The 55,637-nt window shown below is 70.7% G+C and carries 53 protein-coding genes (1 of these 53 running past the window's edge); 31 read left to right on the top strand and 22 right to left on the bottom strand.

Features of this window, described 5'->3' with window-relative positions; all coding sequences use genetic code 11:
- The first annotated feature begins 212 nt into the window (after window positions 1–212).
- The 3 genes from ABZ928_RS47510 to sucB all read left to right on the top strand — a co-directional run bounded on the left by ABZ928_RS47510 (window position 213) and on the right by sucB (window position 5,302).
- Complete coding sequence (locus ABZ928_RS47510; RefSeq protein WP_361534439.1) at window positions 213–1,733, top strand: leucyl aminopeptidase; 1,521 nt, start codon at window positions 213–215, stop codon at window positions 1,731–1,733.
- Between the two features lie 306 nt (window positions 1,734–2,039).
- Window positions 2,040–3,428, top strand: coding sequence for a dihydrolipoyl dehydrogenase (lpdA, locus tag ABZ928_RS47515; protein WP_361534442.1), 1,389 nt, complete (start codon window positions 2,040–2,042; stop codon window positions 3,426–3,428).
- A 74-nt stretch (window positions 3,429–3,502) separates the two neighbouring features.
- On the top strand, window positions 3,503–5,302 hold the full coding sequence (gene sucB, locus ABZ928_RS47520) for a 2-oxoglutarate dehydrogenase, E2 component, dihydrolipoamide succinyltransferase (protein WP_361534445.1): 1,800 nt from the start codon (window positions 3,503–3,505) through the stop codon (window positions 5,300–5,302).
- Between the two features lie 55 nt (window positions 5,303–5,357).
- Here the strand turns inward: sucB and ABZ928_RS47525 are convergent, their stop codons facing one another.
- Window positions 5,358–6,035, bottom strand: coding sequence for a hypothetical protein (locus ABZ928_RS47525; RefSeq protein WP_361534448.1), 678 nt, complete (start codon window positions 6,033–6,035; stop codon window positions 5,358–5,360).
- Window positions 6,036–6,297: 262 nt separating this feature from the next.
- On the opposite strand from ABZ928_RS47525, the gene ABZ928_RS47530 reads away from it, so the two are divergent.
- The 6 genes from ABZ928_RS47530 (at window position 6,298) to ABZ928_RS47555 (ending at window position 13,216) form a co-directional block, all read left to right on the top strand.
- On the top strand, window positions 6,298–6,930 hold the full coding sequence (locus ABZ928_RS47530) for a GntR family transcriptional regulator (RefSeq protein WP_361534451.1): 633 nt from the start codon (window positions 6,298–6,300) through the stop codon (window positions 6,928–6,930).
- Between the two features lie 366 nt (window positions 6,931–7,296).
- Window positions 7,297–10,002 (top strand): pyruvate dehydrogenase (acetyl-transferring), homodimeric type, encoded by a 2,706-nt coding sequence (gene aceE / locus ABZ928_RS47535; RefSeq protein WP_361534454.1) that lies wholly within the window; start codon window positions 7,297–7,299, stop codon window positions 10,000–10,002.
- A 63-nt stretch (window positions 10,003–10,065) separates the two neighbouring features.
- Window positions 10,066–11,046 carry a WYL domain-containing protein gene (locus tag ABZ928_RS47540; protein ID WP_361534457.1) on the top strand — a complete coding sequence of 327 codons (981 nt, stop codon included), beginning with the start codon at window positions 10,066–10,068 and terminating at the stop codon, window positions 11,044–11,046.
- A gap of 56 nt (window positions 11,047–11,102) precedes the next feature.
- Window positions 11,103–11,621 carry a DUF4240 domain-containing protein gene (locus ABZ928_RS47545; protein WP_361534818.1) on the top strand — a complete coding sequence of 173 codons (519 nt, stop codon included), beginning with the start codon at window positions 11,103–11,105 and terminating at the stop codon, window positions 11,619–11,621.
- 60 nt (window positions 11,622–11,681) lie between these two features.
- Entirely contained in the window at window positions 11,682–12,209 is a 528-nt protein-coding gene (locus ABZ928_RS47550; protein ID WP_361534460.1) for a carboxymuconolactone decarboxylase family protein, read from the top strand.
- 299 nt (window positions 12,210–12,508) lie between these two features.
- Window positions 12,509–13,216, top strand: a complete 708-nt coding sequence (locus ABZ928_RS47555) for an endonuclease/exonuclease/phosphatase family protein (RefSeq protein WP_361534463.1) — start codon at window positions 12,509–12,511, stop codon at window positions 13,214–13,216.
- Between the two features lie 26 nt (window positions 13,217–13,242).
- Here ABZ928_RS47555 and ABZ928_RS47560 read toward each other — a convergent pair whose 3' ends face one another.
- The 5 genes from ABZ928_RS47560 to ABZ928_RS47580 all read right to left on the bottom strand — a co-directional run bounded on the left by ABZ928_RS47560 (window position 13,243) and on the right by ABZ928_RS47580 (window position 16,493).
- Entirely contained in the window at window positions 13,243–13,479 is a 237-nt protein-coding gene (locus ABZ928_RS47560; protein WP_361534466.1) for a hypothetical protein, read from the bottom strand.
- 90 nt (window positions 13,480–13,569) lie between these two features.
- Window positions 13,570–13,836, bottom strand: coding sequence for a hypothetical protein (locus tag ABZ928_RS47565; RefSeq protein WP_361534469.1), 267 nt, complete (start codon window positions 13,834–13,836; stop codon window positions 13,570–13,572).
- Between the two features lie 603 nt (window positions 13,837–14,439).
- On the bottom strand, window positions 14,440–15,324 hold the full coding sequence (locus tag ABZ928_RS47570) for a hypothetical protein (RefSeq protein ID WP_361534472.1): 885 nt from the start codon (window positions 15,322–15,324) through the stop codon (window positions 14,440–14,442).
- A 102-nt stretch (window positions 15,325–15,426) separates the two neighbouring features.
- The gene (locus ABZ928_RS47575) at window positions 15,427–15,684 is read right to left on the bottom strand and encodes a DUF397 domain-containing protein (RefSeq protein WP_361534475.1); all 258 of its coding nucleotides are present in this window, start codon (window positions 15,682–15,684) and stop codon (window positions 15,427–15,429) included.
- Complete coding sequence (locus ABZ928_RS47580) at window positions 15,681–16,493, bottom strand: helix-turn-helix transcriptional regulator (protein WP_361534478.1); 813 nt, start codon at window positions 16,491–16,493, stop codon at window positions 15,681–15,683. Before ABZ928_RS47580 ends, ABZ928_RS47575 begins: the two co-directional genes overlap by 4 nt.
- Before the next feature lie 83 nt (window positions 16,494–16,576).
- Here ABZ928_RS47580 and ABZ928_RS47585 point away from each other — a divergent pair, with 83 nt between their 5' ends.
- Window positions 16,577–17,038 (top strand): ATP-binding protein, encoded by a 462-nt coding sequence (locus ABZ928_RS47585; protein WP_361534481.1) that lies wholly within the window; start codon window positions 16,577–16,579, stop codon window positions 17,036–17,038.
- On the opposite strand, the gene ABZ928_RS47590 is transcribed toward ABZ928_RS47585, so the two are convergent.
- Together ABZ928_RS47590 and ABZ928_RS47595 are read right to left on the bottom strand one after the other, a co-directional pair.
- Window positions 16,959–17,966, bottom strand: coding sequence for an ArsR family transcriptional regulator (locus ABZ928_RS47590; protein ID WP_361534484.1), 1,008 nt, complete (start codon window positions 17,964–17,966; stop codon window positions 16,959–16,961). The genes ABZ928_RS47585 and ABZ928_RS47590 overlap by 80 nt on opposite strands.
- Window positions 17,967–18,081: 115 nt before the next feature.
- The gene (locus ABZ928_RS47595) at window positions 18,082–18,846 is read right to left on the bottom strand and encodes a GAF and ANTAR domain-containing protein (RefSeq protein ID WP_361534487.1); all 765 of its coding nucleotides are present in this window, start codon (window positions 18,844–18,846) and stop codon (window positions 18,082–18,084) included.
- Between the two features lie 165 nt (window positions 18,847–19,011).
- Here ABZ928_RS47595 and ABZ928_RS47600 point away from each other — a divergent pair, with 165 nt between their 5' ends.
- Window positions 19,012–19,404 carry an STAS domain-containing protein gene (locus ABZ928_RS47600; protein WP_361534490.1) on the top strand — a complete coding sequence of 131 codons (393 nt, stop codon included), beginning with the start codon at window positions 19,012–19,014 and terminating at the stop codon, window positions 19,402–19,404.
- Between the two features lie 56 nt (window positions 19,405–19,460).
- The gene (locus ABZ928_RS47605; RefSeq protein ID WP_361534493.1) at window positions 19,461–20,615 is read left to right on the top strand and encodes a peptidoglycan bridge formation glycyltransferase FemA/FemB family protein; all 1,155 of its coding nucleotides are present in this window, start codon (window positions 19,461–19,463) and stop codon (window positions 20,613–20,615) included.
- A 2-nt stretch (window positions 20,616–20,617) separates the two neighbouring features.
- Here ABZ928_RS47605 and ABZ928_RS47610 read toward each other — a convergent pair whose 3' ends face one another.
- A complete protein-coding gene (locus tag ABZ928_RS47610) occupies window positions 20,618–21,640 on the bottom strand; it encodes an Lrp/AsnC family transcriptional regulator (protein WP_361534496.1) in 1,023 nt (340 codons plus the stop codon).
- Window positions 21,641–21,754: 114 nt separating this feature from the next.
- Between ABZ928_RS47610 and ABZ928_RS47615 the strand changes: the two genes are divergently transcribed.
- On the top strand, window positions 21,755–23,191 hold the full coding sequence (locus tag ABZ928_RS47615; RefSeq protein WP_361534499.1) for an MFS transporter: 1,437 nt from the start codon (window positions 21,755–21,757) through the stop codon (window positions 23,189–23,191).
- A gap of 115 nt (window positions 23,192–23,306) precedes the next feature.
- Window positions 23,307–24,539 (top strand): M20 family metallopeptidase, encoded by a 1,233-nt coding sequence (locus tag ABZ928_RS47620; protein ID WP_361534502.1) that lies wholly within the window; start codon window positions 23,307–23,309, stop codon window positions 24,537–24,539.
- A 42-nt stretch (window positions 24,540–24,581) separates the two neighbouring features.
- Here the strand turns inward: ABZ928_RS47620 and ABZ928_RS47625 are convergent, their stop codons facing one another.
- From ABZ928_RS47625 to ABZ928_RS47635, 3 genes are read right to left on the bottom strand one after another with little or no spacing between them, the layout of a single operon-like run.
- On the bottom strand, window positions 24,582–25,745 hold the full coding sequence (locus ABZ928_RS47625; RefSeq protein ID WP_361534505.1) for a hypothetical protein: 1,164 nt from the start codon (window positions 25,743–25,745) through the stop codon (window positions 24,582–24,584).
- A complete protein-coding gene (locus ABZ928_RS47630) occupies window positions 25,678–27,171 on the bottom strand; it encodes a glycosyltransferase (protein WP_361534508.1) in 1,494 nt (497 codons plus the stop codon). Before ABZ928_RS47630 ends, ABZ928_RS47625 begins: the two co-directional genes overlap by 68 nt.
- Window positions 27,172–27,173: 2 nt before the next feature.
- Window positions 27,174–27,914: a peptidoglycan recognition protein gene (locus ABZ928_RS47635; protein ID WP_361534511.1), complete on the bottom strand. Its 741-nt coding sequence runs from the start codon at window positions 27,912–27,914 to the stop codon at window positions 27,174–27,176.
- A 289-nt stretch (window positions 27,915–28,203) separates the two neighbouring features.
- Between ABZ928_RS47635 and ABZ928_RS47640 the strand changes: the two genes are divergently transcribed.
- Window positions 28,204–29,388 carry a MarP family serine protease gene (locus tag ABZ928_RS47640; RefSeq protein WP_361534514.1) on the top strand — a complete coding sequence of 395 codons (1,185 nt, stop codon included), beginning with the start codon at window positions 28,204–28,206 and terminating at the stop codon, window positions 29,386–29,388.
- A 12-nt stretch (window positions 29,389–29,400) separates the two neighbouring features.
- On the opposite strand, the gene ABZ928_RS47645 is transcribed toward ABZ928_RS47640, so the two are convergent.
- Entirely contained in the window at window positions 29,401–30,186 is a 786-nt protein-coding gene (locus ABZ928_RS47645) for an SDR family NAD(P)-dependent oxidoreductase (protein WP_361534517.1), read from the bottom strand.
- Between the two features lie 83 nt (window positions 30,187–30,269).
- On the opposite strand from ABZ928_RS47645, the gene ABZ928_RS47650 reads away from it, so the two are divergent.
- Entirely contained in the window at window positions 30,270–30,914 is a 645-nt protein-coding gene (locus ABZ928_RS47650) for a TetR family transcriptional regulator (RefSeq protein WP_361534520.1), read from the top strand.
- A gap of 59 nt (window positions 30,915–30,973) precedes the next feature.
- Window positions 30,974–31,618, top strand: a complete 645-nt coding sequence (locus ABZ928_RS47655; protein ID WP_361534523.1) for a Pr6Pr family membrane protein — start codon at window positions 30,974–30,976, stop codon at window positions 31,616–31,618.
- Here the strand turns inward: ABZ928_RS47655 and ABZ928_RS47660 are convergent.
- On the bottom strand, window positions 31,599–32,087 hold the full coding sequence (locus tag ABZ928_RS47660) for a GNAT family N-acetyltransferase (protein ID WP_361534526.1): 489 nt from the start codon (window positions 32,085–32,087) through the stop codon (window positions 31,599–31,601). The two genes, ABZ928_RS47655 and ABZ928_RS47660, sit on opposite strands and share 20 nt — an antisense overlap.
- Before the next feature lie 56 nt (window positions 32,088–32,143).
- Between ABZ928_RS47660 and ABZ928_RS47665 the strand changes: the two genes are divergently transcribed.
- Both ABZ928_RS47665 and ABZ928_RS47670 read left to right on the top strand, forming a co-directional pair.
- A complete protein-coding gene (locus tag ABZ928_RS47665; protein ID WP_361534529.1) occupies window positions 32,144–33,040 on the top strand; it encodes a TIGR01777 family oxidoreductase in 897 nt (298 codons plus the stop codon).
- Between the two features lie 149 nt (window positions 33,041–33,189).
- The gene (locus tag ABZ928_RS47670) at window positions 33,190–34,533 is read left to right on the top strand and encodes an NAD(P)/FAD-dependent oxidoreductase (protein WP_361534533.1); all 1,344 of its coding nucleotides are present in this window, start codon (window positions 33,190–33,192) and stop codon (window positions 34,531–34,533) included.
- 93 nt (window positions 34,534–34,626) lie between these two features.
- Here ABZ928_RS47670 and ABZ928_RS47675 read toward each other — a convergent pair whose 3' ends face one another.
- Window positions 34,627–36,060, bottom strand: a complete 1,434-nt coding sequence (locus ABZ928_RS47675; protein WP_361534536.1) for a regulator — start codon at window positions 36,058–36,060, stop codon at window positions 34,627–34,629.
- A 129-nt stretch (window positions 36,061–36,189) separates the two neighbouring features.
- On the opposite strand from ABZ928_RS47675, the gene lipB reads away from it, so the two are divergent.
- The 4 genes from lipB to ABZ928_RS47695 all read left to right on the top strand — a co-directional run bounded on the left by lipB (window position 36,190) and on the right by ABZ928_RS47695 (window position 39,366).
- Entirely contained in the window at window positions 36,190–37,074 is an 885-nt protein-coding gene (lipB, locus tag ABZ928_RS47680; RefSeq protein WP_361534539.1) for a lipoyl(octanoyl) transferase LipB, read from the top strand.
- Between the two features lie 106 nt (window positions 37,075–37,180).
- The gene (lipA, locus tag ABZ928_RS47685; protein ID WP_361534542.1) at window positions 37,181–38,146 is read left to right on the top strand and encodes a lipoyl synthase; all 966 of its coding nucleotides are present in this window, start codon (window positions 37,181–37,183) and stop codon (window positions 38,144–38,146) included.
- A gap of 257 nt (window positions 38,147–38,403) precedes the next feature.
- Entirely contained in the window at window positions 38,404–38,604 is a 201-nt protein-coding gene (locus tag ABZ928_RS47690) for a hypothetical protein (RefSeq protein ID WP_361534545.1), read from the top strand.
- A 60-nt stretch (window positions 38,605–38,664) separates the two neighbouring features.
- Complete coding sequence (locus ABZ928_RS47695; protein WP_361534548.1) at window positions 38,665–39,366, top strand: DUF4191 domain-containing protein; 702 nt, start codon at window positions 38,665–38,667, stop codon at window positions 39,364–39,366.
- Window positions 39,367–39,447: 81 nt separating this feature from the next.
- Here the strand turns inward: ABZ928_RS47695 and ABZ928_RS47700 are convergent, their stop codons facing one another.
- Complete coding sequence (locus tag ABZ928_RS47700; protein ID WP_361534551.1) at window positions 39,448–39,915, bottom strand: RDD family protein; 468 nt, start codon at window positions 39,913–39,915, stop codon at window positions 39,448–39,450.
- Window positions 39,916–40,114: 199 nt separating this feature from the next.
- Here ABZ928_RS47700 and glnA point away from each other — a divergent pair, with 199 nt between their 5' ends.
- The 5 genes from glnA to ABZ928_RS47725 all read left to right on the top strand — a co-directional run bounded on the left by glnA (window position 40,115) and on the right by ABZ928_RS47725 (window position 46,448).
- The gene (gene glnA, locus ABZ928_RS47705; protein WP_361534554.1) at window positions 40,115–41,524 is read left to right on the top strand and encodes a type I glutamate--ammonia ligase; all 1,410 of its coding nucleotides are present in this window, start codon (window positions 40,115–40,117) and stop codon (window positions 41,522–41,524) included.
- A 129-nt stretch (window positions 41,525–41,653) separates the two neighbouring features.
- Window positions 41,654–41,923: a hypothetical protein gene (locus ABZ928_RS47710; protein WP_361534557.1), complete on the top strand. Its 270-nt coding sequence runs from the start codon at window positions 41,654–41,656 to the stop codon at window positions 41,921–41,923.
- A gap of 143 nt (window positions 41,924–42,066) precedes the next feature.
- The gene (locus ABZ928_RS47715; RefSeq protein ID WP_361534560.1) at window positions 42,067–44,826 is read left to right on the top strand and encodes a substrate-binding domain-containing protein; all 2,760 of its coding nucleotides are present in this window, start codon (window positions 42,067–42,069) and stop codon (window positions 44,824–44,826) included.
- Window positions 44,827–44,938: 112 nt separating this feature from the next.
- Complete coding sequence (gene htpX / locus ABZ928_RS47720; RefSeq protein WP_361534563.1) at window positions 44,939–45,856, top strand: zinc metalloprotease HtpX; 918 nt, start codon at window positions 44,939–44,941, stop codon at window positions 45,854–45,856.
- Window positions 45,857–45,863: 7 nt separating this feature from the next.
- Entirely contained in the window at window positions 45,864–46,448 is a 585-nt protein-coding gene (locus tag ABZ928_RS47725) for a hypothetical protein (protein ID WP_361534566.1), read from the top strand.
- Window positions 46,449–46,488: 40 nt separating this feature from the next.
- Here ABZ928_RS47725 and ABZ928_RS47730 read toward each other — a convergent pair whose 3' ends face one another.
- Window positions 46,489–46,779, bottom strand: a complete 291-nt coding sequence (locus tag ABZ928_RS47730; RefSeq protein ID WP_361534569.1) for a hypothetical protein — start codon at window positions 46,777–46,779, stop codon at window positions 46,489–46,491.
- Between the two features lie 228 nt (window positions 46,780–47,007).
- Between ABZ928_RS47730 and ABZ928_RS47735 the strand changes: the two genes are divergently transcribed.
- Together ABZ928_RS47735 and ABZ928_RS47740 are read left to right on the top strand one after the other, a co-directional pair.
- Window positions 47,008–47,520, top strand: coding sequence for a DUF1269 domain-containing protein (locus ABZ928_RS47735; protein WP_361534572.1), 513 nt, complete (start codon window positions 47,008–47,010; stop codon window positions 47,518–47,520).
- 29 nt (window positions 47,521–47,549) lie between these two features.
- Entirely contained in the window at window positions 47,550–49,154 is a 1,605-nt protein-coding gene (locus ABZ928_RS47740; protein ID WP_361534575.1) for an alpha/beta fold hydrolase, read from the top strand.
- Window positions 49,155–49,163: 9 nt separating this feature from the next.
- Here the strand turns inward: ABZ928_RS47740 and ABZ928_RS47745 are convergent, their stop codons facing one another.
- From ABZ928_RS47745 to ABZ928_RS47765, 5 genes are all read right to left on the bottom strand, one after another.
- The gene (locus ABZ928_RS47745) at window positions 49,164–49,889 is read right to left on the bottom strand and encodes a GAF and ANTAR domain-containing protein (protein ID WP_361534578.1); all 726 of its coding nucleotides are present in this window, start codon (window positions 49,887–49,889) and stop codon (window positions 49,164–49,166) included.
- A gap of 82 nt (window positions 49,890–49,971) precedes the next feature.
- The gene (locus ABZ928_RS47750) at window positions 49,972–50,835 is read right to left on the bottom strand and encodes a GAF and ANTAR domain-containing protein (protein ID WP_361534581.1); all 864 of its coding nucleotides are present in this window, start codon (window positions 50,833–50,835) and stop codon (window positions 49,972–49,974) included.
- A 24-nt stretch (window positions 50,836–50,859) separates the two neighbouring features.
- Window positions 50,860–52,740, bottom strand: a complete 1,881-nt coding sequence (locus ABZ928_RS47755; RefSeq protein WP_361534584.1) for a CheR family methyltransferase — start codon at window positions 52,738–52,740, stop codon at window positions 50,860–50,862.
- Between the two features lie 5 nt (window positions 52,741–52,745).
- Window positions 52,746–53,345, bottom strand: a complete 600-nt coding sequence (locus ABZ928_RS47760) for a chemotaxis protein CheB (protein WP_361534587.1) — start codon at window positions 53,343–53,345, stop codon at window positions 52,746–52,748.
- Window positions 53,346–53,407: 62 nt separating this feature from the next.
- Window positions 53,408–54,790, bottom strand: a complete 1,383-nt coding sequence (locus ABZ928_RS47765; RefSeq protein WP_361534590.1) for a DUF2252 domain-containing protein — start codon at window positions 54,788–54,790, stop codon at window positions 53,408–53,410.
- 194 nt (window positions 54,791–54,984) lie between these two features.
- Between ABZ928_RS47765 and ABZ928_RS47770 the strand changes: the two genes are divergently transcribed.
- Window positions 54,985–55,637: the 5' portion of a winged helix DNA-binding domain-containing protein gene (locus ABZ928_RS47770; protein ID WP_361534593.1), read on the top strand. The gene runs 538 nt beyond the window's last position; 653 of the gene's 1,191 nt are visible here — the first part of the coding sequence; it begins with the start codon at window positions 54,985–54,987; the stop codon falls past the right edge of the window.

Consider the following 55,637-nt stretch of genomic DNA (forward strand, 5'->3'; position numbering starts at 1 on the left):
GTGCCGCCGCCGACCTCGTACCAGGTGGCGCCGGGCAGCGAGGGTTCGAGCCGCTTGCGCAGCTTGGCGCCGGAGCCGCCGCTGACGGCGACGCCCGAAGGGCGGGCCCGGCGGGAATGCGGCGCCAGGGCCTAGGGTCGGCTGTCGGGCCCGGTCGACCCACCCAAGTTCGACCAACGTGAACTTCACATCGGAAGCGAGATTTCACCACCGTGACTGCTCTCACTCTCAGCACCGCTGCGGCGCCCGGCCTGCGGGCCGACGCGATCGTGATCGGTGTCGCCAAGGGCGCGAAGGGCCCGGTCGTCGCCCCGGGCGCCGAGGCCGTGGACAAGGCCTACGACGGCAAGCTCGCCGGCGTCCTGGAGACTCTCGGTGCCGCCGGCGCCGAGGGCGAGGTGACGAAGCTCCCCGCCCCGTCCGGCTTCAAGACCCCGCTCGTCCTGGCGGTGGGGCTCGGCCCGGAGCCCGAGAAGGACTCCTCCTTCGACTCCGAGGCGCTGCGCCGGGCCGCCGGTGCGGCCGCCCGCGCGCTGTCCGGCGCCAAGAAGGCCGCGTTCGCGCTGCCGCTGGCGGACGCCGCCGACGCCGGTGCGATCGCGGAGGGCGCGCTGCTCGGCGCGTACTCCTTCGACGCGTACAAGGAGAACGGCAAGGACCCGAAGAACGGCAAGGCGCCGCTCGCCGAGGTGTCCCTGCTCGGCGGCAAGCCGCGGGACCGCGCGTACAAGGCCGCCGTCGAGCGGGCGCTCGCGGTCGCCGAGGAGCTGAACCGCGCTCGTGACCTGATCAACACCCCGCCGAACGACCTCTACCCCGAGGCGTTCGCGGCCGTGGCGCTGGCCGCGGGCAAGGAGCACGGCATCAAGGTGCAGGTGCTCGACGACAAGGCGCTGGTCAAGGGCGGCTACGGCGGCATCCTGGGCGTCGGCGGCGGGTCCGAGGCCAAGCCGCGGCTCGTGAAGCTGACGTACACGTCCGCCAAGGCGAAGAAGCACCTCGCGCTCGTCGGCAAGGGGATCACGTACGACTCGGGCGGCATCTCGCTGAAGCCCGCCGGGCACAACGAGACGATGAAGTGCGACATGAGCGGGGCGGCGGCGGTTTTCGCCGCCATCGTCGCTGTCGCTCGGCTGGGTCTCGAAGTGAACGTCACCGGGTGGCTGGCGCTGGCCGAGAACATGCCGTCGGGGTCCGCCGTGCGGCCGGGTGACGTGCTGCGCATGTACAGCGGCAAGACCGTCGAGGTGCTCAACACCGACGCGGAGGGGCGGCTCGTTCTCGCCGACGCCCTGTGGGCGGCGTCCGAGGAGAAGCCGGACGCGATCGTCGACGTGGCGACGCTGACCGGGGCGATGATGCTGGCGCTGGGCAGCCGGACGTTCGGGATCATGGCCAACGATGACGCGTTCCGGTCGGCCGTGCACGAGGCGGCGGAGGAGGTCGGCGAGCCTGCCTGGCCGATGCCGCTGCCCGAGCACCTGCGCAAGGGGATGGACTCCCCTACCGCTGACATCGCGAACATGGGTGAGCGGATGGGTGGCGGTCTGGTCGCCGGGCTCTTCCTGCGGGAGTTCGTGGGCGAGGGCATCACCTGGGCGCACCTTGACATCGCCGGGCCCGCGTTCAATGAGGGTGGGCCGTTCGGGTACACGCCCAAGGGGGGTACGGGTACCGCTGTGCGTACGTTGGTGCGGCTGGCGGAGCTGACTGCCGCGGGTGACCTGGGCTGACCTACCTCGCCCAGTAGCTCGATCCCTCAGGGGCGTGGGCGAGTGCGGACCGGTTGTGGCTGGTCGCGCAGTTCCCCGCGCCCCTCAGGTGTCTCACCGCGGCCCCCACTGAAAAGTGAGGTGCTCACATGTGAGCGTGTGGTGTCTCACACCCCGGCCCGGCGTCTCGTTCGGTCCCGACAAGTGCGAAGATGGGCTCGGCAGGACAGGGCCCCCACCACAGGGCCGAAGAAAGAGCGGCCGGACACCAGCCGCCGCCCGGTCACTGGAGACCGGCGTACGGCGCACATGCATGGAGGACGTGACGTGGCGAACGACGCCAGCACCGTTTTCGACCTAGTGATCCTCGGCGGTGGTAGTGGCGGTTACGCCGCGGCGCTGCGCGGGGCCCAGCTGGGGCTTGACGTCGCCCTGATCGAGAAGGACAAGGTCGGCGGTACCTGCCTGCACCGGGGATGCATCCCCACGAAGGCCCTGCTGCACGCGGGCGAGATCGCCGACCAGGCCCGCGAGAGCGAGCAGTTCGGTGTGAAGGCGACCTTCGAGGGCATCGACATCGCGGGAGTCCACAAGTACAAGGACGGTGTCATCGCCGGCCTGTACAAGGGGCTCCAGGGGCTTGTCGCCTCCCGCAAGGTGACGTACATCGAGGGTGAGGGGCGGCTCTCCTCCCCCACCTCGGTCGATGTCAACGGCCAGCGCATCCAGGGGCGCCACGTGCTCCTGGCGACCGGCTCCGTGCCGAAGTCGCTGCCGGGCCTGGAGATCGACGGCAACCGGATCATCTCCTCGGACCACGCCCTCGTCCTGGACCGCGTACCGAAGTCCGCGATCATCCTCGGCGGCGGCGTCATCGGCGTCGAGTTCGCCTCCGCCTGGAAGTCCTTCGGTGCGGACGTCACCGTCATCGAGGGCCTCAAGCACCTCGTCCCGGTCGAGGACGAGAACTCCTCCAAGCTTCTTGAGCGCGCGTTCCGCAAGCGCGGCATCAAGTTCAACCTGGGCACCTTCTTCTCGAAGGCCGAGTACACCGCCGACGGCGTCAAGGTCACCCTGGCCGACGGCAAGGAGTTCGAGGCCGAGGTCCTGCTCGTGGCCGTGGGCCGCGGTCCGGTCTCCGCCGGGCTCGGCTACGAGGAGCAGGGCGTCGCGATGGACCGCGGCTATGTCCTGGTCGACGAGTACATGCGGACGAACGTCCCCACCATCTCCGCCGTCGGCGACCTGGTCCCGACCCTCCAGCTCGCGCACGTCGGCTTCGCCGAGGGCATCCTGGTGGCGGAGCGTCTGGCCGGTCTCAAGGCCGTCCCGATCGACTACGACGGTGTCCCCCGCGTGACCTACTGCCACCCGGAGGTCGCCTCCGTCGGTATCACCGAGGCCAAGGCCAAGGAGATCTACGGTGCGGACAAGGTCGTCGCTCTGAAGTACAACCTGGCGGGCAACGGCAAGAGCAAGATCCTCAACACCGCGGGCGAGATCAAGCTCGTCCAGGTGAAGGACGGTGCCGTAGTCGGCGTCCACATGGTCGGCGACCGCATGGGCGAGCAGGTCGGCGAGGCCCAGCTGATCTACAACTGGGAAGCGCTGCCGGCCGAGGTCGCCCAGCTCATCCACGCCCACCCGACGCAGAACGAGGCGCTCGGCGAGGCCCACCTGGCACTGGCCGGCAAGCCGCTGCACGCACACGACTGACCCTCGGTCGACGAAGCGACTCCGCTCACAGCGACGACACAGACTTCCGCAATTCGTAAGGAGCAACCGAAACCATGGCGGTTTCCGTAACCCTTCCGGCGCTCGGCGAGAGCGTCACCGAGGGCACCGTCACCCGCTGGCTGAAGGCCGAGGGTGAGCGAGTAGAGGCCGACGAGCCGCTGCTCGAAGTGTCGACCGACAAGGTCGACACCGAGATCCCCTCCCCCGCCGCCGGTGTTCTCGCGTCCATCAAGGTCGCCGAGGACGAGACGGTCGAGGTCGGCGCCGAGCTGGCCGTCATCGACGACGGCACGGGCGCGCCCGCCGCCGCCCCGGCCCCGGCCGCCGAGCCCGCGCCCGCCGCGGCTCCCGAGCCGGCTCCGGCTCCGGTCGCTGCCGCCCCGTCCACCGAGCAGGCCGCCCCGGCGCCCGCTCCCACCGCCGAGGCCGCCACCGGCGCCGGCTCCGCCGAGGGCACGGACGTCGTCCTGCCCGCACTCGGCGAGTCCGTCACCGAGGGCACCGTCACCCGCTGGCTGAAGGCGGTCGGCGACTCCGTCGACGCCGACGAGCCGCTGCTCGAGGTCTCCACCGACAAGGTCGACACCGAGATCCCGGCGCCCGTCGCCGGTGTCCTGCTGGAGATCACGGTCGGCGAGGACGAGACCGCCGAGGTCGGCGCCAAGCTGGCCGTCATCGGCGCTCCGGGTGCGGCTCCGGCCGCTGCTGCCCCTGCGGCTCCGGCCGCTCCGGCTCCGGCCCCGGCTGCTCCGGCCGCCCCCGTGGCCCCGCCGGCCCCGGCTCCGGCGCCTGCCGCTCCGGTGGCTCCGCCGGCCCCGGCCCCGGTCGCCGCTGCTCCGGCTCCGGCCCCCGCGCCGGTCGCCCCGGCCCCGGTCGCCGCTCCGGCTGCGCCCGCCCCCGTCGCCACCTCCGGTGACGACGGTGCCTACGTGACCCCGCTGGTGCGCAAGCTCGCCGCCGAGCACGGTGTCGCGCTGGCCTCCGTCAAGGGCACCGGCGTCGGCGGTCGGATCCGCAAGCAGGACGTCATCGCCGCCGCCGAGGCCGCGAAGGCCGCCGCCGCCGCTCCGGCTCCGGCCGCGGCTGCTCCGGCCGCCGCCGCGAAGAAGGCGCCGTCGCTGGAGGCCTCTCCCCTCCGTGGCCAGACCGTCAAGATGCCGCGCATCCGCAAGGTCATCGGCGACAACATGGTCAAGGCGCTGCACGAGCAGGCGCAGCTGTCCTCGGTCGTCGAGGTCGACGTCACGCGTCTGATGAAGCTGCGCGCCCGCGCCAAGGACTCCTTCGCCGCCCGTGAGGGCGTCAAGCTGTCCCCGATGCCGTTCTTCGTCAAGGCCGCGGCCCAGGCGCTGAAGGCGCACGCGCCGATCAACGCCAAGATCAACGAGGGCGAAGGCACGATCACCTACTTCGACACCGAGAACATCGGTATCGCGGTGGACTCCGAGAAGGGCCTGATGACCCCGGTCATCAAGCACGCGGGCGACCTCAACATCGCCGGCATCGCGAAGGCCACGGCGGAGCTGGCCGGCAAGGTCCGCGCCAACAAGATCACGCCCGACGAGCTGTCCGGCGCGACCTTCACCATCTCCAACACGGGTTCGCGCGGTGCGCTCTTCGACACGATCATCGTGCCGCCGGGCCAGGTCGCGATCCTCGGCATCGGTGCCACGGTCAAGCGTCCGGCCGTCATCGAGACCGAGGAGGGCACGGTCATCGGCGTCCGCGACATGACCTACCTGACCCTCTCCTACGACCACCGTCTGGTGGACGGCGCCGACGCGGCCCGTTACCTGACCGCGGTCAAGGCGATCCTGGAGGCGGGCGAGTTCGAGGTCGAGCTCGGCCTGTAAGCCGCTTGTACGGTGCCCCCGCCCGGAGCGTTCCACGGGCGGGGGCACCGTCGTGTCAGCGGGGCGTCAGCTTCTGGTCCGACCAGCCCCACAGCAGCTCCACCCACAGGTTCGGGATGGACAGCTTGTCCGCCTTGGTCAGCCCCTTCGTGCGGTAGGCCTTCAGGACGTCGTACGTCGCGTCGAGGCAGTCCCGGGAGGTGAGCTCACCGGTCCTCGGGTCGACCCCGACGAGGAAGCCGCGGGCCTCGACCTTGCGGATCATGGCCCAGGCGGCGTTGACGTCGTACCGCGAGGAGTCCGTGCAGCGGTAACGGCTGTACGGGTGCGTGGACTTGCCGGGGTAGTGCGCGTCCCGGGACATCTCGCTGAGCATGCGGTCGTACGTCCCCTGCGCGTGCCAGGCGCCGATGTCGCCGCCGGGCGGGGTGTACAGCTTGTTCGTGGGGTTCTCCACAGCGCCGTAGACCCACTGATTGGTCCCGGCGACCTTGAAGCCCCAGCCGACGTGCCCGAACTTCTGCGCCCCGTCCGGCTTGATGAAGACGCAGGCGCCGCCGGTCCGGCCGCCGCCCGCCATGTTCGTGATCGCCGCGCCGCCGTCGGTCGTGGCCTGAGCCGCCGCCTTCGTCCGGGTCGCCGTCTGCTGGCAGCCCGTCACGCCCAGCACCGTGCCGATCACGGCCGCCGCGGCCATCCAGCGGAGCGCTCCACGTCGTCCTCGGTCGTTCATGCCATCCCCCGATGGTTGGTGCACGGGGGCGCCCCTGGCGGACACTCCCATGCCGACCCCGACGGACAGCGGGCGCACAGGGTTGCGGTGGTGACACGGCGGTGACGGCTCCGGGCCGTACCCGGTACGGGTCTTTACAGGACGAGCCGCTGTGTGGAGCGTGTAAGTCTCGTCTCACCTGCATGAAAGCGCCCCCGTGCGCCCCTCCCCGACGCCCTCGCGGCCTTATTGTCTTTACGTCAAACGCCCTTAAGGAGCACTCATGACCGCGCCCGTCGTCCACTCGCTGCGCGAACAGATCCGCGAGCACATCGTGGAGGGGATCGTCAGCGGGCGCTGGCAGCCGGGTGAGCGCATCGTGGAGCGGCGGATCGCGACGGAGCTGGAGGTCAGCCAGACGCCGGTGCGGGAGGCGCTGCGCGAGCTGGAGTCGCTGCGGCTGATCGAGTCCGCGCCGAACAAGGGCGTCCGCGTACGGAACCTGACCGCGGCCGATCTGGAGGAGAGCTATCCCGTCCGGGCCGGTCTGGAGGCGATCGCGGCGGAGCTGGCGGCGGAGAAGCTGGCGGTGGACTGCTCGGCCCTGGAGCCGCATGTCGCCGCCCTGTACGAGGCGGACCGGGAGTCGGACGGCACGGCCCAGGTGCGGCACACGGTGGGCTTCCACCGGGAGATGGTGCGGGCCGCCGGGAACTCCGTGCTGCTGCACACCTGGGAGGGGCTCGGCATCGAGGTCTTCACGGCCCTGTCCATCCGCTGGCTGGGCACGGTCCAGCAGTCGTACGCGGAGGAGCACGAGGAGCTGGTACAGGCGTTCCGGAGGAGGGACCCCCGCATCGCCGAGCTGGTGAAGGCACACGTCCTGGGCTGCGCGCCAAGGCACGAGGGCGAATAGGCAGGGGTCCAGTGTGACCCCCTAGGGGCGCGGGGAACTGCGCGACCAGCCACAAAGCACCCGCACCCCCCAACGCACCAGCACCCCTGCGACGAGCCGGCCCCACCCGAGCACTCCCCCGCTCACCTGCGAAAACAGGCGCCAACGAAGGTCACCCCGTGCCACCGCCGGAGGCACCCCGTGCCGACTTTCTCGGAATCGAGAGGTTTTGCCCTTCAACCCTTTGATCGATCATCGATCAGGGAGTTACAGTCGCCGACGGGCTTCCACCCAAGCCCCACCGCCCTGTCCTGCCAAAGACCAAGGGCACCCCCCGAAGACCCTGCCTGATTGAGGGAACCCCCTTCGACCGAGGAAGGCGGCGACATGACCGACCCCTACGCCATCCAGCCGAGCGAGCTCGACCAGCTCCCGGACCGCGACCCCGAGGAGACCGCCGAATGGCAGGCCTCGCTGGACGCGGTCGCCAAGGCGGCCGGCCCGCACCGTGCCGCGTACCTGATGCGCCGCACGCTGGAGCGCGCGGAGGGCAACGGCGTCGCGCTGCCCAAGCTGCTCGAAACGGACTACGTCAACACCATCCCCACCGCCACCGAGCCGTCCGCGCCCGGTGACGAGGAGCTGGAGCGGAAGATCACCGCGTGGAACCGCTGGAACGCGGCCGCGATGGTCACCCGTGGCAGCAAATACGGCGTCGGCGGCCACATCGCCACCTTCGCCTCCGCGGCCTGGCTCTACGAGACCGGCTTCAACCACTTCTTCAAGGGCAAGGAGGCGGACGGTTCCGGCGACCAGCTCTACATCCAGGGCCACGCCTCCCCCGGCATCTACGCCCGCGCCTTCCTCGACGGCCGGCTGAACGAGCACCAGCTCGACAACTTCCGCCGCGAGTCGGGCGGCAACGGCCTGCCGTCGTACCCGCACCCGCGCCGCCTCCCCTGGCTGTGGGAGTTCCCGACCGTCTCCATGGGCCTCGGCCCGCTCTCCGCGATCTACCAGGCGCGCTTCAACCGCTACCTGACCAACCGCGGCATCAAGGACGTATCGGCTTCGCACGTCTGGGCGTTCCTGGGCGACGGCGAGATGGACGAGCCCGAGTCCACGGCGGCACTCGCACTGGCCTCGCGTGAGGGTCTCGACAACCTCACCTTCGTCATCAACTGCAACCTTCAGCGCCTCGACGGCCCGGTCCGCGCGAACTTCAAGATCGTGCAGGAGCTGGAGGCCCAGTTCCGCGGCGCCGGCTGGAACGTCATCAAGACGCTGTGGGGCACGGCGTGGGACGAGCTGTTCCAGCTCGACACCACGGGCGCGCTCGTACGACGGCTCCGCGAGGTACCCGACGCCCAGGTGCAGACGTACCAGACCCGCGACGCCGCCTACATCCGCCAGGACTTCTTCGGCAAGGACCCGGCGCTCGTCGAGATGGCGAAGCTGCTCAGCGACGACAAGATCATCGAGTGCTTCCACTTCTCGCGCGGTGGCCACGAGGCGCGCAAGGTGTACGCCGCCTACAAGGCCGCCGTCGAGTTCAAGGGCGCACCGACGGTCATCCTGGCCCAGACGGTCAAGGGCAACACCCTCGGCGAGGGCTTCGCGTCGAAGAACGCCAACCACCAGATGAAGAAGCTGACGGTGGACGAGTTCAAGACGATGCGCGACCTGCTCGAACTCCCCATCAGCGACAGCGAGTTCGTCGACGGGGTCGTGCCTTACGGCCACCCGGGCGCCGACTCCCCCGAGGTGCGCTACCTCCAGGAGCGCCGGGCCGCTCTCGGTGGTCCCGCGCCCGCCCGTCGTACGCACGCCCTCGCGCCCCTGCCCGCCCCCGCCGAGAAGGCTTTCGCCTCCTTCGACAAGGGCTCCGGCACGCAGAACGTGGCCACCACCATGGCCTTCGTCCGCCTCATCAAGGACCTGGTCCGCGACAAGGAGACGGGCAAGCGCTGGGTGCCGATCGTCCCCGACGAGGCGCGCACCTTCGGCATGGAGAGCCTGTTCCCGTCGCTCGGGATCTACTCCCCCAAGGGCCAGACGTACGAGCCGGTCGACCGTGACCAGCTGATGTACTACAAGGAGGCCAAGAACGGCCAGATCCTCAACGAGGGGATCACCGAGGCCGGTTCGATGGCCGACTTCATCGCCGCGTCCACCGCGTACTCCACGCACGGTGAGGCGATGATCCCGTTCTACATCTTCTACTCGATGTTCGGCTGGCAGCGGACCGCCGACCAGATGTGGCAGCTCGGCGACCAGCTCGGCCGCGGCTTCCTCGTCGGTGCGACGGCCGGCCGTACGACGCTGACGGGCGAGGGCCTCCAGCACGCGGACGGCCACTCGCCGGTCATCGCGGCGACGAACCCCGCCTCACTGACGTACGACCCGGCGTTCGCGTACGAGGTCGCGGCGATCGTGCGCGATGGCCTCCGCCGGATGTACGGCGAGGCGGCCCCGGGCGAGGACCCGAACGTCTTCTACTACCTGACGGTCTACAACGAGCCGATGCCGCAGCCGGCGAAGCCCTCCGGGCTCGGCATCGACGAGGGCATCGTCAAGGGCCTGTACCGCTTCAACACGGCGGAGTCGGCAGGCCTGAACGTGGCCGCCGCCAACGCCCCGCGCATCCAGCTGCTGAGCTCCGGCACGGCGATCCACTGGGCGCTGAACGCGCAGAAGCTGCTCGCCGAGGAGTGGGGTGTGGCCGCCGACGTATGGTCCGCGACCTCCTGGACCGAGCTGCGGCGCGACGCGCTGGAGGCGGACGCGGCGCTGCTGCGCGGCGAGGAGCGGGTGCCGTACGTCCGGCAGGCGCTCCAGGGTGCCGAGGGCCCGGTGCTGGCGGTGTCCGACTACATGCGCCAGGTTCCCGACCAGATCGCACAGTGGGTCGAGCAGGACTACTCCTCGCTGGGCGCCGACGGCTTCGGCCTCTCGGACACCCGCGAGGGCGCCCGCCGCCACTTCGGTGTCGACGCCGAGTCGATCGTGGTCGCGGCGCTGGCCCAGCTGGCCCGGCGCGGTGAGGTCAAGGCGACGGCCGTGAAGGAAGCGCGCGAGAAGTACGGGCTGTAGGTCTGTAGTGGTTGTGTGATGAGGCCCCCGCTTCGGCGGGGGCCTCGTTGCATCATGGGCCGTATGCGTGCCGCCCGCCTCATCAAGATGGTCCTGCTGCTCCAGTCCCGCCCCTCCATGACCGCCGCCGAGCTGGCGCGGGAGCTGGAGGTGTCGGAGCGGACGATCACCCGGGATGCGCAGGCGTTGTCGGAGGCGGGGGTTCCGGTGTACGCGGACCGGGGCCGGGCGGGGGGATACCGGCTGATCGGGGGGTATCGGACGCGGCTGACCGGGCTGGCGCGGGGTGAGGCGGAGGCGCTGTTCCTGAGCGGGGTGCCGGGGGCGCTGCGGGAGATGGGGCTGGAGGATGCCGCCTCCGCGGCCCGGCTGAAGGTGTCGGCGGCGTTGTTGCCGTCGTTGCGGGACGCCTCGAAGACCGCTGCTCAGCGGTTCCATCTGGACGCGCCGAACTGGTGGAGCGAGCCGAAGACGCCCGAGCTGCTGCCCGCGATCGCCGACGCGGTGTGGGACGACCGGCGGGTCATCGCCCGTTATCGCAAGGGCGAGGCGGAGGTGGAGCGGGAGCTGGAGCCGTACGGGCTCGTGCTGAAGGCGGGCGTCTGGTACCTGTGCGCGCGGGTGCCGGAGGCGGCGGGGGCGTACCGGGTGTACCGGATCGAGCGCTTCACGGCGGTGGACGCGCGCGAGGAGCGCTTCGCACGCGACGAGGAGTTCGATCTCCCCGGCTTCTGGGAGGAGCAGGCGGAACGGTTCGCGCGGTCGATCCTGCGGGCCGAGGTCGTCGTACGGCTGTCCCCGGACGGGGTGCGGAGGCTGCCGTACGCCCTCGCTGACCGGGTCTCCGCGCAGGAGGCGCTGGAGGGGGCGGGGGCGCCGGACGGGGACGGGTGGGTGACCGTGACGGTGGCGGTGGAGTCGGAGAAGGTCGCCCGTACGCAGCTGCTGTCGCTGGGGCCGGAGGTGGAGGTGCTGGCTCCGGAGGGGCTGCGGGCGCGGTTCGTGGAGGATGCGCGCCGTCTGGCCGGTCTGTACGGGACATAACAATCCGCCGCACTCCACGTGCGCCCCGTCCGCCCAGGGCCGATGCTGGACCCGTGATGGACGAGACGGAGTTCTGGGAGCTGGTGGACGCCACCCGCGAGGCCGCCGAGGGCGACCCGGAGGAGCAGGCCGACCTGCTCGTCGACAGGCTGCTCCAGCTGGACCCGGAGATGGTCCTCGACTTCGCCCGTCACTTCGAGGCCCGCTACAACCGCGCGTACACCTGGGACCTGTGGGGCGCCGCCTGGGTGCTGCTCGACGGGGCCAGCGACGACGCCTTCGACTTCTTCCGGTGCTGGCTGATCGGGCAGGGGCGTGAGGTGTACGAGGCCGGCGTGCACACGCCCGACTCGCTGGCCGACCTGCTCGACGACTTCGACGAGGAGATCGACGGGGACGGCGAGGAGCTCGGGTACGCCGCAGACGAGGCGTACGAGCAGCTCACCGGGACGGTCGCCCCCGACCTGGGGATCGCTCCCGCGCCTTCCGAGCCGGAGGGGACGCCGGTCGACTTCGAGAACGAGTCGGTGCTGGCGGAGCGGTATCCGAAGCTGTGGGAACGGTTCAAGGACTGACGTTCACTGATGTTCACTGACGTTTGTGTCCCGACTCTTCGTGTCTCGACTAGGGGGATCATGGCCCGCATCCCGTACCCGGAGCGTCCGGCCGACGGTGTCGCGAAGCTTCCCGTACCGCTCAACGCCTTCCGTATGCTCTCCCACGCCCCGCCGCTCACGGACACGGCGATCGACATGGGGCTGGCCGTGCTGACGGAGTCGACCCTGCCGGTCCGGTTGCGTGAGCTGGTGATCGTGGCGGTGGCGGCCGGGACCGAGTGTGAGTACGAGGCCGTGCAGCACCGGCCGATCGCGCTGAACTCCGGTGTCACGGAAGCCCAGTTGGCGGCGATCGCCGAACTGCGCTCCAGCGGGCCGGAGTTCGACGGGAGCGAGTCGGCGGCGGTGACGGCGGTCTTCGAGCTGGTGGCCCGACACACCCTGTCGGAGGGCGGGTTGGCTGGTTTGCGCGCCTGCTTCACGGACCGGCAGGTCGTCGAGATCGTCACGACGGTCGGGTACTACGTCATGCTGGCGGGCTTGATGAACGGCCTCGGCGTGGACGTGGATCCGTCCGGCGAGCAGTTCCTGGAGTTCTCCCGCTAGGCGGGAATCGGCCACTTCTCTTCTCAGTATCGCCAGGTACAGTGCGGCACTTCTGAGGCATGTGTTGCACGGGTTGGGGAAGGGACTGGGGATGCTCACTCGCCGTAGCGCGATATCCGGGGCGGTCGCTGTGGTCGCGGGGGCGACCGCGGGCGTGGCCGGCGCCACGTCGGCCACCGCCGCCGAGCAGGGTCGGCGGCACCGGCTGACGGTCGCGAGCTACAACCTGTACATCGGCGCCAATCTGACCCCGATCATCGAGGAAGCGGGGACCGCTCGGCGGGACCCTTGCCGTCACCATGGACTATCTCCGGGTGCTGCTGCGGGCGTTGGCCGCGCAGGGCCTGCACTACCGGGTGGCCGCGCGCAACACGAACTTCAGCGGTACGTTCCCGCTGTCGTCGACGGAGGCGGCCTCCCTCACCGACCACGACGTCCTGCCGGTCCGTGAGGGTGTGAAGGTCACGCACGCCGCGTCGGCGAACTACGACGCGAGGATCACCCTGCCCGCCGCCGACGGCAGCGAGATCGTCATCCCGGAGGGCTACGCCTCCGCCGTCATCGAGGCCGGCGGTCGGCGGGCCAAGGTGACCACGACCCACCCCGAGTCCTACTCGACGGCCATCCGCGACGCGCAGACCGCCCAGCTCAACGCCTGGCTGAAGGACAGCGAGGGCAGCGACCTGCCCAATGTCGTCCTCGGTGACTTCAACGACCGCAACACCGACACCACCGGCTCCTACCAGCAGTTCCTCGACGCCGGGTACGGCGACGCCTACACCGACCTGCACGGATCGACCGGCGGCTGGACGGCGGGCCAGGACGACAGCCTCGCGGAGACGCCGTCGGCGCTGGATCACCGGGTGGACTTCGTCTTCTACCAGCGCGGCCGACTCCGCCCGCTCACGGCCCGGACCGTGGGCGACACGACGGACCAGATGACGCGCACGCCGGTGCCGTTGTGGCCGTCGGACCACGCGGGCCTGATCGCCACGTTCGCCGTGTAGGCAGCGGCTGCCTCCGGCTCGGCTCGTCAGGCCGCCGCCGTACGCCTGCGGGTCGGGTCCGTCGGGATGTACGCCTGGGTCTGGTCGGTCTTGACCACCGCGTGGTGCATCGGGGCCGCGTTGGCCTGGTCCAGGGCGGAGGCCGTGACGGCGGCCGGGCCGAGGACGACGGCCGCGGCGGCGCAGAGGGCCGCCCAGGGGCCGCGGGCCGTCTTGACCCAACCGGTCGTCTTCTCCGTGGTGTTGGTGTGACTGCTGTTCATCTTCCCCACCTCCAGTCAGTGCGTATGGCAGGACAGTAGGCCCGCTGTTTCGGGGTGATCGTTGAGTTCGCTACGAGAAACCTGTGAGCGTCAGCCGTGCCGTCCGCGGCGGCGGAGTCGGCGAGCACCGAGGAGGGTGAGGGCGCCGAGGGCGGTGAGACCGGCGGCGGCCGCGGCGATCGGTCCCTCGTGGCCGTCGGCGCCGGTGTGGGCCATGGAGCCGGGGTTGCCGCTCGCCGGGGACGTCGGGGCGGGGGTCGAGTCTGAGGTCTTCAGGCTCAGGGCGTAGCGCGCGGTGTTGTTGGAGGTGTCCGGGTCCAGCCAGCGGCTGTTGGCGACGGCGGTGGTGGCCTCCACCGTTCCGGCCCCGGTGACCGTTCCGGCGAGGGTGAAGGTGCCGAGGGTGTCGGCGGCACGGGTGCTGCGGGTGGGCCCTTGCAGGTGAGGGTGGACAGGGTGCAGGTCCAGCCGGTCGGGCCGGTGAGGGAGGCCGGGTCGAAGCCGTCGTACGCGGTGAGGGTGACTGTGGCGCCTCGGCTGGTGTCGGGGCCGTTGTTGGTGAGGGTGAAGGGGAGGGAGACGCTCTGACCGGAGGTGACCGTGGCGTAGCCGGTTTCGGCTCCGGTCGGCGCGCCGGTCACCCAGGCCTCGAAGGTCGTCCTCCGCTCGGACGTGGCCGACTGCTCCGGCGAGGCCGACGCCGATACGGATGCCGACGCCGATGCAGATGCCGATGCGCTCGGCGTGGCCGACGGCGAGTCCAGCGCCTCCGCGCCGCCCATCTGGAGCCCCGCCGCCCCCAGTACGACCGCGGTCGCGACCAGCACACTGCGACGACTGCCTGTGCGTGACACGGAACCCTCCAACCGGGCGGACATCGACATCCACGACATGACGTCCGGTCAGATATTCGCAATTCGCACCGATTTGCACCGACCCGGTGACGGGGTGTTCGAATGTTCACTCGACAGGGCGCAGGACGAGCCTGCACAGGTCCCGCCCCTTGAGCGCCGTCAGGACCGAGGGCGACGGTGTCGGTGTCGGTGTCGGTGTCGACGCCGGGCCCAGGCCCGCACAGCGGCGGCAGATGCCCTCGCCGGTGCCGCGCGGCAGCGGGTCGCGGCACTCCGCGCACTCACCCAGCCGCTCGACTTGCTTGCGCGGGGCGGGAGTTCGGGCCTTCAGGCGGTACGCGATGAGGGCCGCCGCCGATTTGACGGGGCTGGGCAGCGTCGCCGTCACCGCCTGGCGGAGGTCCGCCTCTGTCGCCCCCGACTCCAGCCAGCGCGCGACGAGAGGCGTCAGCCGCGCCACCTCGCCCGCGCCGAGGCGCAGCGACGGGGTGTGGTCGCCGAGGCGGGCCAGGAACGCCGCGGCCTCGCGCTCCGCGGGCTCGGCGGGCTCGGCGGCCGGGTTGGGGGTGTTCTCCTCTTCGGTGTTCTCACCGAAGGTGGATGCGCCGACGGCCTGGTCGGTCACGCCGCCGACCGGCGGGTCCTGGTCAGTCGGCGGCACGGTTCCGAAGGCCGCGGCGATCTCGGCCTCCGTCTTCAACGCCACGTTGGACACGAGCACTTGGGTGGACCAGCGGCCCGTTTCCGGATCCTGCGTCCGGCGGGTGTGGAGGTAGCCCTCCTCTTCCAGCTGGCGTCGCGCCTTCCGTACGGCGAGGCGGCCTTCCGGCATCTTTTCGCCGATGGACTGGATGGTCTCGCGGGAGTCGTCCGGGAGGGAGAGGGCCCATTGGAGGAGCCTGACCGCCGTGCCGTTCAGACGGGGGTGCCGGATGATGTCGTTCGGCGTCTGGGAGAAGAACCGGGCAGGCGGGATAGCATGCTTGAGCATCGCGATGGACCTCAGATCCAGTCGTCGGTGAAGGCCCTCAGACCGGTGTTGGCGCACCACTGAGGGCCGCTCCGCGTTAGCGCACGGAGAGTGATTACGCGGTTACTCTACCGCCGTCCGAGTGGTGGAGTTTACGAAAGCCGTCCACGCGTCCGACGAAAGGGCAAGCGTGGGGCCGGACTTGGCCTTGGAGTCACGGACGTGGACCGTGGGGCCGGTTTCTTCTAGGGCGACTTCGAGGCATTCGCCGCCCGCATCACCGCTGTACGTCGACTTCCGCCACTCCAGGGCCACTTCGAGGCAATCACCGCCCTGACTGCCGCTGTAGCTGGACTTGAACCACTTCAGATCGGCGGTCATAGCTCCCCTGCCATCTGCTCGATCACCTTCACGGAGTCGCTCGGCGTGAGCGCCTGCGTCCGGATCATGCCATAGCGCTGCTGGAAGTTGCCGACCTCTTCCCGGTCATCGATCACGAAGCCGTAGGACTGCCCTTCGACGTAGGCCACCCACTGCCGTTGCTTCGTCTCCAGCAGGGTGAAGGGACCGTCGAACCCGGCATGGCCCTGGTACCGCATCGGCATGACCTGGATCGACACGTTCCTCAACTCGGAGAGTTCCAGCAATCGCTCCAACTGCCCCTTGGCCACCACCGGCCCGCCCACGGGGCGTCGCAGCACCCACTCCTCGATAACCAGCGCGAGGGATACGGCAGGTACGCGGGTCAGCAGTTTCTGTCGCGCCAAGCGTGCCCGCACCCGGCTCTCGACCTCCTCGTCATCCAGCATCGGGCAGTACTCACCGAGCACCGCACGCGCGTACCCTTCGGTCTGCACCAGCCCTTTGATCACATGTGCGTCGTACGACCAGACGCTGACCGCCTCAGCCTCCAAATCCACGTACTCCCCGAACCACGACGGATGCGGACTCCTTTCCAAATGCTCCGCCGCCGCATCGATCGCCACACGCGCGTTCAGGAACTCCCCCGCCCGCGCCACGAACTGCGCACTGGGCATCCGCTCCCCACGCTCGACCATCCCCACCTGCGACGCCGAATACCCGACGTACTCGCCGAACCGCTCCCTCGAAGCCCCCTGCGCCTCCCGTAGCGCCCGCGCCACCGCGCCGAACATCCGCATGCTCGACGAACCCTCAACACGCTCCTGCACAGCGAACCCCCTTCCCGTCACACCCCGTTGTGTGTCGCGATTACCCCTGGTCAGGCTAGCCCCGCGTCACGCACCGTGAGGCCATGCACACGCAATCGCCACCCGAAGTGGTGCTGCAACTCCTCGCCGAGCCCGAGAGGTTCGCCGCCGTACGCCGGGTCGTCCGGGCGCAGTTGGAGGACTGGGGGCACGCCGATCTCGCCGACGACGCCTCCGTGTGCGTCACCGAGATACTGACGAACGTCCATCGCCACGTGGACTCCCCCGAGTGCGAACTCCGGCTCCGCAAGCTCCCCGAGGGCGGCGTACGCGTATCCGTCGGCGACCGCTCCCCCGCCCTCCCCGTCTGGCACACCGAGCCCGACTGGGAAACCGAGAGCGGGCGCGGCATCTTCCTCATCGCGTCCGTGGCGGACGTCTGGGGCGTCACCCCGAAGCGCGGCGGCAAGCAGGTGTGGGCGCAGCTCAGACAGCCGTCGCCTCCACCACCGACAGAACCGTCGGGGTCGGGACGATGCGGGACAGGCGCAGCCCGGCGGCAGTGAACAGGGCCTCGAAATCGGCCTCTGTGCGTTCCCGGCCCACCAGCGCCGCCATCAGCAGCACGTCGAGCGTCTTGGACTGATGAGGGGCGTTGTCCCGGGGTACCACCGCGTCGATGACGAGGATCCGCCCGCCCGGCGCCAGCGCCTCCCGGCAGCGGCTCAGGATCGTGACGCTCTGGTCGTCGTCCCAGTCGTGGAGGATGCGCTTGAGGAGGTATACGTCCCCGGCAGGCACCGCCGTGAAGAAGTCGCCCTCCGCCACGCTCCAACGGCCCTTGGTCTCCTCGGTGTCCAGGCGGTGCCCGGCGAGGACGTGCGGCTGGTCGTAGAGGACGCCCCGCAGACCGGGACGGCCGCGCAGCACCTCCAGCAGCAGGCCCCCATGCCCGCCTCCGACGTCCACGACCGTCCCCGCATCCGGGAAGCCGTACGCGGCGGCGATCGGCGCGTTCTCCGGGTCGGACATCGCGGCCATCCCTTCGTGGAAGACGGCGGCGGTCTCCGCGTCCTGCGCGAAGTGTTCGAAGAACGGCATCCCGAAGATGCCCTCGAACGCCGAGGTCCCCTCCGTCAGACAGCGGTCCATCGAGGCGGCCGGCCACCACAGGCTGCGGTCGGTGTTCATGAGGATCGCCGAGCGGGCGGAGTGCGGAGCGTCGGTGCGCAGGGCGTCGCCGAGGGGCGTGAGGCGGAAGCCGCCCTCGGGGTCTTCCGCCACGACCCCGCGCGTGGCCAGCAGCCGTAGCACCCGGTAGAGGTTCCCCGCGTCGGTGCCGGTGGCCGAGGCCAGTTCGTCGGGCGAGCGGGGGCCGTCCGCCAAGTGATCCGCCACCCCCACGGCCGCCGCCGCCCGCAGCGCGGCCGGGAACCAGAAGCCCAGGGCCTCGTCGATGAGGAATGCGGCGGAAGCGCGCGAATCGGTCGTCATGGAGAACAGGATGGCCGCCGGGCGGGCGGCGCCGTCGGATTCGGGCGCGTCACGCGGGGGCTCGTGGAAGCAGGGTGGCGGGGCACGGTCGGCGCACTCCCCGCCGTGCACCGGCTCAGTGCTCCGGCGAGCGCGAAGTGAGCGGTGTCGGGGGTCCCGGGGGTTCTCCGGTCACCTTGGTGATGATGTCCGTGGCGACCTCGCGCAGCTTCCGGTTGCGGTTCTGGGAGGCGCGGGAGAGGAGCTGGAAGGCGTGCTCGGCGGAGCAGCGCTGCTGGCCCATGATGATGCCGAGGGCCTGGTCGATGACGGTGCGGGAGGCCAGGGCGCACTGGAGGTCCTCGCTGAGCCGGGTCCGGTCGGCGATCTTCTGGGCGACGCCGAGGGCGCCGGCGGCGTATCCGGCGAAGACGGTGGCCTGGTCCCGGACTTGGTCCAGGGAGCCGTCGGCCTCGGTGGCGTAGAGGTTCATCACGCCGATGGCCGGCCGGCCCGGGGGGATCAGGGGCAGCGAGAGGACCGACCGCAGCCCGTGCGCCTCGGCGCGCGAGGGGAACGTACCGAAGCGGTGCTCGTCCCCGATGTCCCGGACCAGGTGCGGCTCGCCGGTGCGCAGGGCCTCCAGGCAGGGGCCGTCACCGACGTCGTACTGCTCGTCGTCGAAGCGGGTGACCATCTCGTCGCTGGCGGCGGCGGGGCGCGGCCGGCCCTGTCGGCACAGGGTGATGGAGCAGTGCGGGGAGCCCGGCAGCAGGTCGGCGGCGAGTCGGACGAGGTCTCCGAGGAACGGCTCCAGCCGGTCGGAGTCCAGGAGCAGGCACTGGAGTCCGGCGAGGGCCCGCTCACCGACCCCGGGCGCGGGAGGCTGTGCTGGGGACATGGATACCGGGTAACCCGTAGGTCGAGTTGAATGCCGACCGCCCATTTCCCGGGGGCGGATTCACGAATCGGCCTTCACCCACAGGCAGGTTTCGGCTACCGTCGGTCGCGAAGAACTGGTCAGGAAGCGGCCGTTCCCGGTTGGAACCTGCCCCCGGAGCCCAGAGTGTCTCTGCCGGTCTTCCGCGCCCTCGGCCATGTCCTGGTGATCGGGGTGGACGAGGTCATCGACATCGCCAGCGCCGAGCATGTCCGCACCTCCCTCGTACGCCAACTGCTGCGCGCCCGCGGCCAGGAGGCGAGCGCGGTCGTCGTCGATCTGCGCGACCCGTGTCTGACCACCGCCGGCGTCGATGTCCTGGCGGACATACAGCACCTCGCCGACACGGTGGCGCTGCGGCTGCTCGTCGTCGCCCCGCACTCGGTCAGCCGCCGTGTCCTGCGGATCACCGAGGCCGACCGGCGGATGGAGGTCCATCCGGGGATGACGGCGGCGCTGCGGGCGCTCGGTGACCGACGTCACGGGCCGGGTCCGGAAGGTTCACCTCTGGACTCTTGACCCGTGCCGTGATCCCCGGCTTACCGTGGCCGCCCCTGAACAGGAGCGCCCTGCCCATGACCAGCCCGTACGTGCGGGAGATATCGCGCGAGGACCATCTCGCCCACCTGCGGCTGTACCCCGACGCGAGCCATCTCCAGATCCCCGAGTGGGGCGATGTGAAGCCGGACTGGCTGGCGGAGAGCGTCGGTTGGTTCGAGGGCGAGGGTGACGGTCGGGCGATGGTGGCGGCCGCGCTCGTCCTGTACCGGCCGCTGCCGGGGACTCGGCGCTTCCTGGCGTACCTTCCCGACGGTCCTGAGATCGACTGGCGGGATCCGCGGCTCGAACGGTGGCTGGATCCGCTGGTCGCCCATCTGGAGGCGCGCGGGGCGTTCGCCGTGCGGATCGGGCCGCCCGTCGTCGTACGGCACTGGGACCCGGCGACCGTCACGAAGGGCGTCGCCGACCCCGCCGTACGGCATCTGCGCGACCTTCCCGCGACCGACATCGACGGGTACGCGCTGGACGCCGCCGAGCGGCTGGGGCGGCTCGGGTGGCGGCGGTGCGCGGACGGCGACGGGGGCGGGAAGGGGAACGGGTTCGGGCTCGGGCAGCCTCGGTACGGATGTCACATTCCGCTCGCGGGGCGGACCGTCGACGATCTGCGCGGCGGGCTCGCCCCGCACTGGGAGCAGGCCCTGCGTACGGCGGAGGGGGCCGGGGTGCGGGTGTCGTGGGGCTCGGCGTCCGATCTGCCCGACTTCCATCGGCTGTACGTCGCCACTGCCGCCCACGACGGGTTCAAGGCACGGCCACTGGACTACTTCCGGCGGATGTGGAAGGCCTTGAACGCCGAAGACGACGACCGGGTGCGGCTCTATCTCGCCGAGTACGACGGTGTCGTACTGTCCGCCGCGCTGATGATCAACGCCGGTCCGTGCTCGTGGCACTCGTATGCCGCGTCCGGCCGTCAGGGGCGTCAACTGCGGCCCAGCAGCGCCCTGTTGTGGCGGATGCTGTGCGACGCGCGGGCGGCGGGCGTCGACACGTACGACCTGCGGTCCATCACCCCGAACCTCACGGCCGACGACCGGCTGCTGGGGCGGCTGCGCTTCAAGGTGGGCGCGGGCGGGCACGCCGTGGAGTACCTCGGGGAGTGGGAGCGGCCGGTGGGGAGTCAGGGGAAGGTGCTCCAGCGGGCGGTGCGCGCGTATCTCGGGCGCCGGTGAGGTCAGAGCGCTGAGTACTCGTCCCGGACCGCCCGGCCCCGCTCGTCCAGCGGCTGGCCCATCCGTTTCACCGTCCGCAGTCCCGTCAGCCAGCGGACCGTCCGTACCCCCGGGAAGCGGGACGCGAGCAGGGCGGCGAAGCGGTGGCCGTCGGCGAGGGACGGGAGCCAGAGGCTGATGAGGAGGTCGGCCTCGCCCACGCAGGAGGCGACGAGGCGGGTCTCGGGGAGGGCGGTCAGGGCGCGGGCCGTCTCCTCCAGCTGCTCCGCCGGGACGCGGAGGGCCAGCGTGGTCGGGACCGGCCAGCCCGCCGCCTCCCAGGCGATGTCGCAGCGGACGGCGACGCGGCCGGAGTCCAGCATGCGGCGCAGGCGCCGGCGGACCGTCGGTTCGCTCACGCCGGTCGTCTCCGCGAGAGCCGCGTAGGAGGCGCGGCCGTCGGCGAACATCGCGTCCACGATCCGCTGGTCGGCCTGGTCGAGGACGGTGCGGTACGGCTCGGTGGAGGCGGGTTCCTGGTGGGCGGTCAGGTGGCGGATCTGGGCCGGACTCAGTGCCCGTAGGCGCCACTTGCTGCCCTCCTTGTAGAGCTTGGTCACCCAGCAGGTGCTCGATGTCAGGAGGCCCTCCAGCTCCGTGAACGGGCCGAGCATGTAGTCCGCGAAGGCGTGCCGGTCGCGTTCCACGATCGTCAGGAACAGGTCGCCGTCGCCCGACACCAGTTCCACCGAGATCACCTGCGGGTGGGTGGCCAGTTCCCGGGCCAGCGGGAGCAGTCGGCTCGGCCGTGCCGTCGCCGTGACCAGGGCGTTCACGGGGTCGCCGGCCGAGCCCTGGTAGTCCGGGCGGTACGCCGTCACCCAGGCCAGGCCCTCGCCGCTGAGCCGGGCCCAGTGCTTGGCCGCCGTCGCCGGGCTGATGCCCAGGACCTGGCCGAGCACGCTCCAGGGGGCGCGGGGGCTGACCTGGAGGGCGTGGAGGAGCTGGAGCTCGGTCTCGGAGACAGTGACGGTGACGGATTCCATCCGCCCGAAAGTAACAGGTGACGGTTTCCGGCCAGATCTCCGGCCGCTTCGGCGCCATGGCGCACCGTGATGCGCAATTCCGTCCCCCCTCCTCCTGCCTGTGGAGCCCGCCGTATGAGCGCATCGCCCGCCGCCGCCCCGGCCAGAACCGACTCCCCTCCCCCCGTCCGCATCGGCGCCGTCGTCGGCTTCCTCGCCTTCGTCGAGCTGACCAGCGGCATCTTCCAGGGCTTCCTGCCGCCGCTGCTGCCCGCGATCGCCGAGCTGCACGGCGTGAGCGCCGGTGACATCGGACTCGTCACCAGCCTTCAGCTGCTGGCCGCCGCCGTGTGCGTGCCGGTGCTGACCAAGCTCGGGGACATGTTCGGGCACCGGCTGATGCTGCGCATCGCGCTCGGCATGACGGTCGTCGGCGCGGCCCTCGTCGCGTTCGCGCCGTCGTACGAACTGCTGCTGCTCGGGCGGGTGTTGAGCGGGCCGCAGTCGGCGTGGCTGCCGCTCAACATCGCCATCACCCGGGACAGGGCCGAGGGCGAGTCCGGGCGGCGGGCGATCGGGCTGCTGGTGGGGTGCCTGACAGGTGGGGTGACGCTCGGGTCGCTGATGTCCGGGTTCGCCGAGGATCTGTTGGGTGGGGTGCGTCCGGCTCTGTGTCTGCTGGTCGTGCTGGCCGCGTTGTCGCTGGTCGCCGCGTTCTTTCTGGTGCCGGAGACGTCCGCGCGGATACGGCAGCGGCAGGGGCAGCGGATCGACGGGGTCGGGTTCGCGGGGCTGGCTGTGGCGCTGCTGCTGCTTCAGTACGGGTTGTCGCAGACCTCCAAGCAGGGGTGGGGGTCGGGGACGGTTCTCGGGTGCCTCTGTGCGGGGCTTGTGGTGCTCGTCGCGTGGGGGTGGTGGGAGCTGCGGACGCCGGAACCGGCGGTGGACCTGCGGGTGATCGGGCATCGGTCGATGTGGCCGGTGCAGGTCGCGGCGATGCTGTTCGCCATCGCGCTGTTCGGGTCGCAGTCGCCCAACTCGACGTTCCTGGCGACGGATTCGGATGTCGCGGGGTATGGCTTCGGGCTCGACACCATGGCCATCGCGCTGACCGGGCTGGCCAGTCAGGTCGCCTCCGTCGTCGCGTCCTCGCTTCACTCGCGGGTCGCCGCGCGGATCGGGCTGCACCGGACGATCGCCGTCGGGGCGTTTCTGCTGGCCGCCGGGTACGGGTTGTTGTGCGTGCTGTACGGCAGCCGTACGTCGTTCGCCGTCACCGTGACTCTTGTCGGGCTCGGGGTGGGGCTGATGTCCGGGGGGTTTCCGTCGCTGGTGGCCGAGCGGGCGCCGAAGGGGCAGACGGGGATCGCGGCGGGCATCTACAACACGGTACGGACCCTTGCAGGGGGCATTGCAGGGGGGTTGTTCGTCGTGGTGCTCAGCAATGTGCTGCTGGCCGGGTCCGAATTGCCGTCCGTGAACGCGTACCGGTTGGTCTGGCTGACCTGCGCGGTGTCGGGGCTGTTGGCGGCTGCGCTGATTTTGTTCGCTCGGCGTCGTACGGACGACTAAGGGGGGGCCGCGATCGGTTCGTTGTCGGCTGCGGGGCCGAGGTGGCTGGTCGCGCAGTTCCCCGCGCCCCTAAAAGACTAAAAGCACCTACGTACCGGTATTTGAGGAGTCGCCCATGTTGTCCTTCCGTGAAGCCGCTGAAGTCATCGCGTCCGAACTCACCTCCCTGCGCCACGCGTTGCATCGTGAACCCGAGTTGGGGCTCGAACTGCCCCTGACCCAGGCCCGGGTGCTCGATGCCCTCGGCGGGCTGCCGTTGGAGATCAGCACCGGCAAGGGGCTGTCGTCCGTCACCGCCGTGCTGCGGGGCGGGCGGCCCGGACCGGCCGTGCTGCTGCGCGGCGATATGGACGCACTGCCTCTTCAGGAACTCGCGGACGTGCCGTACAAGTCGGTGATCGACGGGCGAATGCACGCCTGTGGGCACGACCAGCACGTGGCGATTCTCGTCGGCGCGGCGAAGCTGCTGTGTGCTCGGCGGAGCGAGTTGCCGGGGACCGTGGTCTTCATGTTCCAGCCCGGGGAGGAGGGGTTCGACGGGGCCGGGAAGATGATCGAGGAGGGGTTGTTGGAGGTGGCCGGGGCTCCCCTGGTCGGTGCCTACTCCGTGCACGTGTCGTCGTACGGCTCCGAACTCGGCACCTTTCACGGGCGGGTCGGCACGCAGACCGCCGGGAACGCCGAGTTGAAGGTGACCGTGCGGGGGCGGGGCGGGCACGGGTCGACGCCGCAGGCCGCCGCCGATCCGGTGCCGGTGGCCGCCGAGATGGTGCTGGCGTTGCAGAACCTGGTGACGCGGACGACGTCGGTCTTCGATCCGGTGGTGCTGACGGTCGGGCTCTTCCAGGCGGGCACCAAGCTCAACATCATTCCGGGGACGGCCCACTTCGAGGCAACGGTCCGGTCCACCTCGCCTCAGGCCATGGCGGACTTCCTGCCGCGCGCCGTACGGCTCGTGGAGGGGATCGCCGAGGGGTGGGGCATGGCCGCCGACGTGAGCGCCGAGGAGGGGTACCCGGCGATGATCGCCGCGGAGGAGGCCGTCAGTCTCGGTCAGGAGGTCGTCAATGACCTGTACGGGGAAGGCAGTTGGTACACGGCCGAGCATCCCATCATGGCCTCGGAGGACTTCTCCCGCCTCACCGCCGTCGCCCCCGGCGTCCAACTCGGCCTCTCCGCCTGCCCGCCGGACGCCGACGCGGCCAACGCGCCCTTCAACCACTCCCCTTACGCCGTGTTCGACGACGGGGCGCTGCCGGCGGGGGCGGCGGTGCTGGCGGAGATGGCGTGGCGGAGGGTGACGGCGGGCTCGGCGGGCTCAGCGGGCTCAGCGGGCTCAGCGGGCTGACCCGCACTGGTCGGAAAGGCCGTGTCGTACCGCTCCCGACGGTCACAAGACCGTCTCGTACCACTGCTGGAATGCCGTCACCTCCGGCGGGAACGCCAAGTTGAGGGCGATCTGGGCCAGAGCCGCCGCGGCCAGCAGGGTCTTCGCCCAGGGGCGGGTCGCGCGGGCGGGGGACGAGGTGACGGCGACGCTCAGCAGGAGGAGGAAGGAGACGCTGCGCGCGCCGGGGAGGCCGAGCCAGACGCTGACCAGGGGGGCCAGGGGCGGGATCAGCCACAGCAGGAACATCGCGGCGCCTCGCGTGCACGCCAGGACGCCCAACGCCAGGAACAGGGGGCTGTGCCAGAGGAGCCGCAGGACGAAGTCGGCCGCGTCCGTGAACGCGGGTCCGGCACTCTGCGGGAACAGGGACCGCCACCAGGCGATGTCGAACCACCCGACCGCGCTGCCGGTCAGCCGCCACACGATGTACGTCCAGCCGAGAGCCACGGCCACCACCGGGAAGGCCAGCACCGCGAGGGTCGCCGGCAGGGCGGAGAACGGCTCCTGATGGCGGCGGCCGATCGCGGCGAGGGGGGCCACCAGCAGGAGCATGCCGGCGTAGACCAACGCGAGGGGGGAGAAGTAGAACGCCACCGCGAGGTAGAGGCCCGCCTGGAAGCCGCCCTCCGTCTGGCCGTACGCCGCGAAGCGCACGTTCCCGTCCATCGCGAGGACCAGGAAGAGCAGCGCGAACATGCTGCTCGGGTCCTGGGTGCCGACGTACCAGAGCGGGAGGCTGGTCAGGAAGGCGAGGTAGAGCAGGGCCGCCAGCCAGGGCTTGATGCGGTGCACCAGGAGGCGGGCGAGGACCGCCAGGGACAGGCTGCCCGCGCCGAGCGCGCCGATCGCCGCGAAGACCGGGCGCCGCCACTCGACGGGGAAGGCGGCGAGGGTCGCGGTGATCCCGGCGGGGTAGGCGTAGTGCGTCCCCGCGAGATGGTCGGCCCAGCCGTCGCGGACTTCCCCGGCGTTCCGGGTGAGCACCTCCATCTCGCCGCTCAGATAGCCGCGTTGCGCGCAGTAGGCGGAGAGGGCGGCGAAGGGCAGGGCGAAGAGCAGGCGAAGTGCCCAGCGGGCCTTGGCACTTGACGGCCACTCACCCTCCGCCCACCCCCACCGCACGGCCGGCCGGGTCGTCGTGGTGAGCGGCGGTGCTGAGGCCATGGACGGTCTTCTCCCAGTAGTGCGGTTTCACGAGGAGTTGCCACAGCGCCTTGTAGGCGGCGACCGCGTGCAGCAGCCAGTAGGCGGGGTTGAGGAGGGCCCACAGGACCAGGCCGTACCGCTTGCGGCGGAACGCGCCCATCATCCCGACGTAGATCATCGCCGCGTTGCCGGTGACCAGACAGGTCAGGCTGATCACCAGCAGCCAGCTCGGCATCACCTGGCCGAGGGTGTCGGACGGGACGAAGAAGGACGCCACGAACACCAGCAGGAGCAGCGGCTGGAGCAAGAAGCCCGCCGGGGTGCCGCCGATGAGGAGCACGAAGGAGGCCGCCTGACGCGCGCCGATGGTCCTCAACAGGCGTACGGGGGAACGGAGATGGACCAGCAGGGTCTGCAAGTAGCCCTTGATCCAGCGTGATCGCTGGCGGATCCAGTTGCCGTAGGCGTTGTTGGCTTCCTCGTACGTCGTCGAGTTGACGACCGTCACCCGCCAGCCCTCCGCCGCCGCGCGTACGCCGAGATCCGCGTCCTCGGTGACGTTGAAGGGGTCCCAGCCGCCGAGCCTGCGCAGCGCCTCCGTGCGGAAGTGGTTGGAGGTGCCGCCGAGCGGGATGGGCAGGCGCAGGTCGTCGAGGCCGGGAAGCATGTAGTCGAACCAGAAGGAGTACTCCAGGGTGAACATGCGGGTCAGGGCGTTGTCGCCGGAGTTCCAGTAGTTGAGCGCCGCCTGCACGCAGACCGTCTCGTCGTCGGCCTTGGCGAAGGCGAGGTGGGCCTTCTTGAGCTGGTCGGGGTCGGGGCGGTCCTCGGCGTCGTAGATGACGAGGTAGTCGCCGCGGGCGCAGAGCAGTCCGACGTTGCAGGCCTTGGGTTTGGTCTTGGGCTGTGCCTCGGGGACCACGAGCAGCTTCATCCACTCCGGAGGGTTCGCGGCGCGGGCCGCCGCCACCGTCTCCGTGTCGTCCTCCTCCAGGAGTACGAGGACTTCGAGGCGGTCGCGCGGCCAGTCGAGGCGGCCGAGGTTGCCGAGGAGGTCGCCGACGATGTTCGCCTCGCGGTAGACGGGGACGAGGACGGTGTAGCCGGGGAGGCCGGTGTCGTCCAGTGCCGCCACCTCGGCGTCCGTCACCACCTCGTACCGCTCCTTCCTCGCGCCCCGCATGCACACCACGAACTTGAAGCCGACGCTCAGCAGGAACACGACGTTGACGACGGCGAAGGTCCAGCTGAGCGCGGTGCGCCAGTCGAGGAGGAAGGCGAGGAGCAGGGCGGTGGAGAGGAGCGCGGCGGCGGTCTTCTGGGGGCCCGTGAAGACCGTGTGCGCCGACTTGTCGGGGTCGGCGCGCTCCAGGCCGTACACCGCGAGATCGGTGAACTCGGCGCGGTGGGCGGCGAGGAGGGCTTCGGGGTCGGGGCCGCGCATGGCTAGGGCCTGCCCTGGAGGCGGGCCGCGGTCTGTCTGATCTCCGGGAGGCGGGCTCTGAGGGCGGCGCCGGGGCAGCTGGTCATGTAGCCCTCGTCGTGGCCCGCGATGGTGGGGAGGGTGGCGGTGGTGCCGGCGGCGTAGCGGCTGAGGCCGTTGCTCGACGTCAGGGTCGCGCTGCCGCGCGGGTCCACGTCCGTGAGGCCCAGTTTCCAGGCCGCCAGGGCCGCGATCGCGTCCGTCATCGCCTGCGGGACCTCGACGCCCGCCGTGAAGGTGCCGAGGGCCGCGATGCCGGCCGTGCGGTGGTTGAAGCCCTGGGTGTGGGCGCCGGTGACGGGGCGGTCGACGCCGCCCGCGCGGCCCTCGTAAATGGTGCCGCAGCGGTCGACGAGGAAGTTGTAGCCGATGTCGTCCCAGTCGCGGACGCCGGTCTGGCCCGCGGCGAGGTAGCGGATGATGCGGGGCGCGTCCGCGCAGGCGTAGGTGTTGGGCGAGTCCGTGTGGTGGATGAAGACGGCCACGACCTTGTCGTCGTAGCGGGCGGGGGGCGGGGTGAGGGCGGTGGTGTTGGCCTCTCCCGTGCCGTTCGCCCAGGCCGACCTCGGCACGATGTGCGGCCTCGCCGCGTGGTGCAGGGCGGCGGGGCGGGCCGCGAGGGGCCGCGCGGCGTGGGCCTCGGCGTGGCGCTGGACGCCGTACGCGCAGAGCACGAGGACGACGACGGCCGCGAGGCCGGGCATGCAGGCGAGCGGCAGCAGGGCGCGGGGCGGTATTCGTACTGGTCGCCGCCGGCCTCGTACCCCCCGTGCTCTTCGGACACGCATGGTCCCACTCTCAGCCGGATCCGCGCCGTCCGCGATGTGTGCTGTGCCACCCGGTGGAACCATCGTCCTGGTCCGGGGCGTTTCTCCGGATGCACGTACAACGTGCGCACGTACGCGTGGCCGGTTCCGGGCGCCACGCGCGCGTGCCTGCTGATCACTGGGCCCGTCCCCTGCGTAATAAGGGGTCCGAGAGAAAGGCGGCTCCGTGGACCTGCTCGACATCCTGCTGGCGCTGGTGATCCTGGCCTACGCGGCATCCGGCTACCGGCGCGGCCTCGTGGCCGGCTGTGTCTCGCTCGCCGGGTTCGTGGGCGGCGCGGTCATCGGCGTGTGGGTGCTGCCCTGGATGATGGATCTGACGACTCCGGGCAGTACGTCGGCGACGGTGACCGCGGTGCTGACGGTGCTGGTCCCGGCCGTGGTCGGGCACGAACTGGCGGGGCGGCTGGCGCTGCGGCTGCGGCGGGAGCTGGAGCAGGGGCCGCTCAGGGTCGCCGACGGCGTCGGCGGGGCCGCGGCCAACTCGATCGCCGTGCTGATCGTGGCGTGGGTGGCGGCGAGCGTGCTCGGCGCGTCCTCCTCGGCGGCGCTCACCACGGCCATCCAGGACTCGCGGCTCCTCGGGGCCGTCCAGGACGCCATGCCGGACACCACCCCGACCTGGTTCTCGCGGGCCACCTCCGCGCTCACCGAGGCGGGTTTCCCGCAGGTCTTCAACCCCTTCGAGAACGAGTCGACGGCCCGGGTCGCCAAGCCCACCGGCGACAGCGTCACCGCGAGCGCCACGAACGCGGCCAAGCGCAGCACCGTGAAGATCGAGGGCGTCGCCGGCACCCAGGGCCGCGAGGGCAGCGGGTTCGTCTACTCCCGCGAGCACGTCATGACCAACGCCCATGTGGTGGCCGGCATCGACGAGCCGACCGTGCGGATCGGCGGGGTCGGACGGTCGTACGAGGCGCGGGTCGTGTTCTTCGATCCGGACAAGGACGTGGCGGTGCTCTACGTGCCCGGTCTGGAGGCGCCGGTGCTGCGGTTCGACGACGCCGCCTCGCGCGGTGACTCCGCGGTGGTCGCGGGCTACCCGCAGGACGGCGACCTCGACCTCCAGGCGGCCACGGTCGCCCAGCGGGTGCGGGCGACCGGCCAGAACATCTACAACGACGACACCGTCACCCGCGAGATCTACTCGATCCGGTCCACCGTCCGGCCGGGCAACTCCGGCGGTCCGCTGCTGACGACGGACGGCAAGGTGTACGGCGTCGTCTTCGCCCGGTCCACCTCCGACGACGAGACGGGGTACGTCCTCACGGCCGACGAGGTGTCCTCCGACGCCGAGCGCGCGGCGGACGCGACGGCGCCGGTGGACACGGGCGACCTGGTGACGTCGTAGCCCTTCACGACGTCAGTAGTGCGTGCCGCCGTCGATGCGGACCTCGGTGCCGGTGATGAACTTCCCGTCCTCGCTCGCCAGCATCGCGACGACACCCGCGACCGTCTCCGGGCCCGCGAAGCCCTGGCCCAGAGCCGGGGCGAGCTTGGTGTACAGGTCCCAGTCGGTGTCCTCGGGCAGACCCGGTCCGACGCTGGACTTCGAGGCGCCCGAGCCGTCGGTCATGCCGGAGGAGATGGAGCCGGGCTGGACGGCGGTGAAGCGGATGCCCTGCTTGCTGTACTCGCTCGCCAGGGCGTGGGTCATGGACTGGATGCCGCCCTTGCTGGCCGCGTAGGCGGCCATGTACGGGTGCGCGAACTGGGCCGAGGTCGAGCTGAAGTTGACGACGGCCGGGCTGTCGCCCTCCCGCAGTGCCGGTATCGCCTCGCGGATCATCAGGAAGGTTCCGGTCAGGTTGACCGCGATGATCCGGTTGAAGTCGGCGAGGCTCTGCTCGTGGGTGTGGGCGGAGCGCAGGATGCCGGCGGCGTTGACGAGCACGTCGAGCCCGCCGAGCGCCTCGACGGCACGGGCCACCGCGTCGCGTACGGAGTCCTCGTCGGCGATGTCGACGACGACCGTGGTCAGCCGTGCCGCGTAGGCGCCCGCCTTCTCGACGGTGTCCTTCAGGCCGGCCTCGCTGACGTCGGCGGCGACGACGGTGCCGCCCTCCGCGAGCAGCCGCAGGACGGTGGCCTGGCCGATGCCGGAGCCGCCGCCGGTGATGAGGGCACGTCGGTTGTCATAACGGTTCATGACGTTCACGTTACGCCTGGATGGCACGTTTTGCCACCTAGGCGAAGTGCGCCATTGTCAGCGCTCCGTCGTACGCTTCCCCGGTGAGTACCAAGCAGGTGAGCACCAAGCCCCTCTCACTGACCGAGCGCCGCAAGGCGGCGACCCAGCTCGACATCGCGCGCGCCGCCGCCGAGCTCTTCACCGAGCACGGCCCGGACGGCACCACCGCCGAGGACATCGCCGAGCGGTCCGGGGTCGCGCTGCGCACCTTCTACCGGTACTTCCGCAACAAACAGGACGCCGTCGGCCCGCTGCTGGCCCGGGGCGCGGACCACTGGCGGGAGCTGCTGGCGGCGAGCGAACCGGGGACGGGGCTGCCGCGCGCGCTGGAGCGGGCGGTGGAGGAGTCGCTGTCCGCGTCCGACGCGCACACGGCGGAGGGGTTGCGGCAGACGCGGGCGCTGCTGCGGGCGGCCGTGGCCGATCCGGCGCTGCGGGCCGTCTGGTACCGGGTGAACCAGGAGTCCGAGGAGAAGCTGATCCCGGTCGTGGCGGGGCTCGCGGGCCCGGACGCCGACCCCCTGGAGATACGGCTCGCGGCCGCGGCGGCGACGGACGCGATCCGGGTGGCGCTGGAGGCCTGGGCGACGACGGACGCGGACGTGACGGGCCCGGGGTCGCCCGCGGAGCTGGCGGTGCGGTGTCTGCGGGAACTGGTGGGCGGGATGCGGCTGCTGACGGACTGACCTGGCCCTCGTACGGACCAATGCCCGGCGCGCACCCCACCGGGGCCGTCCCCTGACCCATGACCCGCGCTCTCCCCGCCCTCCGGCTCGCCTTCGGCCTCCTCCTCGGCGTCGCGCTCGGCTTCGCCGGGTATCACGCCTCGACGTCCGCGACCGGGGTGCCGAACTTCTTCAGCTACTTCACCAACCTCAGCAACATGGCCGCGTGCGTGGTGCTCCTCGTCGGCACCAGGACGCGCGTGCCGGACCCCGTGCGGGGCGCCGTGGTGCTGTACATGGCGATCACCGGGCTGGTGTACGGGCTCGTGCTCACCAAGTTCCACGACTCACTGATGATCCCGTGGGTCAACCACGTGGTGCACCAGCTGATGCCCCTCGTCGTGGTCGCCGACTGGCTCGCCGACCCGCCGCGCCGCCGGCTGCGGTACGGGCAGGCGGCGTACTGGCTGGTGTTCCCGCTCGCCTATCTGACGTACAGCCTGATCCGGGGCGCGGTGCTCGACTGGTACCCGTACCCCTTCCTCGACCCGGACCACGACGGCGGCGGTTACGAACGCGTCGCCGTGGCCTGTCTGCTGATCACCGCGTTGTTCGTCGGGGTGGGCGCGCTGATCGTCAAGGTGGGCAATGTTCTCGTCGACCGGCTCGGCAGCGGACCGCGGACGGCCGCCGAAGCCGACCGGGTCAGAGACCTCGCCCCATGAGGACGTCGTCCACATAGGCGCCGTCGAGCAGGAACTCCTCCGGCAGCACCCCTTCGACGACGAAGCCCTCGGACTCATAGAGCTTGCGGGCCGGGGTGTTGTGGCCGAGGACGCGCAGGGTCAGACGTCTGGCTCCCCGGCGGCGGGCCTCGTCCGTGACCGCGCGGATCAGCGCCCGGCCGACGCCCCGGCCACGGGCATCCTCGGCGACGGCGAGGCCCTGGATCTGGCGGACGTGGGCGTTCGAGGCGAGCGGGGTGGGGAAGGTCAGGCGGACGTAGCCGACGATGCGGCGGTCGAGTTCGGCGACCAGATGGTCGTCGGGGCTGTGGCGCTCGTCGAAGAACGGCCCGTAGGGCGGCTGCGGTTCGGGCATCACCGCGTGCAACGGCGACCACGTGGCGCGGTCGAGACGCCCCAGTTCCTCGTCGTCGTCGGGCAGGGCGCGGCGTATGTACGGCTCTGACATGACCGTCACCTTACGGCGGCAGGGCATTCGCGCGCCCACGGCACAGAATGGGAACCATGCAGCGTTCACGGATCGCGGTGGCCGGCGCGTCCGGTCTCATCGGTGGTGCCCTCGCGCGGTCCCTGGCCGCCGACGGGCACGAGGTGGTGCGTCTGGTGCGCCGGGCGCCGAAGGGCGAGGACGAGGTCCGCTGGGAGCCCGAGGGCGGGCGGGTGGACGCGGCCGGGTTCGCCGGCTGCGACGCCGTGGTGAACCTCGCGGGCGCGGGCGTCGGCGACCGGCGCTGGACGGAGCACTACAAGACCCGTATCCGGTGCAGCCGCGTCCTCGGCACCACCGCGCTCGCCGAGGCGATCGCCGCGCTCGACAAGCCGCCGAGGGTCTTCGTCAACGGCAGTGCGATGGGCTTCTACGGCGAGACCGGCGACCGGGTCGTCGACGAGAGCGCGCCCGCCGGGGACGGCTTCCTGCCGTCGCTGTGCGTGGAGTGGGAGGGGGCGGCGGCTCCGGCCCAGGAGGCGGGCGTACGGACGGTGTTCACCCGGACCGGGCTGGTGGTGTCGCGGAAGGGCGGGGCGTGGGGGCGGCTGTTCCCGCTGTTCAAGGCGGGGCTCGGGGGGCGGCTGGGCGACGGGCGGCAGTACTGGTCGTTCATCTCGCTGCACGACGAGGTGGCCGCGATCCGGCATCTCATGGACACCGAGGGGCTGTCCGGACCGTTCAACCTCACCGCCCCGAACCCGGTCACCAACCGGGAGATCACGGCGGCGATGGGGCGCGTGCTGCACCGCCCGACGCTGTTCCCGGTCCCCGCGCCGGTGCTGCGGGCGGTGCTCGGCGAGATGGCCGGGGACGTTCTGGGCAGCCAACGGGTGGTGCCGAAGCGGCTGTTGGAGTCGGGGTTCACTTTCGCGTTCCCGGAGATCGAGGGAGCCGTCCGAGCCGCCGTATGACGGTATGCGACCGTCGTGCGACCGTGCCCTGTTCATGCGCGACTGTTCTTGACCGATCACGGACTTAACCTCGTGCCGAACTCGGGTATCCCCGGAGCCAGTTGGGGGCATGACGTCTCCACCGGCCGCGCAACCTCGAGGAGGGGCACGTGCTTGAGCCCGCGTACCAGGCGGACGTCGTGATCGTGGGAGCCGGGGTCGCCGGGCTCTCCGCGGCGCATCGGCTGACCAGCGCAGGAGTGACGACCTCGGTGCTGGAGGCCGCCCATGGGGTGGGCGGCCGGATGGCGACGGAGAAGGTCGACGGTTTCCGGCTCGACCGGATCGGACAGTTGCTGTCCACGGCGTACCCGGAGCTACGCCTCACACCAGGGCTCGACGGACTGGTCCTGCGTCCGTTCGCGCCGGGTGTCCTGCTGCACAGCGACGGCCGCCGGCACCGGGCGGGCGCCCCGGCGGGCGCCGGGGGCGCGAGGGGCGCACTTCACGCGGTGCGCGCCCTGGCGAGCGCCCCCCGCCCGGCACCCCCTTCCGGAACCGCCCCCCTGGGCACCGCCGTGGACCAGGCCCGCCTCGCCGCCGCACTCACCCGAATCGCGAACACCCCGATCGAACGGCTCCTGTCCCGCCGGGAATCCCCCGCCGCCCAGGCCCTCGCCACGCGCGGCCTCCCGTCCCGCACGATCGACGGCTTCCTGCGCCCCCTGCTCGCGGCACTGTTGTGCGACCCCGAGCTGACCACGTCCAGCCGCTGCGCCGACCTGGCCCTGCGCGCCTTCGCGGCCGGCCGCCTGTGCGTACCGGAGGGCGGCGCCGAGGTCCTCCCGGAGCTCCTGGCCCGCTCACTGCCCACGGGGACGGTGCACACAGGCGTCCGGGTCACGTCAGTCTCGACAAGCTCGGTCACCACGGCGGAACACGGTGAGTTCCGCTGCCGGGCGGTCCTGCTGGCAACGGACGCCCGCGCCGCCGCCGACCTCCTCCCGGGCCTGCGCGTACCGGACTTCCACCAGGTCACGGTCGTCCACCACACCACGGACGACCCCCCGGAGACCGGCGGGTCCCTCCTCCTGGACGCCGACAGGGGCGGCCCGGTGGCCCACACGACCGTGGCCAGCCAGGTCGACCCGACCCGCGCCCCCGCAGGCAGGGCACTCATCAGCTCCACGGTCCTGGGCCCGCCCCCGCCGGACATCGAGGCGGCGGTACGCACGCACCTGTCCCGCCTCTACGGCACCTCGACGACCCGCTGGGAAACCCTGGCGGTCCACCACACCCCAGAGGCAGTACCGGCCATGCGCGCCCCCCATGACCTGCGCCGCCCGGTACGCCTGCTGGCGGGCCTGTACGTGTGCGGCGACCACAGGGACACGAGCACGGTGCAAGGGGCGCTGCATTCGGGCCACAGGGCATCGACGGCGATCCTGACGGATCTAGGGGCGGCGGGATCCATGCACAAGTCGGACCCGCTCCCCACAGCACAGGCCGCCTGAAACGCGCCCCAAAGGGGCGCGGGGAACTGCGCGACCAGCCACAACGGAGTCGCGCAGTCCCCCACACGGTCGGAGTTACGGCGAGCGGGATCCTCACCCCAGCGCAGCCACCTTGTCCCGATACCCCTTCACCGGCGCCGCGTCCTTGTACGGCTCCAACCGCTTCTCGAAGTCCCGCACATACTCGATCGCCCGCACCGACCGCATCTCCGCAGCCGCCCCCGCCGCCTCCGCCCCCAACGCACAGGCCTGATCAAGCTCCCCGAGCCCCAGCCGGGCAGAAGCCAGCACCACCCGGCAGAAGAGCCGGCTGCGGGCATAAGCGGGCGCCCTCAGTTGCAGCGACCGCTCAGCGTGCTGCACCGCCACCCGGAACTGCTGAAGATCCCGATGCGCGTGCGCGAGCTCATCCGCGAGCTGCGCCTCGTCGAAGAACCGCGCCCAGTAGGGCACTTCGTCCCCGGGCCGAGCCGCCTCAAGGGCCCGCTCGGCCCGCACCAGCGCCCCCGTGCAGGCCCGCACCTCCCCCAACACCCCATGCCCGCGCGCCTCGACGGCATGGAGCAGCGCCTGCACGACCGGCGGAGCATTCGTCCCGACTCCCTGCTGGGCCACGCGCGCGAGCTGCACCGCCTCCCGCCCGTGCCCGAGGTAGACGGCCTGCCGGCTCATGGTGATCAGCACATAGGACCCGTACGCCCGGTCCCCCGCCGCCTGCGCGAGCCGCAGCGACTGCACGAAGTACCGCTGTGCGAGTCCGTGCGCCGCGATGTCGTACGAGGTCCAGCCGGCGAGCCGGGTGAGGTCCGCGGCGGCAGCGAAGAGCCGGCGCCCGGTCTGCTCCCCGTACGTGCCGCGCAGCATCGGCTCGCACTCGTGCTCCAGGTATCGGACGAGGGCCTGCCGGGCGTGGCCGCCGCCGTACATGTTGTCGAGGGAGCGGAAGAGTTCGCCGACCGAGCGGAGCGCGGCGATGTCGCCGCCGGTGACCTTCTGGCCGGGCCCGCGTTCGGCGCCGCGCTGCCGGGGTACGGCGGGGCGGCCCTGCACCGGCACCCGGGCCACGGGCTCCCCGCGGGCCACCTTGTCGTCGGCGCGTCCGATGAGCCAGTCGCGGCTGGGGACGACAAGGCCGGCCGGGGTGAAGGCGATCTTGCGGAGTTCGGCGTGGCTGCCGGAGTCCTTGCGCCACAGTCCGCTGACGATGTCGACGGCCTCCTCGGGGGTGGCCGCGAACTCCAGGCCCGCGTACACGGGCGCGCAGGCGTCGAGTCCGAGGTCCTGCGCGGACAGGCGGCGGCCGAGGCGGCGGGTGAAGACCTCGGCGATGAGGGCGGGGGTCGTCCCGCGCGGCTGCTGGCCGCGGAGCCACCGGGTCACGGATGTCTTGTCGTATCTCAGATCAAGCCCGTGTTCGAGACCGAGCTGGTCCACTCGACGGGCGAGCCCCGCGTTGGAGAACCCCGCTTCTGCGATGAGCGCGGCGAGCTGGCGGTTGGGAGTGCGCTGCGCGGGTCGTTCCGTCATCTGGGGTGGTGTCTCCTGCCCGGATTGCCTGTGAGCAGCCCTTATGGCCTCTATAGGACGGCGCGAATGTAGCGGAGAGTGAGCAGACGATCGCACACTTCGACGCTCGTTCATCCGATCGTGTGAGGATTGGCCGCACGGCTGACGCGTGACGGCGAGTCGTACAGTGGCGTAGGCACAGTTCGTGCCTTACGACTCTCCAGGGAGGCGCTTGCCGTGAGCGAGCTGCGGTTCGTCCGGATGGGATTCGGCGCGGAGGCCGTCGAGTACCAGGAGGCGTGGGACGAGCAGCGCCGCGTGCACGCGGCGCGGTTCGCGGACGAGGTCCCCGACACCGTCCTGCTGCTCGAACACCCTCCCGTGTACACGGCGGGCCGGCGCACGGCGGACAGCGAACGCCCCCTCGACGGCACGCCGGTCATCGACGTGGACCGCGGCGGCAAGATCACCTGGCACGGACCCGGCCAGCTGGTGGGGTACCCCATCCAGAAGCTCCCGCGTCCGGTGGACGTCGTGGCGCATGTACGACGCCTCGAGGAAGCGCTGATCCGCACGTGCGCGGAGTTCGGCGTGGAGACCAGCCGGGTCGAGGGGCGCAGCGGGGTGTGGGTGCTCGGCGATCCCGTCGAGCAGCGCCCCGCCATCGGCGGGCTGTCGCTGGACTTCGACCCCCGGCTGCACGACGAGGAGTTCGACCCCCGGATGAACGGGCCCGAGTACGCGCCGTCCAACGCGGGGCAGCGGCGTGAGGACCGGAAGATCGCGGCGATCGGGATCCGGGTGGCGAAGGGGGTCACGATGCATGGATTCGCGCTGAACGTGAACCCCGACAACCGGTGGTTCGACCGGATCATTCCGTGCGGGATCCGGGACGCGGGGGTTGCTTCGCTGGCGGGTGAGCTCGGGCGGGACGTGACGATCGCGGAGGTGCTGCCGGTGGTGGAGCGGCACCTGAAGGACGTCCTCGAGAACGCCGATCTGAAGCCGCGGGAGATCGAGAAGGCGACAGCCTGAGGCCGGGAATCAGCCCTGAAGCGCCGGGGTTGGCCTGACAGCAGGGCTTGGTAAGCACGGGCGTACCCTGGTGTACGCCGAAGAATCGAAGCTACAGGGAGCCGATGTGTCCGCAGTCACACCCGACGGACGCAAGATGCTGCGCCTGGAGGTCCGGAACGCCCAGACCCCCATCGAGCGCAAGCCCGAGTGGATCAAGACGCGGGCGAAAATGGGTCCCGAGTACACCGCGATGCAGAAACTCGTGAAGAGCGAGGGCCTGCACACGGTCTGCCAGGAAGCCGGCTGTCCCAACATCTACGAGTGCTGGGAGGACCGCGAGGCGACCTTCCTCATCGGTGGTGACCAGTGCACCCGGCGCTGCGACTTCTGCCAGATCGACACCGGCAAGCCCGAGGCGCTGGACCGTGACGAGCCGCGTCGCGTGGGTGAGTCCGTGGTGACCATGGACCTCAACTACGCCACCATCACCGGCGTCGCCCGTGACGACCTGGAGGACGGCGGGGCGTGGCTGTACGCCGAGACCGTGCGCCAGATCCACCAGCAGACCGCGGAGCGCGAGGGCGGCCACACCAAGGTCGAGCTGCTCGCCCCCGACTTCAACGCCGTACCGGAGCTGCTTCAGCAGGTCTTCGAGTCGCGGCCCGAGGTCTTCGCGCACAACGTCGAGACGGTGCCGCGGATCTTCAAGCGGATCCGCCCGGGCTTCCGTTACGAGCGCTCCCTGAAGGTCATCACCGAGGCCCGTGACTTCGGTCTGGTGACCAAGTCGAACCTGATCCTCGGCATGGGCGAGACCCGCGAGGAGATCAGCGAGGCGCTGAAGCAGCTGCACGACGCCGGCTGCGAGCTGGTGACCATCACGCAGTACCTGCGGCCGTCCGTCCGGCACCACCCCGTGGAGCGCTGGGTCAAGCCGCAGGAGTTCGTGGAGCTGAAGGAGGAGGCCGACCAGATCGGCTTCTCCGGTGTGATGTCGGGGCCGCTCGTCCGGTCCTCGTACCGCGCGGGCCGGCTGTACCAGATGGCCATCGAGAAGCGGGGTTCGTTCGTGGCGTCCCAGGCGGTGTGATGGCACGGAGTGCCACCCCGCTTGTGTGAATCCGAGCACAAGCAACTACCGCCCGGTAGCGGCCGATTGACGCGGTCCTGGGTGTCCTCGCAGCTGGGGGCACCATCAGGGCCGCGTCAGTGTTTTCGCGCTGAGTATCAAGGCTTCATTGGTGTTTGACCGGTCGGTCACGCCCTGGTAACACCAATCAGTGACCCTGGTTGTACAGCCCGTGCACCACTCACCAGAGCCGCTATCCCTGAGGGGGGACCTCCATCATGCAGGCCGCGCCCGTACGCGCCACCGCCATCCCGTCGTTCACCGATGCACTCCGTGCCGTCGAGTCGCTGCTCATGAGCAGCGGTCAGCGCACCGCCCGCCGCAACGCCTGGACCTCCGTCCTGGAGGACCGCCGCCGGGCCAAGGACCGGGTCGAGGCGCAGCGTGTCCTGGAGCAGACGCTCGTGGGCCGTTCCTGAAGGTTTTCCTCCGGGGCACTGCCGTCGTCGGCGCTCCGGCGGCCACGTAGACTTCGTGGCATGGCGAGAAGTGACAGTGCGGCCGATGCCGCTAACCCCGGGCGACTGAAGCAGATCGCCCTGACGTACAAGATGACCCGCAGGGCCGACAAGACGATCGGCCTCGTGCTCGCGGGTGTCTTCATCCTCATCCTCGGTGTCTTTCTCGCGATCGGCTTCCTGATCGGCCACCCGGTCTACCTGGGCATCCTGGGCCTGCTGCTCGCCTTCCTCGGGACGGCGATCGTGTTCGGACGCCGGGCCGAGCGGGCCGCGTTCGGGCAGATGGAGGGGCAGCCCGGCGCCGCCGCGGCCGTCCTCGACAACATCGGCCGGGGCTGGACGACGACCCCCGCGGTGGCGATGAACCGCAGCCAGGACGTGGTGCACCGGGCCGTCGGCAAGGCCGGTATCGTCCTCGTCGCCGAGGGCAACCCGAACCGGGTGAAGAGCCTGCTGGCCGCCGAGAAGAAGAAGATGAACCGGATCGTCGCCGATGTGCCGGTGCACGATCTGATCGTCGGCACGGGCGAGGGCCAGATCCCGCTGAAGAAGCTGCGGACCTCGATGCTCAAGCTGCCGCGCGTGCTGACCGGCCCCCAGGTGACCGCGACCAACGACCGGCTGCGGGCCATGGGCGACCTGATGAGCAACATGCCGCTCCCGAAGGGCCCGATGCCGAAGGGCATGAAGCTGCCGAAGGGCGGCCCGAAGGCGCGCTGATCGCGCTGATCGACCTCGTACGACGATGGGGGCGCCCGGAGTGATCCGGGCGCCCCCATCGTCGTACGAGCGATGTGGGTGTCAGATGCGGACCTCGACCGTGCGGGCCAGCTGGTCGTGGAGGCCGCGGCCGTCGCGGTCCCAGATCAGGGCCGGGATGGCGAGGAAGAGCAGGACCGTGCGGAGCAGAGCGCGGAGCGGGTTGACGGTGCCGGTGCCCAGGGTGACCACCCGCAGGCCGAAGAGGCGCTTGCCGGGGGTGAAGCCGAGGGTGCCGACCGTGAGGACCATCAGGGCGAAGAGGACGATCGGCGCCCAGACCTGGGCCGCCTCGTTGTAGCTGTCCGCGATCAGGCCGTATGCGATCAAGAGGCAGAGGCCCCAGTCCACCAGCAGCGCGCCGATCCGGCGGCCCGGACGGGCGATGGAGCCCGGCCCCTCCTCGGGCAGGCCGAGCTGCTCGCCCCGGTACCCGAAGTCGACACCGGCTTGTTCGGCGGCCTCACGGGGGCCCGAGAGCCACGATCCGATTGCTTCCCTCTTGTCCACCCGTCCACCGTACTGCGCCCGTTTCGCGATACGGACAGGTGGGGTCGGGTGCGGGATGTCCGGTTAACTTGTGCGAAACAAATGGGTCACGCCCGAGAAATCACCCGTCCCTACTGTCGGGGACAGCGTGTGCCACCGCACTGGCCGCACGAACGAACTACCACCCCGGGTCGGACGGGCCGGGAGTAGGAGGAGCTGGATGTTCCAGAACGCCGACGAGGCCAAGAAGTTCATCGCGGACGAGGACGTCAAGTTCGTCGACGTCCGCTTCTGCGACCTGCCGGGTGTGATGCAGCACTTCACGATCCCGGCCGAGGCCTTCGACCCGGCCGAGGAGCTCGCCTTCGACGGCTCCTCGATCCGCGGCTTCCAGGCCATCCACGAGTCCGACATGGCGCTCCGCGCCGACCTGTCCACCGCGCGCGTCGACCCCTTCCGCCGCGACAAGACGGTCAACATCAACTTCTTCATCCACGACCCGATCACGGGCGAGCAGTACTCCCGTGACCCGCGCAACGTGGCGAAGAAGGCCGAGGCCTACCTCGCCTCCACCGGTATCGCGGACACCGCGTACTTCGGTCCCGAGGCCGAGTTCTACGTCTTCGACTCGGTCCGCTTCGCGACCGGCCCGAACGAGAGCTTCTACCACATCGACTCCGAGGCCGGCGCCTGGAACACCGGTAAGGAAGAGGACAACCGCGGCTACAAGGTCCGCTACAAGGGCGGCTACTTCCCGGTCCCGCCGGTCGACCACTTCGCCGACCTGCGTGCCGAGATCTCCCTGGAGCTGGCCAAGTCCGGCCTCCAGGTCGAGCGCCAGCACCACGAGGTGGGCACCGCGGGCCAGGCCGAGATCAACTACAAGTTCAACACGCTGCTCGCCGCGGCCGACGACCTCCAGCTCTTCAAGTACATCGTGAAGAACGTGGCCTGGCGCAACGGCAAGACCGCGACCTTCATGCCGAAGCCGATCTTCGGTGACAACGGCTCGGGCATGCACGTCCACCAGTCGCTGTGGAGCAACGGCGACCCGCTGTTCTACGACGAGGCCGGCTACGCGGGTCTGTCGGACACCGCCCGCTACTACATCGGCGGCATCCTCAAGCACGCCCCGTCGCTGCTCGCCTTCACCAACCCGACGGTGAACTCGTACCACCGCCTGGTCCCCGGCTTCGAGGCGCCGATCAACCTCGTCTACTCGCAGCGCAACCGCTCCGCGGCCATGCGTATCCCGATCACGGGCTCCAACCCGAAGGCCAAGCGCGTCGAGTTCCGCGCGCCCGACTCCTCCGGCAACCCGTACCTCGCCTTCTCCGCCCTGCTGCTCGCGGGCCTCGACGGCATCAAGAACAAGATCGAGCCGGCCGAGCCGATCGACAAGGACCTCTACGAGCTGGCTCCCGAGGAGCACGCGAGCGTCGCCCAGGTCCCGACCTCCCTCCCGGCCGTCCTCGACTCCCTCGAGCGCGACCACGAGTTCCTGCTCGCCGGTGACGTCTTCACGTCCGACCTCATCGAGACGTGGATCGACTTCAAGCGCGCGAACGAGATCGCCCCGCTCCAGCTGCGTCCGCACCCGCACGAGTTCGAGCTCTACTTCGACGTGTGATCGGACCGCGGTCGGGTCCCCCGGCTGTACGGCTCTTCCGGCGCCCCTGTTCCTGGTTTCCCAGGGCGGGGGCGTCGTCGTATGGTTTCGTGAACAGACGTGCGAGTCAGACCATCGGGGGTTACGGGGATGTCCCAACAGGACGACGAGGACCGGGAGTTCGACATCCGGTGGGCTGACGGGGCGGAGCACAAGGAGCCGTCCGCCCGGGCCCGGATGCTCGCCGCGCGGTGGAAGGAGAACCCGCCCGAGCCACAGCCGTTCCGGGCGGAGCCGGAGGGTTCCGCCTTCGGCCGGCGGCGGGTGCGCTCCCCTTGGGCGTCGACGGCGATCGTGTTCGGGATCGTAGCCGCGGTCATCGTGTTGCTGGGGTACACGAACTTCCACGCGCCGTACTAGAAAGCGCTCTTGTCAATACCCGTGCCTGCCAGGGGCGTTGGGCTGCATGATGTTGTTGAGCCTCGTTGGGCGAGTCAGCGTCAGTGTCGGAGTCCGCGTCGAGATCGGTTGGTCAGGTGGCAGCAGCCCTTCCGCACAGAGCGATGATCTTCACGGCCCTCAGCGTCGAGTACGAGAAGGTCGAAGCGCACCTCCTCAACGCGGGTGCGACCCTTGTCGGCGCCGGCTACCCGGCCGTCTACGAGCTGAGGAACCAGAAGGCCACCTGGCACGTCCACCTCGCCAAGACCGGCGAGGGCAACACCGAGACCGGCCCCCTGGTGACCCGCCACCTCACCGACGTACAGCCCGATGTCGCGTTCTTCGTCGGCATCGCCGCGGGCCGCAAGGACGCCCGCCTCGGGGACGTCGTCGTCGCCCGGACCGTGTACGAGTACCAGCGGGGCAAGTACTCGCCGGAGGGCTTCCACGCCCGGCCCAGCAGCTGGAGGCCGCCGCGCGACATCCTCGCCGCGGCGGAGCGGGCGGCCCGCGGACTCGAACCGCTCATCACCTACGGGATCCACGTCAAGCCGATCGCCTCCGGGGACGTCGTGATCGACTCCCTGAGCGCCCCCGATCACGAGATCATCGCGCGGCACTACGAGGACACCGCGGCCATCGAGACGGAGGGCGTCGGCTTCGCCAGCGCCGCCGAGGGCCACGAGAGGCTCCGCTGGCTCATCGTCCGGGGCATCAGCGATCTGGCCGACGGGCGGAAGAAGGTCCTGGAGGCTGGGAACGCCCAGGCACAGGCCGCCCTCAACGCGGCGCAGGTGGCGGTCCGGACCCTCCTCGCGCTCGACATGTCGGCGGCCGCTCCCGGCACCACCCACCCCACGCTTGTCCTCGGCTCGTTCAAGAAGCCGACCAGAAAGCCCGGCAAGTCCAAGCCGCCCGCCGAGTCCCAGTCCCAGTCCCAGTCCCAGTCCAAGTCCAAGTCCCAGGCGAACAAGCCGCCCGGCCCGCCGTCCAGGGCGACACCGGACCGTCCCCCCTTTCTCCCGGGTAAGCACTCCCTGGCCGCCACCGTCCTCGGCCTGACGACCGCCGTCGCACTCGTCGCCGTCTCCCTCCAGTCGTGCGGGAACGACGGCTCGGACCAGAAGGACTCCAAGCCGCTGTCCGCCACGGCCGCGCTGGAGAAGTGCGGCGAGGCGAACGACACCCTCTTCATCGCCTCCTCCGTGGACAAGTCCGAGTCCCTGCGGCGCGCCGCCGCGGCCTACGGCAACCGCGCCAGTGGCGACCACTGCTTCCGGATCCAGGTCGACGACAAGAACTCGGGCGACGCGATGCGGGCACTGGCCCGGGGCTGGACCGAGGACGACGGAGAGCCGCCCGATGTCTGGGCCCCGGCCGGGTCCTCATGGCTCTCGCTGGCCCGTGCCAACGCGACGGCCAAGACCAAGAGTCTGTTTCCGCAGCAGGCCGACCCGATCGTGACGAGCCCGCTCACCGTCGCGATGCCCAAGCCCATGGCCGAGACCCTGGACTGGCCCGAGAACCAGTTCTCCTGGAAAGAGCTGGCCGAGTGGTCGACGAACGCCAAGGGCTTCTGGGGGGCCAAGAACCGCGGCAGACCCGAGTGGGGTGACTTCAAGCTCGGCAAGACCAACCCCGCCTACTCCACCTCCGGCCTCAACGCGACCATCGGCGCCTTCTACGCCGCGACCGGGACCAGCGGTGAGCTGACCAAGGCACGCCTCGACAACACCGACAACCGCGCTTTCGTCAAGCACATCGAGCAGTCCGCGGTGCACTACGGCGACACCACGCTCACGTTCCTGGCCAACCTCCGCCGGGCCGACAAGAACAGCAAGCAGAAGGCCATGTCGTACATCTCCGCCGTCACCCTGGAGGAGAGCTCCGTGGCGGCGTACAACGCCGGCTATCCCTGCGGTGCGCTCAGCGCGGAGGAGGACAAGGGCTGCAAGAAGACCAGCCCGCCGGACACGCCTCTGGTCTCCTTCTATCCGTCGGACGGGATCCTGTTCTCCGACCACCCCTACATCGAGCTGAACCTCAAGGAAGCGAAGCAGGACGTGGCGGAGGACTTCCTCGCCTATCTGCACGAGCCCACGACCTTCGCCGACAACTTCGCTCCTTACGGGTTCCGCACCCACGACGGCAAGATCACGAAGGACTCCCCGCTGCGGCGGGAGGAGAGCGGGGCCGTGCCGGAGACGGAACTCGATCCCTTGTCCACGCCCCAGGACGCCGTGCTGAAGCACCTCCTGGACATCTGGCCCTCGCTGCGCAGGCGGGCCAACGTGCTGCTGCTCATCGACACCTCGGGATCGATGAACGACAGGATTCCGGAGACCGGGAACACCAAACTGGAGCAGCTGAAACTCGCGGAGAACGAGCTGTTCAGTGAGTTCACCGGCTCGGACCGGGTCGGGTTGTGGAAGTTCTCGGACGCCGAGGACCTGGGCGGCGACACGGACTACAGGAAACTGGTGCAGCTCGGCCCCTTCGACAAGAAACGGCTGTCCGAGTCGTTCAGTGCCCTGGAGGCGGAGGGCGCGACCGGCCTCAACGACTCGCTCGACGCCGCCGTGACCTCGATGCGCGCGGACTACGACCCCACGGCCATCAACGCGATCGTCCTGCTCACCGACGGCCGCAACGAGGACCAGGGCAGTCTGACGGAGCAGCGGCTGCTCCAGCACATCGGCGACACCTCACAGCCCGAGGTCCGGGTCTTCACCATCGCCTACGGCAACAAGGCCGACGCGAACGACCAGAAGGGCCGTACCGCACTCCAGAAGATCGCCGACGCCGCCGGCGGGCAGATGTACGACGCCAGGAAGGCGGAGACGATCGAGCAGGTCATCACCAGTGTGATCTCCAACTTCTGATCCGCTGTGTACGCATTCCTTTGCTCTCCGTAGGGCTGATCCAGGTCAGCCCATGGCGGGGCCGGGTGCACACTGGGCAGTGGGGCGAGTGCCTGACTGCGGGGTGATGCAGATGCGGAGCCGTTTCCGGAGCGATCGGCGGCTGACCGTGCGGATGACGGTCACGCTCTTTCTGCTCGGACTGCTGTACGTGGCGTTCGTCGCCGCCCTGATCGTGCTGCTGAGGTCCTGGGTGCTCGTGGTGGTCGTGGCGGCCGGGATGCTCGGGGCGCAGTACTGGTTCTCCGACCGGGTCGCGCTGTTCGCGATGCGGGGCCGGGTCGTGGAGCGGGAGGAGTATCCGGAGCTGCACGGGGTCGTGGACCGGCTGTGCGCCATCGCGGACATGCGCAAGCCCGTCGTCGCCGTGTCCGAGATGGACATGCCGAACGCCTTCGCCACCGGGCGCAATCCCGATCACGCCGTCGTCTGTGTGACCACCGGGCTGCTGCGGCGGCTGGAGAAGGACGAGCTGGAGGGTGTGCTCGCGCACGAGCTGTCGCATGTGGCGCACAAGGACGTCGCGGTGATCACCGTCGCCTCGTTCCTCGGGGTGATCGCGGGGCTGATCGTGCGGTTCGCGTTCTACTCGCAGGTCTTCGGCGGGCGGAAGGACCAGAACACCGCGGTCGTCTTCGCCGCCGTGCTGGGTGTCTCCGCGGCCGTGTACGCGCTCAGCTTCCTGCTGATCCGGGCGCTGTCCCGGTACCGGGAGCTGGCCGCCGACCGGGCCGCGGCCCTGCTGACCGGGCGGCCCTCGGCGCTGGCGTCCGCGCTGACCAAGGTCTCCGGTGACATCGCCCGGATCCCGACCAAGGACCTGAGGACCGCGCAGGCCTTCAACGCCTTCTACTTCACTCCGGCGACGGGCAAGGAGCCCGGCATCGAGCGGTACTTCTCGACCCATCCGACGCTTGAGCAGCGGCTGGAGCAACTGGGCCGGATCTCCACCGAGTTGGGGGCACCCTTGGCCCCCGGGAAGGCGGACTGAGAGCGCCATGGGGCTGCTGGACATTCTGCTCGGGCGTACGAAGCCGGTCGCGCCCGATCTCGACCAGCTCTTCGGGCTGCCGTCGGCGGCCGTGACGCTGGAGGCCGCGGTGGGGTTCACGCCGACCGGCAGCGGAGCGGTGTGCTTCGCCACGGTCGAGGGCGCGGCATTCGAGCAGACGCACCGCGAGGTGCAGGCGCTGCTCGACGCGGACGCCGACCGGGAGGGTCCCCCGGTCCAGCTGCGGCGCGACGAGTACGGCTACTCCTGGCTGCTGTCCGAGCGCGCCCCCGACGAGCTGCCGCTGCTCGTCAATGATCTGCACGCGGTGAACGCCTCGATGGAGGTCAACGGCTTCGGCCCGCAGCTGCTGTGCTCGCTGGCGGGCTTCCGGGACGACGGGGGCCGTACGCTCGCGCTGGTCTATCTCTACAAGCGCGGCACGTGGTTCCCGTTCGCGCCGCTGCCCGAGGGCGGGCAGCGGCGTGACAACGCGCTGGAGCTGCGGGTCAAGGCGACCCTCGGGAACGATCTGCGGATCGAGCAGGACCTGAGCCGCTGGTTCCCGGTGTGGGGCGCCCCCGGTCTGTGACGACCGGGGGGCTTCCCGGAGGGGCTCTTCCCGGAGGGGCTCAGCTGCCCTTCTTCTCGCGCTCCTGACGGCGGGACTCGAAGGGCCGCTCGCGGCGGTAGCGGCGGTCCCACTTGGCCTGCTTGTCACGACGGTCGCGGTACGACCGGTAGTCGGCGGGCATGACACCGGAACCGGAACCCGAGCCGCCTCGCGAGGAGGGGGTCGAGGACGCGCCCCGCCCGTACTGCATGTACAGGAAGAGCACGGCGGCCGCGGCGAGCCAGTAGACGCTGTTTCCGAAACCTAGGATGACCAGGACCGCGGCCCCGGCCAGGACGATGGTGCCCATCACGGGCCTCCGTGTGCGTGGGTGGGTGAGCAGCAGAGTAGCCCCGAGGCCGCGGAGTGACGCCGGTCCTGCGGCAAGCGGTAGGGAGCAGCTCCGCAATGCTTGTCCAGCGTAGGGAGACGGTCACTCGGTGTGCATCTCCTTTTCCGGCGCCCGGCGTGCGGCCCGCAGGCCCGCCCCCTAGAGTCGGGCAAAACGCTTCATTGCTCTGATAAGGGGTGTTTCCGGATGAGTGATCTCTTCGTCGTCGCGTACGACGACCTCGCCACCGCCAACCAGGTACGCGAGAAGCTCCTCGAACTGACCAAGCAGCATCTCGTCGAGCTGGAGGACGTCGTGGTCGTCGAGCGGCGCGACGACGGCAAGATCAAGCTGCACCAGGCGGTCAACCACACCACGATGGGCGCGGCGGGCGGCGCCCTGTGGGGCGGGGTGATCGGGCTGCTGTTCCTGGCCCCGCTGCTCGGCGCGGCGGTGGGCGCGGCGGCCGGCGCGGCCGGGGGCGCGGTCACCGACACCGGGATCAACGACAACTTCATGAAGGACCTCAGCCAGAATCTCCGCCCGGGCGCGGCGGCCCTGTTCGCCCTGGTGAAGCAGGCCGCCCAGGACAAGGTGATCCCACAACTCGCCCCGTTCGGCGGGCAGTTGGTGCAGACCTCGCTGAGCCAGGCCGACGAGGACCATCTGCGCGAGACGATCGCGGCGGCACGCGCGCCGAAGGCGGAATCGGCTTCCTGAGGCCGCGGCCGCCGTGAGTGAATGAGGTCATGATCTCCTCGTTCATTCAGCACGGTGACGGCGAACGGCTCAGCGGGGTGTACGGCGGCGGTGGTCCCGGGCGGGCCACCGCCGTTGTGCTGCACGGGGCGGGAAACGGCAGCAAGGAGCGACTGGCCCCGCTGCTGGAGGAGTTCGCGGGGCGGGGCTGCGGAGTGCTCGCCCTCGACTTCTCCGGGCACGGCGAATCCAGCGGCGACAAGCGGGAGTTGAGCCTGCGGCGGCGGTTCGAGCAGGCCGTCGCGGTGATCGACGCACGGGTGCCGGCGGATGTTCCGCTGCTCCTGGTCGGGTTCAGCATGAGCGGACAGACCGTGGCGGATCTCGTACGGCACTACGGGGAGCGGGTGACGGCGATCGGGCTGTGCGCGCCGGCGGTGTACGCGGCCGAGGCATGGGAGCTGCCGTTCGAGAACAGGGACGGGCGGTTCACGGAGATCCTGCGGACGCCGGACAGCTGGCGCGGGGCGCCCGCGCTGGACGTACTGCGGGGGTTCGAGGGGCGGGCGGTGCTCGCGGTGCCGGGGTACGACGAGGTCATTCCGGCGGACGTGACGGAGGCGGTCCAGGACGCGCTGGCCGCGCGGTCGCAGTACACGCGCGTCGAACTCCCGGACGCACAGCACCGGTTGGGCGAGTGGTTCCGGGAGCACGCCGACGACCGGCGGGAGTTCGTCGACACACTGCTGGTGGCGGGCTGGACGGCGACCCGCGCCTGGGTGGCCAAGCGGCTGCCGGAGGGCCGTTCGGTCGCCACCACCCGTTTCCTGTCCGGTGGTTGGAGCTCGCAGATGCGCGCACTCACCCTCGACGACGGCACGGATCTGGTGCTGCGGTCCTTCGTGAAGCCGTTCTTCCGCCATCACGCGCCCGGCCTCCTGAACCGCGAGGCTTCGGTCCTGGAGCTGCTGGCCGGGCAGGACGGCATCCCGGCGCCCGCGCTGATCGCGGTCGACGCGACGGCCGAACACTGCGACCACCCCGGCCTGTTGATGTCCCGGCTGCCGGGCCGGGTACGGGTCGACGAGGAGGACCTCGAACGGCGGCTCGACCTGCTGGCGGCGCTGCTGGTCCGGATCCACGGGGTCCTGCCGGAGGAGCGGCCGCGCGCGTATCAGGCCTGGACGTCTCCGGAGCGGGTGCGTGCGCCGCGCGGGGCGCTGTGGGAGCGGGCCGTCGAGGTCATCCGGCGCGAGCCACCGTCGTACGAAGGGGTCTTCCTGCACCGGGACTTCCACCCCGGGAACGTCCTCTTCACCGATGACCTGCGGATCAGCGGGGTCGTCGACTGGGTCGAGACCTCCTGGGGGCCCGCCGATCTGGACGTCGCCCACTGCTCGACGGCGCTCGCGCTGCTGCACGGGCCGGAGTACGGGCTCGGGTTCCGGGAGCGGTACGAGGCGCAGGGCGGGCGTCAACTCGCCGAGGGGGCCGATCACTTGTACTGGCGGCTCCTCGACGCCCTCGCCTACGCGCCCGACGCGGAGAAGCTGGCGGGGCCGTGGCGCGAGCTGGGGAGGACCGATCTGACGCCGGAGGTGCTGGGCGGGCGGCTGGAGGCTTATGTGGGCGGGTTGGTGGAGCGGTACGCCTGAGGGGGCGGGTCACTTCGCGGCGGTCAGGTCCAGCTGTTTGCGGACGACGTCCCCGGCCACGTCAGCCAGGCGGCGGCGGTGGGAGCGGGCGTGGGTGCGGAGGAGCTCGAAGGCCTCGTCGACGCCGATGGAGAGGCTCGCGGCGAGCATGCCCTTGGCCTGTTCGATGATGATCCGGCTGGAGAGGGCCTGGCCCAGCTGGTCGGACAGGGCACGGCTCTCGCGCAGCAGGCGGTCGCGCTCCAGGGCCCAGCCGGCGGCGTCGGTGAGCGACTGGCCGAGCTCCAGCAGGCCGGGGCTGAGCGGGGCGGGGCCGGGGCCCAGTAACACCAGGGCGCCCAGGGTGAGGTCGCCGACGTGCAGGGGCAGGGCGGCGACCCGGCCGAATCCCAGCTCCAGGGCCCGGGGTGTGTAGCGCGGCCAGCTCCGGCGGGCCGGTTCGCCGGCGAGGGCGGTGTCCGGTACGGGGCGGCCGGTGCGGCGGGCCTGCGGGCCCGGGCCCTCGTCCCACTGCACGGCCTCCTGCGCCAGGCGCATCAACTCCTGGCCCGTACCGGCGACTTGGACCTGTGCGTGTTCATCGGGCGCGTACAGCACGATCGCGGCGTAGTCGCCGAGCAGCTCGCTTCCGTGGGCCGCGAGCACGGCCAGGAGCCTGCCGGGGTCGATGACCCCACAGGCAGCCAGTTCGACGAACGCCTGTGCGATGCGTTGCTGCTGCACGGGTGCGCTCATGAGATCCCCTCCACTTCCAGGGCATCGGTCACGGGCCTCCACCCGCGGTCTTCCGTGCCCGTTCACCGACGTCTCCCCCACCTCAGCCCAGCCGCAGCTCACCCCGCACGATCCGCGAAGCCACGGAGTGCGCGGAGGTTCCTTCGGCGAAGGCATGCGCCTTGATCAGTTCCAGCGCGTCGCCGATCGAGCAGCCCCGCTGGACGCTGAGCATCCCGGCCCCCTGATGCACGGTGGCGCGCATGCTCATGCCGCCGTACAGGCCGGGATCGCCGTCCGGGCTGAGGATCATGGAGCGCGTGAGCGCCTCGGCGACCTCGGTGAAGGTGCCCGATTCGACGAGCCCCGGCTCCGGGTCGAAGACGGCGAGGGCGCCGACGCAGGTGTCCTCCAGGCTGAGCGGCACGGCGGCCACGCCGGCTATCCCGAGGTCCGCCAGGGCGGGGCCGTACCCGGGCCAGCGGTCGGTCAGCGTCGCGCCGGACGCCGACACCGGACGGACCTCGCGCGTGGCGTCCCGGGCCGGGCCCTCACCGAGCAGGAACTCCAGTTCCTGGGCGGCCCGGGCCGGCTCGTCGGAGGCGGCCAGGGCGAGTTGATCGAGGGTCGCGCCGACGAGGGTGAGGGCAGCGCTGCTGGTGCCGCAGGCCTCCGCGACGCCCGTCATGAAGAGGGGCTGCGGGGCGCGCCGGTCGTGCACCCACTTCGCCAGGCGCTTCGCGTAGGCGTCCTGGAGACTCGCCGCCGTCTCATGGCAGGCGGCGGTCGATCGGTGGACGGTCGCGATCCGCAGGTGCATGTCCTTCGTCTCGTTGGAGGAGGCCGTCGCGGCGAGGATCTCATGACGCTCGGCCTTGCGGGTCTCCTCCGCGGAACGGGCGTGCGCCACATCGGCGTTCCGCTGCGCGGAAGCCTTGCGGTCAAAGGCACCGCCTCCGCTGGCCATACCGGAATCCTACGCCCCGCCTGCTCATCCGGAGGAGTTTGTTCGGCCTTCTTCCATGAGCAGGACCGCGCCGCCGTTGTGCCCGTCGAAAGGGCTGCACTGCACCATGCAGGTGATGGCCCGGCCCACCCGGTTCACCGCCGGCACCGGCACCGGTGCGCCGCGTTTGCCGGTGTCCACGCAGCTCTTGATGGTCTCGCGCAGCTCCTCCGGCGGCAGCCCGAACTCAAGGCTGAAGAAGCCCTGGTCGAGGACCTCGTCGGGGCGCAGGCCCCACAGATCGACGGCGCCCCGGTTCCAGCTCTTGACCTTGAAGTCCTTGTCGAGGACCACCACCCCGGCGGCGATGGAGGTCAGCACCGCCTCCAGGAACGCGCGGGCCTCGTCCAGCTCCTCGGTGCGGACCCGCATCTCCTCGTTCATGGTCTCCAGTTCCTCATTGCCGGACTGGAGTTCCTCATTGGTGGTCTCCAACTCCTCGTTCGTGGACTGGAGTTCCTCGTTCGTCGTCTCCAACTCCTCGATGCTCGACTGGAGCTCCTCGTTCGTGGTCTCCAACTCCTCGTTCGTGGACTGGAGTTCCTCGTACGCCGTCTCCAGGTCCTCCCGCACCCGCTTGACCTCGGACTTGAGCTGGGTGGCGACCGTGACATCGGTGAAGGTGATGTTGGTGGCGGCCGTCAGACCGTCGGAGCCGGTCAGCGGCTGGACCAGGATGTCGAAGAACTGGAGGTCCTCGCCGACCCGGCGCTCGGCCCCGTTGACCCGCAGGGTGCGCCGCTCGTGGGTGGCCTGCTCGATCAGGGAACGCAGCTCCACGGGCCGGTAGGAGATCTCCAGATCCTGGAAGGGACGGCCCACGTCGTTCGAGGTCAGACCGAACTGCACGCGCGCGTGACTGTTGATGAGGATGACCGTGCCCTCGGAGTCGACCGCCACGGCCGCGCTGGGCGAGGCGTCCAGGATGAGGTCACGCATCTGCCGGTGGCGGGCCATCGAGTGCAGTTCGGTGCCCACCCCGGCCCTGATCTTGACCGGGGCGGGCTGGTACGGCGGGGTGGCCTCGCCCGGGCGGCGCCGGAACACGCGCTGGCGCATGCTCATCACGTCGAACCGGTCGGAGTCGTTGAGCAGCATCTCGGCCTTGCCGAGGAAGAGGAAACCGCCCTCGCGCAGCGCGAAGTGGAAGCGGTCGACGATCTGCGTCTGCGCCTCGACGTTGAAGTACATCAGCGTGTTGCGGCACAGGAGCAGGTCGAGGCGGGAGATCGGGGCGTCGCGGGTGATGTCGTGGCGGCCGAAGATGACCCGGCGGCGCAGATCGGAGCGGAAGCCGAAGCGGGCGCCGTTCTGCTCGAAGTACTTGTCGCGCAGCTCCGGTGCGAGGGGGGCGAGGACCTTGGCCGGATACAGCCCGGAGCGGGCGTCACGCAGTGCCTCGTCGTCCACGTCCGTGCCGTAGATCTTGACGCGGTCCAGCGTCTCCTCCAGCCCCAGCGCCTCGGCGAACATGATCGCCAGCGAGTAGGCCTCCTCGCCGCTGGAGCAGCCCGCGCTCCACACCCGGATCTCGTCGTCGGTCCCGCTCTGGGCGAGGAGTTCGGGGAGCACCTCGCGCTGGAGGAAGGTCCAGGACTCGGGGTCGCGGAAGAAGGAGGTGACGTTGATCAGAATGGTGTTGAACAGCGCGTCGAATTCATCCGCGTTGGTCTCCAGTCGGTCACGGTAGTCCGCGTACGTCGCCACCTGGGCGTCGCTCATGCGCTTGCGGATGCGGCGGCCCAGGGAGGACCGCTTGTAGCCCGTGAAGTCGAAACCGCGCGCGTCCCTGAGGAAACCGAGGAGTTCCTCCAGTTCCTCGTCGGTCTCCACATCGGGCTGTCCGTCGCCTGTCCCTGCAACCACTGCTCTTACTGCCTCTTGGTCTCGACAAGTCCGCGGATCACCGCGGCGATCTCTTCCAGAGGTAGCACGAAGTCCACCGTCCCCGTACCCACCGCCGCATCCGGCATTCCTTTGAATTCGGCCGTGGCGGGATCCTGCACGATCACGGTGCCGCCGCGCGACTTCACCGCGTCCACGCCCATCGAGCCGTCCTTGCCGGTGCCGGTCAGCACGCACGCGATGGCCCTCGGGCCGTAGGCTCCCGCGACCGATTCGAAGAGGAGGTCCGCGGAGGGGCGTACGAAGTGGACGAGCTCGGTGTCGGTGAGGGCGAGGCGGCCTGCGGGGCCGACGAGGAGGTGGCGGTCGGGCGGGGCGATGTAGACGGTGCCGGGGCGGGGGCGTTCCTTGTCCTCGGCGAGTTTCACGGAGAGAGGGGTGCGGCGGTCGAGGACCTCGGCGATGACCGTGCGGTGGCGGGGGTCGAGGTGCTGGACGAGCAGGACGGGGACGGGGAGGTCCGCGTCCAGGGCGCCGAGGAGGGTACCGAGGGCGTTGATGCCGCCGGCGGAGGAGGCGAGGGCGACGACCTCGAAGTGGTCGTAGGGGGGTGCGTCGGGTTGCACGGGGTCAGCGTAGAGCGGTTGGGGGGTGGGCGCTGCGGGTCGGGGGGTCACGGCTTCGGGGGTCACGGCTCCGGGGAGGCTCTCACCACGCCCGCCGCGATGGCCGTGGCCAGGGTCGCGTGGTCCTTGGTGGTCTGGGTGGCGTAGGTGTGGGCGAAGTCGGCGATGGCGTGGTCGAAGGTGTCGGTGCCGCCCAGGTAGGCGGCGATGGCGATGCGGTCGCCGGAGCGGGCGTGGGCTCGGGCGAGGGCGGTGCCGCAGAGGCGGGCGTAGGCGGTGAGGTCGGCGGGGGTCATGCCGGCGACGTCGGCGGTGCCCTTCATGTCGCGGAGCTGGCGCCAGTAGAAGGCGCGGCCCTGGGGGCCGGTCATCCAGCCGAGGAAGATGTCGCTCGCCGCCTGGAGGAGGCGCTGACCGGCTACGACGCGGTGGCCGGGGTGGACGTACGGGCCGTGCGGCAGGTGTTCCTCCAGGACCGACTGTCTCGCTTCCTTGATCTGGAGGAACAGGGCGTCGTCGGCGTCTCTGCCCGACAGCAGGACGATGAAGCAGCGCATTCCCACGCTGCCGACCCCGACCACCTTGCGGGCCGCGTCCACGAAGCGGTAGCGGTCCAGGAGGAGGCGGCGTTCCTCCGAAAGGGTCGAGCGGTAGTCGCTGAAGATCTTGCGGAGCGCGGCCATGTCGGGGGCGCCGGCGGGTTCGAGGAGCGGTGGGTCGTGGATGATGCGGCGGCGGCCGTCGACGACCTCGGTGAGCTTGCCGACGGCGTGGAGGCTGGTGCGGCGGCGGGCCCGGGTCAGGCTCGACTCCATGCGGCGCCGGTGTCGGGCGGAACGGACCAGGGGCAGGAGCGTGTCGGCGTCCAGGCGCTCGTACCAGACCGCCAGTTCGCCCAGGCGGGCCAGCCGGTGGATGGATGCGCGGTACGCCGTCGTCGCCTCCAGCGCCGCCCGGCGCGCCTTGGCCTCGCTGTGGCCGTTCTCGCGGGCGGCCACGACGACGCTGGCGGCGAGCCGTTTGACGTCCCACTCGAAGGGGCCGGGGAACGTCTCGTCGAAGTCGTTGAGGTCGAAGAGGAGGGCGCGTTCGGGGGACGCGTACAGGCCGAAATTCAGGAGGTGGGCGTCGCCGCAGAGCTGGACCGTCAGGCCGGTGTGCGGTTGCGCGGCCAGGTCGGCGGCCATCACGGCGGCGGAGCCGCGCAGGAAGGCGAAGGGCGAGGCGGTCATCCGGCCGTAGCGGATCGGCAGGAGTTCGGGGAGACGGTCCCTGCCCTGGCGTTCCAGTACGGCGACGGGGTCCGGGCGGTCGATGCCGGGGATCCACGCGGCGTGCGCGGAGCGAGTGACGCGCTTACGGGCGGCGCGACCCCGGGCCGCCCGGTCGGCGGGGCTGCCACCGGGGGCTCCGCCGGAGGTACCGGGGGTACCGGGGCTGTTCATCCGCCGCCCTGCCTGCACATCACGCCTCCCGAGTCCGCCAGCTCCTCCTGATCGCAGGGAAGCGTGGGACGGGGGCGGGCGCATGCCGGGTACGGCGATCGGGTGACGGCGGCCGGCGGCGGGCCGTTGTCAGTGGGGTCCGGCAGGATGCCCTCACGGGCGGCGTACGGGCGGTGTGACGGGTGGAGGCCGGGATGGGTGTCGGGCGGCTGCGGTACATCGGGGTCGGCGAGCGGCGGGAGCGGCTGGGGGTGCGGCATCTGCTGGCGGGTGGCGAGCGGGCCGTGGGGCCGGAGGAGGTCGCCTCGGCGCTCGTCGCGCTGCACGGGACCGATCCGGCGAGTGTGTATCTGGCGGTGGGGGCGCGGCTGGCGGAGCCGGACAAGACGGTGGGCGAGACCGAGCGGGCGCTGTACGAGGACCGCTCGCTCATCCGGATGCACGGCATGCGGCACACGGTGTTCGTGTTTCCCACGGAGCTGACCGCCGTCGTGCACGCCTCGACCGGGCTCACCGTCGCCGCGCGGGAACGGGCCGGGCTGCTCAAGGACATGGCGAAGACCGGGGCGCCGGACGCCGACTGGCTGGCCGAGGTCGAGGAGTCGACGCTCGCCGCCCTCGCGCGGCGCGGGGAGGCGACGGCCGCCGAACTCGCCGCGGACGAGCCGCGGTTGCGCACGCGGTTCGTGTACGCGGCCGGGAAGAGCTACGAGGGCGTCCACACCGTCTCGTCACGGCTGCTGAGGGTGCTGGGCGCCGAGGGGAAGGTCGTACGGGGGCGGCCGCTCGGGTCCTGGACGTCCACGCAGTTCCGGTGGGCGCCGGCGCCCCCGCATCCCGAGCTCGA

This window comes from Streptomyces sp. NPDC046909 (assembly GCF_040644695.1).
Lineage (GTDB): Bacteria > Actinomycetota > Actinomycetes > Streptomycetales > Streptomycetaceae > Streptomyces.

Bases quoted from the DNA above. Each gene is read 5' to 3' on its own strand.
- sucB (WP_361534445.1), top strand. From the start codon at position 3,503: ATGGCGGTTTCCGTAACCCTTCCGGCGCTCGGCGAGAGCGTCACCGAG.
- ABZ928_RS47525 (WP_361534448.1), bottom strand. From the start codon at position 6,035: ATGAACGACCGAGGACGACGTGGAGCGCTCCGCTGGATGGCCGCGGCG.
- ABZ928_RS47530 (WP_361534451.1), top strand. From the start codon at position 6,298: ATGACCGCGCCCGTCGTCCACTCGCTGCGCGAACAGATCCGCGAGCAC.
- aceE (WP_361534454.1), top strand. From the start codon at position 7,297: ATGACCGACCCCTACGCCATCCAGCCGAGCGAGCTCGACCAGCTCCCG.
- ABZ928_RS47540 (WP_361534457.1), top strand. From the start codon at position 10,066: ATGCGTGCCGCCCGCCTCATCAAGATGGTCCTGCTGCTCCAGTCCCGC.
- ABZ928_RS47545 (WP_361534818.1), top strand. From the start codon at position 11,103: ATGGACGAGACGGAGTTCTGGGAGCTGGTGGACGCCACCCGCGAGGCC.
- ABZ928_RS47550 (WP_361534460.1), top strand. From the start codon at position 11,682: ATGGCCCGCATCCCGTACCCGGAGCGTCCGGCCGACGGTGTCGCGAAG.
- ABZ928_RS47555 (WP_361534463.1), top strand. From the start codon at position 12,509: ATGGACTATCTCCGGGTGCTGCTGCGGGCGTTGGCCGCGCAGGGCCTG.
- ABZ928_RS47560 (WP_361534466.1), bottom strand. From the start codon at position 13,479: ATGAACAGCAGTCACACCAACACCACGGAGAAGACGACCGGTTGGGTC.
- ABZ928_RS47570 (WP_361534472.1), bottom strand. From the start codon at position 15,324: ATGCTCAAGCATGCTATCCCGCCTGCCCGGTTCTTCTCCCAGACGCCG.
- ABZ928_RS47575 (WP_361534475.1), bottom strand. From the start codon at position 15,684: ATGACCGCCGATCTGAAGTGGTTCAAGTCCAGCTACAGCGGCAGTCAG.
- ABZ928_RS47585 (WP_361534481.1), top strand. From the start codon at position 16,577: ATGCACACGCAATCGCCACCCGAAGTGGTGCTGCAACTCCTCGCCGAG.
- ABZ928_RS47590 (WP_361534484.1), bottom strand. From the start codon at position 17,966: ATGACGACCGATTCGCGCGCTTCCGCCGCATTCCTCATCGACGAGGCC.
- ABZ928_RS47595 (WP_361534487.1), bottom strand. From the start codon at position 18,846: ATGTCCCCAGCACAGCCTCCCGCGCCCGGGGTCGGTGAGCGGGCCCTC.
- ABZ928_RS47605 (WP_361534493.1), top strand. From the start codon at position 19,461: ATGACCAGCCCGTACGTGCGGGAGATATCGCGCGAGGACCATCTCGCC.
- ABZ928_RS47610 (WP_361534496.1), bottom strand. From the start codon at position 21,640: ATGGAATCCGTCACCGTCACTGTCTCCGAGACCGAGCTCCAGCTCCTC.
- ABZ928_RS47615 (WP_361534499.1), top strand. From the start codon at position 21,755: ATGAGCGCATCGCCCGCCGCCGCCCCGGCCAGAACCGACTCCCCTCCC.
- ABZ928_RS47620 (WP_361534502.1), top strand. From the start codon at position 23,307: ATGTTGTCCTTCCGTGAAGCCGCTGAAGTCATCGCGTCCGAACTCACC.
- ABZ928_RS47625 (WP_361534505.1), bottom strand. From the start codon at position 25,745: ATGGCCTCAGCACCGCCGCTCACCACGACGACCCGGCCGGCCGTGCGG.
- ABZ928_RS47630 (WP_361534508.1), bottom strand. From the start codon at position 27,171: ATGCGCGGCCCCGACCCCGAAGCCCTCCTCGCCGCCCACCGCGCCGAG.
- ABZ928_RS47635 (WP_361534511.1), bottom strand. From the start codon at position 27,914: ATGCCCGGCCTCGCGGCCGTCGTCGTCCTCGTGCTCTGCGCGTACGGC.
- ABZ928_RS47645 (WP_361534517.1), bottom strand. From the start codon at position 30,186: ATGAACCGTTATGACAACCGACGTGCCCTCATCACCGGCGGCGGCTCC.
- ABZ928_RS47655 (WP_361534523.1), top strand. From the start codon at position 30,974: ATGACCCGCGCTCTCCCCGCCCTCCGGCTCGCCTTCGGCCTCCTCCTC.
- ABZ928_RS47660 (WP_361534526.1), bottom strand. From the start codon at position 32,087: ATGTCAGAGCCGTACATACGCCGCGCCCTGCCCGACGACGACGAGGAA.
- ABZ928_RS47665 (WP_361534529.1), top strand. From the start codon at position 32,144: ATGCAGCGTTCACGGATCGCGGTGGCCGGCGCGTCCGGTCTCATCGGT.
- ABZ928_RS47675 (WP_361534536.1), bottom strand. From the start codon at position 36,060: ATGACGGAACGACCCGCGCAGCGCACTCCCAACCGCCAGCTCGCCGCG.
- ABZ928_RS47690 (WP_361534545.1), top strand. From the start codon at position 38,404: ATGCAGGCCGCGCCCGTACGCGCCACCGCCATCCCGTCGTTCACCGAT.
- ABZ928_RS47695 (WP_361534548.1), top strand. From the start codon at position 38,665: ATGGCGAGAAGTGACAGTGCGGCCGATGCCGCTAACCCCGGGCGACTG.
- glnA (WP_361534554.1), top strand. From the start codon at position 40,115: ATGTTCCAGAACGCCGACGAGGCCAAGAAGTTCATCGCGGACGAGGAC.
- ABZ928_RS47710 (WP_361534557.1), top strand. From the start codon at position 41,654: ATGTCCCAACAGGACGACGAGGACCGGGAGTTCGACATCCGGTGGGCT.
- ABZ928_RS47715 (WP_361534560.1), top strand. From the start codon at position 42,067: ATGATCTTCACGGCCCTCAGCGTCGAGTACGAGAAGGTCGAAGCGCAC.
- htpX (WP_361534563.1), top strand. From the start codon at position 44,939: ATGCGGAGCCGTTTCCGGAGCGATCGGCGGCTGACCGTGCGGATGACG.
- ABZ928_RS47725 (WP_361534566.1), top strand. From the start codon at position 45,864: ATGGGGCTGCTGGACATTCTGCTCGGGCGTACGAAGCCGGTCGCGCCC.
- ABZ928_RS47730 (WP_361534569.1), bottom strand. From the start codon at position 46,779: ATGGGCACCATCGTCCTGGCCGGGGCCGCGGTCCTGGTCATCCTAGGT.
- ABZ928_RS47735 (WP_361534572.1), top strand. From the start codon at position 47,008: ATGAGTGATCTCTTCGTCGTCGCGTACGACGACCTCGCCACCGCCAAC.
- ABZ928_RS47740 (WP_361534575.1), top strand. From the start codon at position 47,550: ATGATCTCCTCGTTCATTCAGCACGGTGACGGCGAACGGCTCAGCGGG.
- ABZ928_RS47745 (WP_361534578.1), bottom strand. From the start codon at position 49,889: ATGAGCGCACCCGTGCAGCAGCAACGCATCGCACAGGCGTTCGTCGAA.
- ABZ928_RS47750 (WP_361534581.1), bottom strand. From the start codon at position 50,835: ATGGCCAGCGGAGGCGGTGCCTTTGACCGCAAGGCTTCCGCGCAGCGG.
- ABZ928_RS47765 (WP_361534590.1), bottom strand. From the start codon at position 54,790: ATGAACAGCCCCGGTACCCCCGGTACCTCCGGCGGAGCCCCCGGTGGC.